Raw genomic sequence first — 57,671 nt, forward strand, 5'->3', positions numbered from 1 at the left:
GAGACCAGCGCCGCCGTCTTCGCCGTGCTCGGAGCGGACGCTTTCGGCTGCGCGCCCTCGGAGGACAGCATATTCCGCGCCGCGCAGTTCTGCGCCCTTCACGGCGCGAGCGCAGACGCGCCCGTAACCGCGGAGACGATACTCAAATATCTGCTCCATTCGGAAGGGCCGCTGAAAAACGAGCCGCGCGCGGCGAAGAAGATACTCGTGATAAACAAATGGGAGACGCTCGACGAAGCGCGCGCCGCGGAGGCAGAGGCGCTTTTTCCCGCGCTGCTTGAAAAATACGACGCCGTCTGCGCCGCCTCGGCGCGGCGCGGCGAGCTGTACAAAGCGAAGGAGAGACGATGATGGAGGCGATTCTGCTCGGAGCAGGCCTGTCGAAGCGCATGGGCCGCCAGAAGCTGCTGCTGCCGTTCGGCAGCGAAACGGTCATAGAAACGGTGATAGACAACCTGCGGGGCGCGGGCTTCGAAAGAATATGCGCCGTCCTCTCGCGCGAGGTCGCGGAGGCGCTTCCGCAGCTGCCGCGCGGCGTCGAGGCGCGGGTCAACGAAGCGCCGGAGCGCGGACAGTCGAGCTCGCTCGCCATCGGCCTTGAAATGCTCGGCGAAGGGCGCGATTTCTGCATAATGCTCGCAGACCTTCCGCTCGCGACGCCCGAGGCGATAGCCGCGCTCGCGCGCCGCTTCGACGAGCTGCCGCCCGAAAAAACGCTGCTCGCGCCGTGCCGCGACGGCGTATTCGGCCACCCGATGTTCTACCGCGCAGTTTGGCGCGAGCGCTTCCGCAGCGCGCAGGGCGACGCGGGCGGCCGCAAAATCGTCGCGCTCTACGAATCCGAAATAGAACGCGCCGCCGCCCCCGACTGCCACTTCAAAGACATGGACACGCCGGAAGACTACGCTGAAAGAGTGAAACAAATGGAAACCGGCGCAAAAGAAGCGCGCGGGGTGTAGCGCCGCGGGCGCGTGCTAGTGAGGCGGCGAGGCGTCGGCTATTACTGCACGTGCAGTTGTTTGACCTTACACATCACGCGAAGGCCGCGGCACTGCATTACGTCGATGTCCAGATGGACAAAACAGTTTCAACTCACGCGTCCCGTGAAGGGCGCGACTGACTGCGGCGAGGTCTTTCGCTATGTCACGGAAGTTTCAACTCACGCGTCCCGCGAAGGACGCGACGGAATCTTGCATTGCAGAACCGGCAGTGCAGATAAGTTTCAACTCACGCGTCCCGCGAAGGACGCGACGGTATATCAAGAATCCACAGATATGATAACACGCAGCGGCCGCGTTTGCGCGACGGTTCGCGGCGGCGTTGGTTTATGGGGCTGATGCGGCGCGGAAGCGCTGGGACTTACAGGCGCGGTGCGCGGACGTTTCGGGGGTTTTATACTCATTCAACTTTTTAAGAAAACGCCTGTTAATCGTCATTCCGCGCTTGACGCGGAATCTAGTGGCTTCAAATTCCGATGCGTTACGGTATTTAACGACGCTGGCCTCCGCGTCGGGGCGCGGGGTGACGGTGTACCGTTCCTCGAATGAAGTTAAGCGAGTATATGCGGGCTCGAGGTTCGCGCGTCTGTTCTGCATAAGCGTCGAAGACCTGCGGCTGCAAGCCTACGACGCTTCTATATGGCATAGCGTAAATTTTTTTAAATTTGCCGCGGCACCGGCGCGCGGGCGCTTCGCCTAGCTCCCCGCCTTTTCCACGAGCGCGCGGAATATGTCCATCTGCACGGCGTCGTCCTCGGCGAGGCATTCTGGATGCCACTGCACGCCGACGGCCCATTTGTATGCGGGCGCGCTGACGGCTTCGATTATTCCTCCGTCCGCGACGGCGGCGGCCTGCAAATGTTTTGAGAGGCGGCCTATCGCCTGGTGATGCATCGAGTTGACTGGCATCGTTTCGCCGGAGTGGTTCGGGAAGAGCCACGGCGAGAGGATTTTCACCTCGTGGACGTAGCCGCGCATAACGTCGGAGCGGCTGTGCAGCGTCCATTTTTCGTCTACGGAAGGCAGATCCTGTATCAGCGTGCCGCCGAGCACGACGTTCAGCAGCTGGCAGCCGCGGCATATTCCGAGCAGCGGTTTGTCGCGTTCGAGCGCCGCGCGGCAGAGCGCCGTCTCGAAGCGGTCGCGCTCGATGTCGGGCGCGCGGCTGCCGCGGCTTTCCTCGCCGTAGAACGAGGGCGCTATATCCTGCCCGCCCGCGAATACGAAGCCGTCGAGCTTCGCGGCGAGCCGTTCTATTTCGCGTTCGTCCTCCGTCGGGGTCAGCGCGAGCGGAGCGCCGCCCGCGGCGCGCACGGACGAGATTATCTTCGACGTGAGGCGCGAGAGCAGCCAGAAGTATTTCAGCTCTTCGCCGTCAATTTCCTCAAGCGCGGCGTTTTCCCAGCGCCGCTGAAAGGGCAGCGTCGGGATGCCGATAAGCGGGCGCTTTCTCATGCGCGCGCTATTTCGCCTCTTCTTCCGCGTACCAGGCTATCGTGCGGCGCAGCAGCTCGCGCATGTCGGTCTTGGGCTTCCAGCCGAAGCGGCTTTCCATCTTCTTGACCGAGGGCTTGCGGTTCTGCATGTCGTCGTAGCTCTTGCCGTAGTAGACGGAGGCCGGGATGATGTCGAGCTCCGTGGCCTCGGCGGCCTCGCGGAACTGCGGGAATTTCTTCGCCTCTTTGACGAGCATCTCCGCCGTCTCTTTTATCGAATAGTTGTTGTCGGGGTTGCCGATGTTGAAGATTTCGTTGTCGCCGCGGTTGTGCTCGTTGCGGATGATTGCCATGAGCCCCTCTATGCCGTCGCCGACCCACGTGAAGCTGCGGCGCTGCTCTCCGCCGTTGACGAGCGCTATCTTGCGGCGGTGTACCATGTCGTAGAGCATCTGCGTCACGGAGCGCGCACGGTGTTCCTCGGCGTCGCGCTTCGTGTCGAGCCGCGGCCCTATCCAGTCGAAGGGGCGGAATATAGTAAACTGCAGCCCGGCCTCGTAGCCGTAGGCGAATATCATGCGGTCCATCATCTGCTTCGCGCAGCTGTATATCCAGCGCATTTTGACGACAGGGCCGGTCGTGAGCGGACTTTCGTCCTCCTTGAGCTCCTCGCCCGAGCTCATGCCGTAGACCTCGGAGGTGGAGGGGAAGATTATGCGCTTGTTGTGCTTCACGCAGAGGCGCACCATTTTGAGGTTCTGTTCGAAGTCGAGCTCGAAGGTCCATACTGGCTTTTTTACGTAGTAGGCGGGCTTCGCTATCCCCGCGAGCGGGATGACCGCGTCGGATTTTATGACCTCCGCCTCGAGCGCCTCGTTGTCCTTGAAGATGTCGCCGCGCCTGAACGAGAACTGAGAGTTCCCCTCGTAGGGCGCGAGATTCGTCGAAGCGATGTCGAATCCGCTCACCTGCCAGTCGGTCGTCGTGAGCACCGCGTCGAGCAGATGCGTACCGATAAATCCGTTTATCCCAGTTACGAACAGTCTCATTCAGAACCTCTCCTTCCTCTGGCGGACGGACGCGGGCCGCGCGCCGGTAATTTCCGGCCGCGCGCCGCAGAGCCGCGCCGCCCGCGCAAAACATAAAACGGGCGATAATTTTACATATTATAAAGCCGCGCGCCGGAAAATACAAAAAAAGAGGCTTTCGCCTCTTTTTCGCCGTTTCCGAAATTTTTACGCGCGCGGGCGCTTCACGTTCTCCTGCGACTCTTCGACGCCGGAGGCTATGCCGCGCTCCACCGTCGTGCCGGGGATGAGGTTGTCGCAGAGCGCCGCGAGGATGCCCGCGACCGCCATCGGCGTCTTGAGTACGGCCCAGATCATGCCGCCCGCCGTCGTGCCGAGCGCGCCTGTGAAGAGCGCCTGGTTCGGCTCAACCCAGCCCGGAAGGCCGAGCGCCATGAGGAACGAGAAGCCGACGATGAGCACGTTGCGCTGGCTGCCCATGTCCGCGCGCATGAGGTTCTGGATGCCGAGCGCGCCTATCGTGCCGAAGAGCGTGATGTACGCGCCGCCGATGACCGGGGTCGGCATCGTCGCGATGAGGGCGCCGAGCTTGCCGATGAGCGAAAGGCAGATAAGTATCACCGCGCCCGCGCGCACGACGTAGCGGCTCGCGACGCCGGTCAGGCCGATGAGGCCGATGTTCTCGGTGTACGAGGTGGTGCCGACGGAGCCGAGCAGGCCGGAGAGCGCGCAGCACATGCCCTCAGCGCCGATGCCGCGGTTTATCTGCGGCACGGTCGGATCGTTGATGCCCGCCGCGTAGGAGCAGTTGTGGTAGTCGCCTATCGACTCAATCATTACGCAGAAAAAGCCCGCCGCTATAGCGCCGATGGCGAGGCCGGAGAATTTCGGCGCGCCCCACGGCATGAAGAGGTTCAGGCGCAGCCACGGCGCGTCGATGATGCTCTGGAGATTGATGTAAGCCGCGTGTCCCGGCGAGAAAACGCCCGCGAGCGACAGCGCGAGGCAGAGCAGGTAGGCGATGACGATGGAGCCGAGGACGGCGAAGATGTTGAAATATTTATTCTTGCTCACGAGGCTGAAGAAGAAGACGAGGACGACGACGAGCAGCGAGACGGGCCAGAAGTTCGCCGCGTTGAACTGAATGGCCGTCGGCGCGAGCGAGAAGCCTATCGCCATGATGGTCGGGCCGATGACGACCGGCGTGATTATCTTGCGTATGCGCCCGATGAGCCGTCCGTAGCCGAGCGCCGAGAGCGCGACGCCGCCGACGATGAGCGAGCCGCCGACGTACTGCATGACGACGTCGGGCCCCATGCTCTTGTACGCGCCGATGATGGTCATAATCGGCGGTATGAAGCTGAAGCTCGAGCCCTGAACGATCGGAAGCCCGGAGCCGAGCTTCGGATGCGTCTGAATGAGCGTCGCGATGCCCATGCCGAAGTAGACGCAGCCGATGAACGCGCCCATCTGCGCCGTCGTCATGCCCATAGCCGGCCCGAGCACGAGCGGCACGAGCGTCGTCGCGCCGAAGAGCGTAAGCACGTGCTGCGCTCCTGCAAGAATCAGAATAGGCAGCGGCGGCTTATCGTTGATACCGTAAACAAGTTGCTTTCTCGCCATGATAATTCCTCCCTAGATAATTTTGCAATCGGTTGCAAAATATATGCCGCGCGTATTATAGACGATAATCGCGGAAATTGCCAGAAGGGAGAAGAGAGACAAGCGCGCGCATTGATATAGAAGAAAGCGCGGAGAGATGAACGGAACGATGGCGGCGCTAGGAAGGAAGCGGGAGGCCGCGCCGTGTGATGAACGCGGCCAGCTGTGCGCGTCCGCGAGGGACGCGACGTATGCCCGTGTCATAGGCTGTGTGATGATTTCATTTCAACTCACGCGTCAACGAGGGACGCGACGCCATTGTCTTTCGCGAGGTATGCGTCGTTCGTGTTTCAACTCACGCATCCACGATGGACGCGACATGTCTTTGGCGGCGTTGATGTGAACAAGCACATGTTTCAACTCACGCGTCCGCGGGGGGATGCGACCGTCGCCCGCCACGCAAGTGCTTCACAGCTGGGAGTTTCAACTCACGCGCCCGCGGGAGACGCAATGTCCGTCATGCGTCCGTCGTAATGCTCGCCGCCGTTTCAACTCACGCGTCCGGAAAGGACGCGACTGCGCTGCGCAAAGACGCGTATATAACAGCGCCTTTCCGATATTCTGCGCGGCGTTCTCGTCTGTGCGCGGCCGCGTGTTTTGCGGCCGTGCGTTTACGCGAACTTCTTCCGCAAATCCTTCGCGCGCGCCAGGTGTCCGCCCTCTTCGGCGAACATGCGCGAGTAGCGTTCCTCGGCTTCGGCGTCGCGGGCGCGGCGCGCGGCTATTATGAGCATCTGGCAGAGGTCGAATTTCGCAAGCTTCGTCGGCGTGCGGCGCATCGTCTCTTCGAGCTCCGCCATGTCGGCTTTGCCGCCTTCGAGCAGGGCCGTCCACGTTGCGTAGAGCTTCGCGTCCGAGCCGAAGTTTTCCACGAGCTTCGGGTTCTGCTCCTTCAGCGAGTCGAGCTGCTTTTCGAACGAAGCGAGCGCCGCGCGCGCCTCCTTCGGGTTGCCGCCCCAGAGCGTGTAGCGGCAGCGGTTTCTTTTGACGAGCGCCGTGAGCGCCGCGCGCTTGGCCTGCGGCACGGCTTCGCCCGGCTCTTCGAGAGTTTTCAGCGCGCGCCGCCAGTCGCCCGCGGCGCAGTAGCCGTCGGCGAGGCTCGCGAGGCCGACCACGCTCTGCGCGCTTCCGTGCTTCTGCCCGCGCGCCGCCTTTTCGTAGAGGCTTATGAACTCTTCCGGCTCGAGCGCGATGTGCAGCTTTTCGAGCACGCGGCTCTCGCATGACGCGGCGGCGATGTTCGCGACGAGCGTCGTGACGGCGCTGCCGATTATCGCGACGAGCGATACGGTCAGGATGAGCAGCCAGAACGGGCCGTCGGCGCGCCGGTAGGCGACTGCGAGCGCAAGCGCCGCGGTCGCGGCGAGGCCCGTGTAGAATATCGCGCGGCTTCTGCCGAAGTATAAAATCATGAAGATTCCCCCAATGCGTGAGCCAAAGATGAATTTCTATTCTTCCGTACTATACAACCGCCGCGCCGCGTTGGAAAGAGCCGCGCCGACGCGCGCGGAAATTTCCCGTTGTAGTACAAAAACCGGCGCGGCGCGGGCCGCGATTATTGGTACCGGTGACAATGAATTGAGCCTGCGCGAGTGCTAGAATGGAAGGCGTAAGGAAGTTTTTATGGAAATTTAGATAATTTTACGGTTGCACGGAGGCGCATTTCGATTGATTAAAGTTCTTACCCTCATGGACGACACGGGGTCGGAGAATCTCGCGCTGCGCGCGGAGCACGGCCTTTCGTACTGGGTCGAGGCGGGCGGACGGCGCTTTCTTTTCGACTGCGGGCAGGGCGCGGCGACGATGGCGAACGCGCGCCGTCTCGGCGTCGGCCTCGCGTCGGCGGACTTCACTATATGCTCGCACAGCCATTACGACCACGCGGCAGGCTTCCGCGACATGGCGGAGGCCGGATGCGGCGGCAAGCTGCTTTACACCGGGCCGGGCTTCTGGGAGCGCAAGTACGCGCGCGACGGGCTGAAGTACACGGACCTCTCCGCGGGCTTCGACGAGAACTTCCTCGCCGAGCGCAGCGTCGTCCACTGCGTCTGCGGCGGCCTGCTCGAGGTCGCGGAGCGCTGCTGGCTCGTCGGCGATTTCCCGCGCGTCCATAAGTTTGAAAAAATCCCGGAGCGCTTCGTGAAGGGCGAAGCCCCCGACTGCGAGCCGGACGACTTCTCCGACGAAATCTGCCTCGCGATGGACACGGAGCGCGGCCTCGTCGTGCTCGTCGGCTGCTCGCACCCCGGCATTCTGAACATGGCGGCGAAGGTCCACGAAGCTCTGGGCCGCCCGATATACGCGCTCTTCGGCGGGACGCACCTCGTTGAGGCCGACGGCGCGCGCATCGAGCAGACAGTGAAGGAGCTCCGCGCGATGGGCCTTTCCGTGCTCGGGCTGAGCCACTGCTCGGGCAGGGCCGCGGAGGAATATCTGCGCGCCTGCGGCGGCCTCAAGGCCTGCCACATGGCGACGGGAGACCTCGTGGCGGTGCGCTGAGGAGCCGCATGCGTTTCGACGAAATTGCGCGCGACCTCGTGCATACCGCATCAAGGCTGCTGCGCGGGCGCATCGTGAACATAATGGACACCTCGGGCGTAATCGTCGCCTCGACCGACGCGGAGCGCATCGGCACGACGCACGAGGGGGCGCGCGAGGTCGTCCGCACGGGCCGCCCCGTAGCGATAGAAAAGTCCGACGTGCCGCGCTATCCCGGCGCGCGCGAGGGCTACAACCTCCCGGTGCTCAGCGACAACCGTCTCACGGCGGTCGTCGGGGTTTACGGCAATCCCGAGGAGGTTCGCGACAGCGCATATATTTTGCAGGCCTACACGGAGCAGTTCTTCCGCCAGAAGGCGATAGAGCGGCAGAGCCGCATATCGGACGGCCTGCGCGCGGACTATATCCGGATTTTGATGAACCTTTCGGCGGGCGGCGGCGAACGGCTTGCGGAGCTCGCTGGCGCGCTCGACCTTAAGTTCGAATTTCCCGTAAGGATGCTAGCCTTCTCCGTGCGCTGCGCGGAGGATTCCCTGACGCGGCAGCAGCTTCTGAGCCGCGTCGCCGAGGAGCTCCAGTCGCAGCGGCTGATAGACGCGGAGCGCGACGTGTGGGCTGTTATAGAAGATAAGCTTCTCGTGCTGAAAAGCGGCGGCGACGGAAATTATCTGCGCCGCGCGCACGGCTGCGCCGAGGACGCTGCGGCGGCTCCCGTCCAGCTCTGCGCGGGACATCTCTGCGCGGCTCTCGAAGAGGCGCGCACCTCTGGCTGCGAGGCGCTTACGCTCGGCGGGCGCGGCGAATGCGGCGTCTTCGATATAACGGACCCGCAGTGCCGCTTCGCCTACCTCATGCGGCGCGCCGCGGAGCGCGAGGAGGATTTCGTCGGAAGGATGTACCGTGAGCTTGGAGAGCGGTTCAGCGGGCGCGAGCTTGAGACGATGCTCGCCACCGCCGCGGCATACTACGAGGCGGGCGGCAGCGTGACAAAGGCCGCGGAGGCGCTCCACGTCCACAAGAACACGCTGCAGTACCGCATGCGGAGGCTCTGGGAGGCCGTCTGCCCCGGCGTGGGCGGCTCGTTCGAGCGGGAATTCCTGCTGCGCCTCTGCATTTTGTACCACAGGCAGTTAAGGCTGCGAACGCCTTTAATTTAACCCAATAGGGAGGAAGAGCAACATGTCAGCGTTATTCATGTTCGGCGTTATTTTTATCGCCGTGGTGGCGATGATAATCGCCATCTCCAAGTTCAACATCCATCCGTTCATCGTGATGATCGTCATCGCGATTGCGATGGGGCTCGTCTGCGGCTTCGACGCGGTTAAGGTAATCAACACCGTCAAGAGCGGCTTCGGCAACATCCTCGCGAACATCGGTATCGTCATCCTCTGCGGAACGATAATCGGCACGATTCTTGAGAAGACCGGCGCGGCGCTCACGATGGCGAACAGCATCCTCGGCGTCGTCGGCAAGGAACGCAGCGTCCTGACGATGGGCGCGATGGGCTACGTGACGGGAATCCCGGTCTTCTGCGACTCGGGCTTCGTCGTCCTCTCGCCGATAAGCCGCGCGCTCGCCGCGCAGAGCAACAAGTCGCTCGCCGTCATGGCGACGGCGCTCTCCGGCGGACTTTACGCGACCCACTGCCTCGTCCCGCCGACCCCGGGACCGATAGCGATGGCTGGAACCCTCGGCGCGGACCTCGGCCTCACGATAATCGTCGGCCTCATCCTCTCCGTCCCCGGCGTCGCCGTCGCGGTGCTCTACGCGAGCAAAATCTCCAGCAAGGTCGAAATCCCGGCCAACTCGCAGTACACGATGGAAGAGCTCGTCGAGAAATACGGAAAGCTCCCCGGCGTGCTCCACAGCTTCTCGCCGATATTCCTTCCGATAATCCTCATAGGAATCGCCTCCGTCGTCTCGTTCCCGAGCCGCCCGCTCGGCGAGGGCTTCGCCTTCAAGTTCCTCAACTTCATAGGAAACCCCGTCGTCGCGCTCATGCTCGGCGTATTCCTCGCTATGACGCTCATTCCGAAGAGCGAGAAGGAAAACACGCTCAAATGGGTCACGCAGGGCGTCAGCGACTCCGCCGCGATAATCGCCATCACGGGCGCGGGCGGCTCCTTCGGCGCGATACTGAGCCTGCTGCCGATAGCGGACGCGACCACCGGCCTGCTCGCCTCTGGCCTCGGCGTCATAGTTCCGTTCCTCATCGCAATGATAATGAAGCTCGCGATGGGCGCCTCCACCGTCGCCATGATAACGGTCTCCGCGATGATGGCCCCGCTCATCGAAACGATGGGCTACGGCAGCCCGCTCGGCCGCGTCCTCGTCGTCATGGCGATAGGTGCGGGCTCGATGGTCGCCTCGCACGCGAACGACTCCTACTTCTGGGTCGTCTCACAGTTCTCCGACATGAAGCCGAGCGACGCCTACCGCTGCCAGACCGGCATGACCGCCGTCATGGGCATCACGATGATAGTAATCATCTACATCGCGTCGCTGTTCCTTGTCTAAACGAAATAGGCAAAAATCACATCGGGCCGTCCGCTTCGGGCGGCCTTTTTTATTTTATAATTCTGATGGAAATTTATGCCGCTCACGCGGATTTTACGAAGGGAGAAGCTTTTTTCACAATGAGCAGAATCAGAGAAGACGCGGATAAAATCATAGCCGAAGCGCTGCGCGCGGCGCTGCCCGACACGGCGGTCGCAAAGGCGCTCGAGGGACGCGAGTTCGGCCCCGGCAGGCTCGTCATGGTCGCCGTAGGCAAGGCGGCGTGGCAGATGGCGAGCACCGCATGCGCGATACTCGGCGACAAAATCGACGAAGGGCTCGTAGTAACGAAGTACGGGCACTCGAAGGGCGAGCTCCCGCACACGCGCATCATCGAGGCGGGCCACCCAGTCCCAGACGAAAACTCCTTCGCCTCGGCAGACGCGGCGATAAAGCTCGTCGAAAACCTCACCGCCGACGACACCGTGCTCTTCCTGCTCTCGGGCGGCGGCTCGGCGCTCTTCGACAAGCCGCTCATCCCCGCGGCCGAGCTCGAGGACATCACGAAGCAGCTGCTCGCCTGCGGCGCGAACATCGTCGAGATGAACACGCTGCGCAAGCACCTCTCGGCGGTCAAGGGCGGACGCTTCGCGCAGTACTGCGCGCCCGCGAAGGTATTCTCCGTCGTCCTCTCCGACATCATCGGAGACCCGCTCGACATGATAGCCTCCGGCCCGGCCTACCCCGACAGCTCCACCTGCGAGCAGGCGCAGGCGATAGTAAAGCGCTATAATCTCAAGCTCTCGCCAGAAGCTATGGCCTTCCTCTTGCAGGAGACGCCGAAGAGCCTCGACAACGTCGAGACGCAGATAACGGGCAGCGTGCGCCAGCTCTGCGCCGCCGCGGAAAAAGTATGCCGCGGCCTCGGCTACGAGCCCGTCGTCCTCACCGCCGAGCTCTCCTGCACCGCGCGCGACGCGGGCAGCTTCCTCGGCGCGATAGCGCGCACGCACAAAGATACGGAAAAATCGCTCGCCTACATCGCTGGCGGAGAGACCGTCGTCCACCTCACAGGACACGGCCTCGGCGGACGCAACCAGGAAATAGCGCTCGCGGCCGCGCCGCTGCTTGACGGCGTCAAGGACGCCGCCGTCTTCTCCGTCGGCAGCGACGGCACGGACGGCCCGACCGACGCCGCGGGCGGCTACTGCGACGGCGAAACGATGGCGGCGCTGCGCGCGAAGGGAATCGACGTAACCGCAGTCCTCGCCGACAACGACGCCTACCACGCGCTCAAAGAGTGCGGCGGCCTCATAATCACCGGCCCGACCGGAACCAACGTCAACGACCTCACGGTGCTGCTCCTGCGCCGGTAACGCGCAGCAACGGCAAGACAAGAGCCGGACGGCGAATCGACGCCGCCCGGCTCGTTTTATGCTTCGGCTCGGATTTTTTACAGCTTTATCCGCGTGTAGTGCTGTTTGTCGTCGGAGTGGTGGATGTACGCGCCGTTCTTTTGCTGCACGCGCAGCGAGGCGGCGTTGTCTTTGTTGACGGACATGTAGATTTCATCCTCGCGCACCACGGCGCGCGCGAAGTCGAGGGCGAGCGCGAGGCCGCGCGTCGCGAGGCCGCGGCCGCGGCTTCCGCGCGCTATCGAGTAGCCTATGTGGCCCGCGCCCTTGCGCAGCCATTCGGTGAGCGCGTGGCGCACGCGGAAGAGGCCGACGATTTCGCCGTCCTCCCAGAGGAACAGGCTCGTCTCCGGCACGTAGCCGGCGGGCAGCCCCTCGCCGCGCGCGAAGGCGATCATGCGCGGCAGCACGCGCGACGTGAATTCCTCCTCGGAGACGCCGGGGCACTCGTTCGTAAAGCCGTTCTCGCACTGCGGCAGCTCGCTGACGAAGGCGTACTCCTTCGCCGCGTCCTCCATGTTGGCCTCTTTCAGATAAAGCATCGCACCGCCCCCCGAGTCTTGGAATCCGTCCGTAGTCTAGCACCGGCCCGCCGTGCGCACAAGCCGCGCGCGCCGCGCCGAAGTTTCGTATAAATTTCGCCGCTTTCGCGGATTTGACGCGCCGCCGCCGCGCGCTCGCAGCGTAATGACTGTATAATATTAGCAAATCAAAGCGAGAGGACGTGAGGACATGGTCAGCCGGATCATTACGATAAGCCGCCAGTTCGGAAGCGGGGGCCACGAGATAGGCGTAAAGCTCGCGAAGCGCCTCGGCGTGAAGTTCTACGACAAGGAGCTGGTCGACCTTTTGGCGAAGGACGGAAAGTACGACGTGAACTTCATCGAAGCGCACGAGGAGAAGTGTTCGCCGCCGATATGTCCCGTGATGCCGGGCTTCGCCATGCCGGTCTTCTATCAGGATCTCCCGTCGGACCTCATCTATAAGGGGCAGTCGAAGCTTATCCGCACGCTCGCGGAGCGCGGCCCGTGCGTCGTCGTCGGGAGATGCGCGGACTATATCCTGCGCAACATGAACCCGATCAACTGCTTCATCTACGCGAGCCTCGAGGAGCGCGTGAAGAGGAAGATGTCGATGGTCCCCGAGGGGCTCGACTTCACGAAGGACGAGATACGCAAGCGCATCATCGACGTGGACAAGAAGCGCGCGAAATATCACGAGTTCTACACGGACCGCAAGTGGGGCCGCATGGAGGACTTCGATATCTGCATCTGCACGGACAAGTGCGGAATCGACGGCGCGGTGGAGACGATAATCCGCTACTGCGAGAGCTGCGGCTAGCGCCTCCGCGGCGCGGAGAAAATTTTTCCGCGCCTTCGCAAAAAGGGCTTGCCAAATAAAATTTGCATGATATAATGTCCCTTGTCGAGATTTTCGACAGCCTATTCCTCGATGGCGCAATCGGCAGCGCGGGTGGCTGTTAACCACTAGGTTCGAGGTTCGAGTCCTCGTCGAGGAGCCAGTCTCTTCAAGCCCGTTCGGATAACCGAGCGGGCTTTTTTCGTGTCCGCCGCTCGTTGCCAAAGCCGCCGCGTGAATATACAATGAAACGGAGATCCGCTCCGGCGGAGGAAAGGAGCGACAGCTTTGAACGTAAACCTCGAAGGACTCCCCGCTATGCTGCAGCAGGTGACTCTCGCCTCGCTTCTCCCGGCTCTGCTCTACCTCGTATGCGGCCTCGTCATCATACGCTTCGTCATGTCCGCGCTCTCGCGCGCGCTCAAGCGCTCGGCGATAGACAAGACGCTCCACCGCTTCATACTGACGATACTGCGCATCGTCCTCTACTTCGTCCTCTTCATGACCGTCGCGGGCGCGCTCGGCATACAGATAACCTCGTTCGTCGCGCTGCTGAGCGTCGCGGGCCTGGCCATATCCCTGTCGCTGCAGAACGTGCTATCCAGCGCCTCGTGCGGCGTCATGCTGCTCTCCGTCAAGCCATTCAAGGTCGGCGACTACGTCGAAATAGGCGGCGTCGGCGGCACGGTGCGCGAGATAGGCTTCATGCACACGAAGCTCGCCGCGCCCGACAACAAGATAATCTACGTGCCGAACAACGAAGTCTCCACCTCGAAGATAATCAACTACACGCAGGAGGGCAAACGCCGCGTCGACTTCGTCTTCACCGCCGACTACGCCTGCCCGCAGGAGGACGTGAAGCGCGCGCTGCGCGAAGCCGTCGCGAAATTCCCGAAGGTCCTCGACGACCCCGCGCCCTTCATCCGCGTCAGCGGATACAAAGAGGCCGTCGAATACACCGTGCGCGTCTGGTGCAATACCGAGGACTACTGGGAGCTCTACTCGGACATCATAGAGGCGGTGCCGGAGGCATACGCGGCGCACGGCGTCGAAATGAGCTACCCGTACCTCAACGTGCTGCTGCGCGGCGGCGGCGCGGAAAAAGCTGAAAAAATCATCAAATCGGAGTGATAAACATGGCTGACAAGAAAGTTCTCGGATTCATAGGAATAGGCGTCATGGGCCACAGCATGGCGGGCCACCTGCTCGAAGCGGGCTGGGAGGTCCACGTCTACAACCGCACGAAGGCGAAGACCGACGAAATCGTCGCCAAGGGCGCGATATGGGAGGACTCGCCCGCGGAGATAGCGAAGAAATGCGACGTCGTCTTCACGATGGTCGGCTTCCCGAAGGACGTCGAAGAGACCTACCTCGGCGAAAAGGGCCTCGTCGCGAACGCGAAGGAGGGCGCGCTGCTCATAGACATGACGACCTCGAGCCCCAGCCTCGCGCGCAAAATCTACGCCGCCGCCAAAAAGCGCGGCCTCGGCGTGCTCGACGCCCCCGTGACGGGCGGCGACCGCGGCGCGCGCGAAGCGACGCTGACGATATTCGCGGGCGGAGACGAGGCGGACTTCAAGGCCGCCATGCCCTATTTTGAAAAGATGGGCCGCACGATAAAGCACATGGGCGGCGCGGGCGACGGGCAGAACGCGAAGCTCGGCAACCAGATAGTCATAGCGGGCACGATGACCGGAATGTGCGAGGCGATGGCCTTCGCGAAGTCCTGCGGCCTCGACCTCAAGGAATTCATCGAAGCGGTCGGCGGCGGCTCGGCCGCGACGTGGAGCCTTGCCAACTACGGCCCGCGCATCCTCAAGGGCGACTTCGAGCCCGGCTTCTTCGTCAAGCACTACATCAAGGACATGAAGCTCGCCGAAGAGGCCGCCGACGCGATGGAGCTCGACCTCCCTGCGCTCACGCTCACGCGCGAGCTCTACGAAGAACTCGCCGAGGGCGGCTTCGAGAACAAAGGCACTCAGTCGCTCTACTGTTTGTACGACCCGCAGGAGGAGTAAGCGGCGCAGATTATTTAGGTTTAGCAGAAAAACACGAGCATGGCACTGTGCTGTCGCGCCATGCTCGTGTTTTATCGGCTGGAAATAACGGTAATCCGCTCACCGCTCTTGATACACGTTTATTTTAACTCACGCCCCGCGCTCAAGCGCGCGGGCGACGTACAAACTGATATGGAACGAGTGCTTTCGCGACGAGTTTCAACTCACGTCCGCAAAGCCGCGGACGACATGAATATTTAACGAGCGCGTTGCCCTGTCCGCAGTTTCACCCCGCGCCGCCGCGCGGCGGCGAAATTTTTAATTCCTGCTTAAATCCCGCGTCTTGTACGCGCTGTAGCCTTCGTAGCTGTAGCTTGCGTCGACGCCCTTCATGTAGATCTCCGCGTCGTCGATTTTGTCAGTCAGCGCGGCTTTGAGCAGCGTCTTTATTTCAACGTCCTTTATCGGGCTGCGCTCCATCGCCAGAAGGTAGTCGTCCTTGTCGACGGCGCTCCAGTCTACGCACATTTTCAGCTCTTTCCTCAAAATCAGGTCGAGCCATATTCTCATGCTGCGCCCGTTGCCCTCCATGAAGGGGTGCGCGATGTTCATCTCTACGTATTTTTCTATGATTTCGTCGAAGTTCGACTGCGGCATCAGCTCGACGCGGCGAAGCGCCTCTTCGAGGTAGAGCGCCGACGCGAAGCGGAAGCCGCCCTTCGCGATGTTCACGGCGCGGATTTTACCGGCGAACTCGTAAACCTCGCCGAAGAGATATTCGTGTATCGCGGCGAGGCTCGCGAACGTCCCGGCCTCAAGCCTGCCGGGCAGCCAGGAGGCGAAGAGCGCGGCGGCTTTCGTCTTGCTGATGCGTTCCTCCTCGCGCGCGAGCTCCGACGGGTCGTCGATGCCGAGTTTGTTTTTGAGAATCATTGCGCCGCCTCCAATGCGAGTTGATTTTCCCGCCGTTTTTTATCGCGGGGCAGGCACGCGCGCCTTTCGCCGCACGTGCCGCCGTTCTGTAATTCTACAGCATCAGCAGCCCCTGCGGGTCGTAGGGTTCTTTTGCGCCGCAGTGTTCGACGCGGCTTTTCCAGGTCTTGCCGAGGAAGTAGTAGCGCAGGCTGTCGGTCTCTTTGTCTATGGTCTGTTCAAGCTGGAATTTGAGCTCTTTCCACTCAACGGGGTCGACGAGGCACTCAAATACGGAGAACTGCACGCGCTGGCCGCGGCTTTCGCAGAGCTTCGCCACCTTGCGCAGCCGGCGCTGCCCGCCTTCGCTCTGCGTGTTCACGTCGTAGCTGACTACCACGAGCATCATTTCGCGTTCCTCCTATTTCCAGACGAAGGGCGGATATTCCTTCATGTCGCCGCGTATGCGGCGCGCGAGGAGCATCGCCTGCATGTGCGGGACCATGCCGAGCGGCATTTTTTCGCCGGTGTACGGATGCGTTATCTCGTCCTGTTTGCGGTCGTGCCATTCCGCGAGGATTTTCTTGCGCGCGCCGTCGTCCATCGTGACCGCGCCGCTTTCGGTCGTTCTGAAATTTTCGGGCTTCACCTGCTGCTTGTTTATCATCGAGAGTACGAGCCTGTCAGCAAGCCACGGGCGGAATTCCTCCATGAGGTCGAGCGCGAGGCTGCTGCGGCCCGATCGGTCTTTGTGCAGGAAGCCGACCGCGGGGTCGAGGCCGACGCCCTCAAGCGCCGCCTCGGCGTCGTTCGCGAGCAGCACGTAGACGAAGGATAGCATCGCGTTGACGGCGTCGAGCGGCGGGCGCTTGGTGCGCCCCGCGAATTTGAAGCCCTCTTTCTGGTGCAGTATCATGCCGTCAAAAACGTCGAAGTAGGCGCGCGCCGCCGTGCCTTCGAAGCCGCGCATCTCGTCCGTGTCGCGTGAGTCTTTTATCTGCGCCGCGAGCGCCTCGACCGTCGAGACCGCGGAGCGGAATTTCTCGCCAGCCTCGCCCTCTGGCGGATGGTCGCGCATGAAGCGGCGAATGGCGGCCTTCGTGTTCGCGAGCTTGCCGAGCAGGACGCAGCGGACTATCGAGGCGACCTGCGCGTCGTCGTCCGCGATTCTGTACTGCCCGCGGCGCAGCAGGACGTTGCCGTGGACGGGCCCCTGCACGCGGCCGAGGAATTTTCCGTTTTCGCCGAAGAAGGCGAAGTTGACGCCATGTTCCGCGCAGTAGCCCATGAGCGGAAAGGTCGCGTTCACCTGCCCGAAGCACAGTATCGATTCAAGAATGCCTATGTTAACCGCGTTCTTCTCCACGCCGTCGATTTTCACGACGACGTTGTTGTTCCTCAGCGAGAGCCACGTCCCCGGCGTCGTTATGAAAAGCGTGTTGAGCGCCTGTTTCATATTTCGTCCTCCCCGTCCTCCGATTTTTCGGCGAGCATACTGTACAGCCCCGCGACGTAGCGCGCGGAGCGGTCGCGCGCGCCGGTCTCCTCCGGCATGCAGAATTCGTTAAGCGAGCAGCGTTTACAATGGCGGCCCGCGTTGTAACGCGGAGCCGACGCGCCGTCCATTATCTCGCGCGCGCGGGCGCAGGCAGCTTCGAGCTTCGCGCGCAGCTCCGGCGTGAATTCAATCTCCGTGCGCCTGCGCGGCTCGCCGTAGAAGAGCGCGCCTCTCGGCACGGCGGCGCCGAGCATCTCCTCAAGGCATACGGCCTGCGCGCAGAGCTGCATCTCATCGGCGAGGTCGGGGCGTTTGTGTCCGCGCTTGTATTCGACCGGGTAGGGCGCCCACCGCCGCCGCCCGCCGAACGCGGCGACGCGCACGCCGCGCTCCTCGTCGTGGTGAAACTCCACCATGTCCGCCGCGCCGCGGATGCCGAGCCGCCGCGAGCAGAGCGCGAGGTCCGTCGCGAGCTTCACCTCGCCGCGGCTCTCGCGCCCTATCTTATGCACGTTCCTGTGCAGATGCCGCCCCTCGACCGTAAGCATGTTCTCGTCCCAAAGGTTCTCAAGATAAATGAGCGCCCACTGCTTTTCGCAGAATACAAGATGCTGAAGCCCCGATATGAGAAGATAGCCGTCGTCGGGGGACATGGCTATTTTGCCGAAAGCTCGATGAAAATTCCTTCCGCCGGCTCGCCGTCTATCGTTATCTCGTAGTCGCCGAAGCTGCGCGCCGGGCCGTCCGTGACGCGGCGGCAGCCGACGCGGTCGAACAGCTCGTAGGCGGGGCGGTCGCCGAGCGCCGAGTCGTGTTTGAACACGATGAGCTTGCGCAGGCACATGAGGCCGCGCGCCGCGGAGCGGTCGAACTCGAACATGTTTTCGACGGCTTTCCAGAGCTCCGCCAAATCCTCTTCGGAGAAGCCTGTCTTTGCGGCGAAGTATGGCGAGACGAAGCCGCAGCCGCGGTAGAGGCCGTAGGGCACCGTGTACTTGCGGCCTATCGTGCGCTCCTTCTCCGCGTCCCTTTCGTTAGTGACCGCCATTCGCGTTATCGCGTGCTCCTGCGCTATTATCGGCTCGACGGAGCGCGAGAAGGTGAGCTGCACGGGGCCGCGCACCTGTCCGGCCTTCTTGGTGATTTTCGCCTTGGATTTTTTCTTTTTGCCGCCGTCCTCGGACGCCTCCGCCTCGCCGCCGTCGGCCTCTTCCTTATTGCCCGTGCTCATGACCGCGCCGAATGCGCGGATGTCGAAATATTTGCGGCACATGCCGGCCTGCGTCTTGTCCTCGAACTCCTGCGTCTCTGCGGGCCCCTCGGGCGTTTTTCCGCCGTTCTGCTCGTCGTACATGGCGGCTATCATGTTGTTGAGAACGGCCCTTTCCTTCACGAATATGTCGAAGCCCGGCTTGTCCTGCGCCGTTATCTGGAAGTAGTTGCGTATCTTTCTCTTTATGCAGACGTCGGTGACGAGGCCGTCGCCCGTCTCCGCGTCGACGCGCGGCAGATTTCCCGCGTCGGGGTCGCCGTTCGGGTTGCCGTCCTTAACGTCGAAGAAGAAGATAAAGTCATATTTGTTTTTAAGCTCGGTCATCGTGCGTCCTCCTTAGTCCTTCGTCTCTGCGCCTTTTCCGTCAGCGTTTTTGTTTTCTTTGCCTTTGAATAAATCCTCGCGCTGGTGATAGTAGCCTATCGCGAAATTTCCCTGCTGTTCGAGCGACATATGCTTCGGCAGCCCGCCCGCATCTATGCCGGAGAAAATCTCCGTCAGCAGCTGCTCGAAGATTATTTTCCTGCCTGTGTGGATTTTCGATAAATGGTGGTTTTTCAGGCGGAGCAGCGTCGGAAGCACCGATGCCGGGGTTGACGACATAGAGCTGTAAAATCTGTCCATCAGCGTCGTGTTCAGGCCGGGATTCGCCTCTTCCTGCAGCTTTTGGAGGACGGCGAGAAGCCTGCCGAGCCTGTACGACGTATCCATGTTGTTTTTATCGAGCGACACTTTTATCTCAGCTCCTTTTGTGTTTCTGTATTTTCGGTTCAGGTATGCCTTTACGAACGCGGCTCGCACGCCGCTGGGGTTTCTCTCGGCGCGTATCCGTTCCATAACGTGGCCGAAGACGGACGACGGGAAAAGCGTCCCGTTGAATATCGAATAAACCATCGCCGGTATCATGTTCGACGGAACGTTCTCCATTTTGCCCTGAAATTCCGACGCGCGCAGGATGTCGTAAATTGACGGCTGAATTGTTTCGTCTCCGTTCAATAGCTCTGCGTCGCTGAAGTATCGTCCGACGTTCGCGGCGATCTCCTTTATTGTGCCGCGCTTCCAGAAGACTACGCTGAGCCGCGCTTTGTTCGGCGCTATGCCGAGGACGCAGAATTTGTCGCTCGTGCTTGTCGGCACGCGCCCCGTGAAAATCGCCTCGAATATATTTTTCGCGTTCGCGACGCCGAAGTCCGCTTTCTTCTCTCGTCCGGACCTGGAGCCGTATATCAGCGCCTTGACCGCCGATTCCGCGTCCGCGGCCTCCTCCTCGGATATTATGTTCGGCTCCGCCCAGAAGAGCAGCGTCGCGCCGCCGAGCACGACGCGGTTCTCGTTGGACTTCAGCAGCATGTTGAGCGCCGTCGTGTAGCAGAACTCGGCTTTTTTCGAGACCGGCGCGTTGTAGCCCTGCTCCTTGCCGTAGGAGTCGTAGCCGCTGTTCCTCTGAAAGCCGACGAGGTTCGCCTGGCTGGCTCCGACGCCGATCTTAGCGTGAGTGCGCGCAATCTCGCCTATTTCGCCCGTGACCAGGCAGCGCCCTACGACGCCGCCCTCCTCCGGCTCCGCCCCGGCCGCGAGCGCGGCGTGCTCGATGAGCTTCGGGTTCTCTGTCACGGCGCGGCTTTTGTCGCGCAGGCGGAACGTCATGTTGCAGCCAGCGATTTTGCTGCAGTCGGGCCAGCTCGGATGTTCGAGGACTTTCAGATGCTCGCCCTTCTCGTAAAATTTTATGACGGCAGCGATGTCTTCTTCCCGCTTCAGCTCTTCCGGCAGACTTTCTATCTTCGCGATGAACGAGCCGAGCTGCTTTTCCGCGTTCGGATTTTCCTTTCCGGCCTGCGGCTGTCCGAGCACGTAGCCGTAATGATCCCAGAGCAGGTTCGCCGTCTGCCAGCTGGCAGAGCCGGAACGTCCGACGGACTTCGGCACGAGCGTCATGATTCCGCGCTTGCCGTCGGCGCGCATGTCTGTGAGATTGACGAAATCCCCGTCGGAGGTTATCTCTATAAGATACTTTATCTCCTTGTACTCCATGCCGTAGGGCGCGACGTTTTCACCGCTCCTCGGCCGGCGCGACTTCCGGATGTAGTAGTTTGCGAGCGACTGTAAAATCATCTGAAAATCTCCCCGCTTTCCGGCGGCGGCACCTTTATAGTGCCGTCGTCCATGCGCGCGCGGAAAAACATCGGCTTTATGTCGGATTCGTCTGCGTAGTCCATGTCGTAGAGCATTAGGCCGAGCTCGCGGGTTTCGCCGCCGGCCGGCGCGCCGCACGGCTCGGGCACAAATTTGAAGTGGCAGCTGAACTCGCGGCAGCCGAAGTAAGGCTGGAAAAGGCACTGCCCCTTCTTCGCCCGTCTCTCGAACATCGCGTGGTACTTGCCGGGGTTCTCGTCCTTCCGGCATACTGTCTGCTCTTCGGCGTCCGCGAAATCCTCGAACGCCGCGCGCGGCAGCCTCGGCCGCTTGTCCGGCGGCAGGTATATCTGCCGCGCGTAAAGCCTGTACCTCACGTCGCGCAGGAAAAGCCCTGCCTTCTGCTGCCGCTCCTCTTCTATATAAAAGCTTCTGACGTTCGGCGAGCAGAGCTTCGCCGTCTCGTTGCGCCGCACGGAAATCCAGCGGACGGGGTTCAGCACGTCGATGCGCTCGACCTGCCACCGTATCGCCGGCTTCCAGAAGACGGCCTGAAAAATCATCCGCGCCGCCGAGGGCGTAATTACGTCGTAGCTCACGCGCTCGACCTTGAGCTCGGGGCGCGTGAAGCATGCGTAGTCGCCCCATACTTCAAGGCAGTACAGCGGGTCGTGATACTCCATAGGCATCCCTCCTTATCAGTACATGAAATTATCCTTGTCGTAGTTGAAATACAAATCGGTGATCACGCCTTCGCCGGGCCTGTAAAAGCTGCCGTCGAGCGCGTAGTAGCCGTCGATGTCTTCTATGCCGCCCCTTTTGAAAATTTCGCCGAAGAGCGAGGCGGGGATGTTGACGGCGAAGCGCTGGAGCGCCGCCATGAGCGCGCGTTTCGGCCCTTCCGTCCGGAGCTTTGCAATCAGCGCCGCGCCGGACTTTTCGCCCTCGCCGTATGGGACGAACACGGTCTTCTGTCCCGACGTGTCTATGAGCTTGAACTCTTCCGCGAATTCGCGGAACTGTATGCGCCCCTCCTCGGCTTCATTGACAAGCAGCTTGTCATATCTGCTTTTGTCGAGCGTGCCGAAGCCGCTGTAAAATTTTTCGAAGTATTTACTGAAAGATTCCGGCGAGAGTTCCGTGAAAAATCCGGGCTTCTCCGATACCAGGCTGCACGTCTCCTGCGCCCCCGTCTTTATCTCGCCGAAAGGCTCGGATTCGGGATTAAAGACGACGACCGTGCCGCGCTTCAGCTTTCCCTCGCGGTTGCAGCGACCCGCCGCCTGCGCTATAGAGTCCAGCTGCGCGAGCGCGCGCCAGACGACGGGAAAGTCCACGTCGACTCCGGCCTCGACAAGCTGCGTCGAAACGACGCGGACGCTCTCGCCGTGCCGCAGCTTCCGTTTTATTTCCGATATCAGCGCGCTTATCTCCTCGCCGCACATGAATCCCGAGAGCTGAATCGTCCCCTCCGGCATGAGCTTCGCAAGCTCGCGGCAGTCCTTTCGCTTGTTGACTATGCAGAGAACCTGACGCTCCTTTGAAAGCTCCGCAGCAACCTCTTCCCACGACGCACGGTATTGTAAACTGTCCTTATATATGCGGTACTCGACGCGCTTCAGCAAATCGTACAGCGCGGCTGTATCTTCTATTATCTCCGTGCATCCGTCTATTCCCTCGACCGCGCGGCCCGTCGCGCCTATCTCGCCGTTCAGCGCGGGCTGCGTCGCCGTGCAGAGCAGCACCGTAACGCCGAAATGTTTTACGAGCCCTTTGAGCGCGGAGAGGACGGCGCGCAGATGCTCCGCCGGTATCTTCTGCGCTTCGTCGAGAATTATCACGCTGTTAGCTATGTTGTGCAGCTTGCGGCATCGTGAGGGCGACGCGGCGAGGAGCGACTCGAAGAGCTGAACGTTCGTCGTGACCACTATCGGCGCGTCCCAGTTCTGCGCGGCGAGGCGGTTTGAATAAAGCTCTTTGTCCGGGTCTACGCGGCTGTGGTGCTCGAGCACGTTCTCTTCGCCGAAGAGACACTCGCCGCGTTCTTTGCGCCGCTTTATCTCTTCTTCGTCGTCCGTGCCGTATTTGTAGATGTTTGAAGTCTGAGCCGTGATGCTGGTGTAAGGCACCGCCATTATGATGCGCTTCTTCCCGTGGGCCAGCGCGTGCGCCAGTGCGAACGCCATGACCGAGAGCGTCTTGCCGCCGCCGGTCGGCACCGTGAGCGAGAAGAATCCCGGCGCGAGGCCGCCGGCCTCCGTGCACCGCGCCAGGATTTGATTTCTGATCACGTTCACGAATGTCTCCGGCGCGCTGCGGCACAGCTCTCCCATATATTCGTCGAAGCGGCGCTTCAATTCCGCAAGAGGGACGGGCGCACGCCGCGCGGCGAAATCTTCGGGCGTCATGAAACGCTCTGTGTCGAGCCAGTCCGCGTCGACGAGACACGAAAACAGAAAGCGCACCAGCATGTGTATGTATTCTTCCTCAAACTCGTCGAACGTCCGCGGCGCCGCTCCCTCCGGCGGCGTTCGCCGTCCGTATTCCTGCGCGGCGTCAAGCAGCTCCGTTTTGAGCCGTCCGCCGTCTTTGAAGAACCTTTTCAGAAGGCTCTCGCCGTGTCCGCTGTCGTAGAAATCCGGCAGTCCCGCGTGGTGTCCCGCGACGATATAGGCGAGCAGAATGTTCAGCGGTTCGGGGAGATTTTTCAGCGCGTAGGCCGCGCCCGCGGCGGTGTGCGAACCTTTGTCGCATTCGTCCTCCGCTATGCTCTCGTCGTAGCCCGAAGATTTTTTCAGATGGTTCTGCCACGACGGCGGGGCTTTGCCGATGTCGTGCGTGTTTCCTATAAACGCTCCGCACGGCCCCTCGCCGAAAACAGCGGCGAACTCAGCCGCGAGCTCCGCCGTTCCGCGTAAATGCTCGTCAAGCGTCTGAGTTCGGAAATCCTTGCTGATATGGGCGAAGCGTTCCATCGTGAAGCCCTCCCCGATTGCGCTGCGTTTAAGAGACAATTGAATTATAACATGCGCTCTGCTCCGCCCGCAGCGCGCCAAGACTGCGCAGACGGCGGCAAATTGGGCAGTCGCGTCCGCGGGGGACGCGACGACGTGCCGGGCGCGCTGTTGCAATGTACGCTCACGTTTCAACTCACGCGTCCGCGGGGGACGCGACAGCTTCAGCGCGGCGGAGTTCAAAGTCATGGCGTTTCAACTCACGCGTCCGCGGGGGACGCGACTCGCTTCGTCGCGCACGGCGTCCGTCGCAACGCGTTTCAACTCACGCGTCCGCGGGGGACGCGACCGAGAACGCTAAAAAACTTTGGGACTGGGTAAAAGTTTCAACTCACGCGTCCGCGGGGGACGCGACGAAAGCCTCGAAAGCGACGTGGCTCTTCCCATGCAGTTTCAACTCACGCGTCCGCGGGGGACGCGACGCGATGTCCTATAACTAATTTAGCTTATGTTATATGTTTCAACTCACGCGTCTGCGGGGGACGCGACCCAGCTGCCGAGATATATCGCGTGCTGTATTGGGTTTCAACTCACGCGTCTGCGGGGGACGCGACGCAAGAGCGAGACTTGTATGCATGTATTGAGAAGTTTCAACTCACGCGTCTGCGGGGGACGCGACGCGAGAGCTCTGGTGAGCTCCATTGACTGACGGCGTTTCAACTCACGCGTCTGCGGGGGACGCGACGTAGCCGGTAGCCTCCTGCGCCCCGACGGTCTGTTTCAACTCACGCGTCTGCGGGGGACGCGACGAACCTTAAAAACATAACAGCGGCACTTGTTTAGTTTCAACTCACGCGTCTGCGGGGGACGCGACTCTCGCCGGAGGCGTACCTTGCAAGGTCAGAGCTGTTTCAACTCACGCGTCTGCGGGGGACGCGACGTCTCCGCCACGTCTGAATAGCTCGTGTCTGCGTTGTTTCAACTCACGCGTCTGCGGGGGACGCGACCCAGCTGCCGAGATATATCGCGTGCTGTATTGGGTTTCAACTCACGCGTCTGCGGGGGACGCGACGCAAGAGCGAGACTTGTATGCATGTATTGAGAAGTTTCAACTCACGCGTCTGCGGGGGACGCGACGCGAGAGCTCTGGTGAGCTCCATTGACTGACGGCGTTTCAACTCACGCGTCTGCGGGGGACGCGACGTAGCCGGTAGCCTCCTGCGCCCCGACGGTCTGTTTCAACTCACGCGTCTGCGGGGGACGCGACGAACCTTAAAAACATAACAGCGGCACTTGTTTAGTTTCAACTCACGCGTCTGCGGGGGACGCGACTCTCGCCGGAGGCGTACCTTGCAAGGTCAGAGCTGTTTCAACTCACGCGTCTGCGGGGGACGCGACGTCTCCGCCACGTCTGAATAGCTCGTGTCTGCGTTGTTTCAACTCACGCGTCTGCGGGGGACGCGACATTCGGGGCTCCCGCTTGTGAAGAAGGCATCAAGGTTTCAACTCACGCGTCTGCGGGGGACGCGACGGGCTTATCCTCGAAGCCGACACAGACTTCTGGAATGTTTCAACTCACGCGTCCGCGGGGGACGCGACTTGCTGCTGAGTCTTAAGGTACTCAATCTCCTGGGTTTCAACTCACGCGTCCGCGGGGGACGCGACAACTTCGGCGACGGCATGTTCACTCAGCTTATGTTTCAACTCACGCGTCCGCGGGGGACGCGACGCGCAAACTGCCGGGGTCAGCCCGGTGCAGTACGTTTCAACTCACGCGTCCGCGGGGGACGCGACCGGGCTTGCCGCCTGCAACTTCGGATTTTCCGAGTTTCAACTCACGCGTCCGCGGGGGACGCGACCGGGCTTGCCGCCTGCAACTTCGGATTTTCCGAGTTTCAACTCACGCGTCCGCGGGGGACGCGACGCCCGTCAGAGTGCAAAGCTCTGTGTATGACGGGTTTCAACTCACGCGTCCGCGGGGGACGCGACGTAGACGATGCCGTTTAACAGGCCGGCACTAGCGGTTTCAACTCACGCGTCCGCGGGGGACGCGACGCGCGGCGCTCGAGAACGGAAAGAGAGGACGTAAGGTTTCAACTCACGCGTCCGCGGGGGACGCGACTTTGTCGGTTGATTATCTTCATTAACGCCTGTGTTTCAACTCACGCGTCCGCGGGGGACGCGACTTGCCAATTTCTTGGCTATGAGCATCGCTAAAGTTTCAACTCACGCGTCCGCGGGGGACGCGACTGCCGCGCCGGGATTTTTCCAGCGCGGCAAGTTAGTTTCAACTCACGCGTCCGCGGGGGACGCGACGAGCACGTCCACGCGGTTGCCGAAGAGCAGAGACGTTTCAACTCACGCGTCCGCGGGGGACGCGACGTGAGTACGCCGTCCTCGTCTATGGCGGCCTGTGTTTCAACTCACGCGTCCGCGGGGGACGCGACAGTGTGTTGGTTTTGCATTGCACGCCCGGCGATAGTTTCAACTCACGCGTCCGCGGGGGACGCGACTCAAGAGCGGAGGCGGCTCAAAAAGCCGCAACAAGTTTCAACTCACGCGTCCGCGGGGGACGCGACGTGTCGCCTTTGTCTCCTTTGGGTATTCCGAAGGTGTTTCAACTCACGCGTCCGCGGGGGACGCGACAGGGCTTGCGATAAACCGCGACACGCTCACTGGCGTTTCAACTCACGCGTCCGCGGGGGACGCGACGACAAAACCACCGGCGAATACAAGCCGGACGCGTTTCAACTCACGCGTCCGCGGGGGACGCGACTTCAGCCGTGAGCACCGGCTCGACGTTGCCGGGTTTCAACTCACGCGTCCGCGGGGGACGCGACCCGAAACGCCGGACATTCCGGCGCGGCCACGAAGTTTCAACTCACGCGTCCGCGGGGGACGCGACTAACTAAAATGGAAGGTATGTTCGGACATACTGGTTTCAACTCACGCGTCCGCGGGGGACGCGACCCGTGATGGACTGCAAGCTCGCGAGCGTGCCGGTGTTTCAACTCACGCGTCCGCGGGGGACGCGACATGTTGTGGAGCTGGTTGAAGAGCTTGAAGCCCAGTTTCAACTCACGCGTCCGCGGGGGACGCGACCAGATGGGCGCGAGTTCCGGCGAGCGTACTACAGTTTCAACTCACGCGTCCGCGGGGGACGCGACTACGTTAGTTTCATACAATTTAATATTTGGAGGTGTTTCAACTCACGCGTCCGCGGGGGACGCGACGTTCTGGTGAGCCTATGTTTGGTGATTTTTCGGGTTTCAACTCACGCGTCCGCGGGGGACGCGACGCAGCAGCAAGTTTTGTTTTTGCAAGAGAATATGTTTCAACTCACGCGTCCGCGGGGGACGCGACGTATCCTCAATGGAGCCTTTAGCAGAGACAAAATGTTTCAACTCACGCGTCCGCGGGGGACGCGACGTTCTTATCTGTTCAAAAATATCTGGATATCGTGTTTCAACTCACGCGTCCGCGGGGGACGCGACGCAGCACTCTCGAAAGAGACAGCACCAATAGTAGTTTCAACTCACGCGTCCGCGGGGGACGCGACGTCCCGCCTGCGGTTACGAGTTCCCGCCGGCGGAGGTTTCAACTCACGCGTCCGCGGGGGACGCGACCTACGTGTATGACGCTCTGCGCCATGTGGAGCGCGTTTCAACTCACGCGTCCGCGGGGGACGCGACGAGGCCGCGGCGAGCGCGCAGACCGCGGGCAATGTTTCAACTCACGCGTCCGCGGGGGACGCGACTTTTTTGCTGACATTCTGCGAGCGGGCAACAAAGTTTCAACTCACGCGTCCGCGGGGGACGCGACTTCAAACCGCGTTATGCAGAACATGCCGATTTTGTTTCAACTCACGCGTCCGCGGGGGACGCGACCGACATGGTACGACCTCGGCGACGCCCTTAAGGGTTTCAACTCACGCGTCCGCGGGGGACGCGACCATCTGCGGGCAGGTGGAGCGTGTATTCAACGAGTTTCAACTCACGCGTCCGCGGGGGACGCGACATAAAGATTCAAGTATTTTAGACCTATATATCGGTTTCAACTCACGCGTCCGCGGGGGACGCGACTTCACGCGCCGGTGAGGTCTATACTCTACACCCTGTTTCAACTCACGCGTCCGCGGGGGACGCGACCGGTATGCTGTAGCCTGGGAAAGTAGCCTGGGAAGTTTCAACTCACGCGTCCGCGGGGGACGCGACCGGCGTCGGCGTCGTGGCCAGCAAAAGGCAGCCGGTGTTTCAACTCACGCGTCCGCGGGGGACGCGACGGGCGGTCGGAAGCAAGCAGGGAGACGCGATAAGGTTTCAACTCACGCGTCCGCGGGGGACGCGACTTTCTTCTTGCCCTTGCTCTTGTCAATATTGAGGTTTCAACTCACGCGTCCGCGGGGGACGCGACGCAAGCGCAACGGCTCCAGCTATCAGCAATGTGTTTCAACTCACGCGTCCGCGGGGGACGCGACGACCGTCGGCTCTGCGGTTTTGCGAGTATTGAGGTTTCAACTCACGCGTCCGCGGGGGACGCGACGCAAGCGCAACGGCTCCAGCTATCAGCAATGTGTTTCAACTCACGCGTCCGCGGGGGACGCGACGACCGTCGGCTCTGCGGTTTTGCGAGTGATGAAGTTTCAACTCACGCGTCCGCGGGGGACGCGACCCGCCGTCTTCAACGCGAAGCCGCCGAAGTCAAGTTTCAACTCACGCGTCCGCGGGGGACGCGACATAGCGCCCGTAGCGCTATAATATAGACAACAAGTTTCAACTCACGCGTCCGCGGGGGACGCGACCTAGCCCCGATTAGAGGCCTTCCATCGTAGCAATGGGTTTCAACTCACGCGTCCGCGGGGGACGCGACACAGGCGCTCCAAGCGGAGCGCAAGAGCACGCGGGTTTCAACTCACGCGTCCGCGGGGGACGCGACCTGGCGCAACCCGCCGGAGGAGGGACACCATGAGTTTCAACTCACGCGTCCGCGGGGGACGCGACTACCGCTTTATATCGTGCTCACGTCTAGGTTCTGGTTTCAACTCACGCGTCCGCGGGGGACGCGACGATAAATTGAATTCATATAATTTTTATAGTATCATTGTTTCAACTCACGCGTCCGCGGGGGACGCGACTCGGCCTCTTGCAGGACATCGGCGCGGTCGTCGCGTTTCAACTCACGCGTCCGCGGGGGACGCGACATGAGCTCTTCGCCGTATTTGACGCCCTCCGCGTTTCAACTCACGCGTCCGCGGGGGACGCGACATACCGGGCGAAGCGATTGTCGCATAGGGGGTATATGTTTCAACTCACGCGTCCGCGGGGGACGCGACGTAGACGATGCCGTTTAACAGGCCGGCACTAGCGGTTTCAACTCACGCGTCCGCGGGGGACGCGACGCGCTGGTCACGACGACGCAGTACACCGAAGAAGGTTTCAACTCACGCGTCCGCGGGGGACGCGACCAGCTTACAGGCCGCCGATATAAGCTCATGCTCGTTTCAACTCACGCGTCCGCGGGGGACGCGACAAGCCGTGACAGTACGCTTCAAGGACGACAATATGTTTCAACTCACGCGTCCGCGGGGGACGCGACAAGACGCCGGGGTCTACCGCGCGGACGCCCGAGTTTCAACTCACGCGTCCGCGGGGGACGCGACGCCTCGTATCGAAGAAATCCGCCGCGCTCACGCTGGTTTCAACTCACGCGTCCGCGGGGGACGCGACCAAGGCCGAAGGCGGCTACAGGAAACTTTTGGACGTTTCAACTCACGCGTCCGCGGGGGACGCGACCAAGGCCGAAGGCGGCTACAGGAAACTTTTGGACGTTTCAACTCACGCGTCCGCGGGGGACGCGACCCGAAGAATCTGACGAGATAATAGAGCTCGTAGAAGTTTCAACTCACGCGTCCGCGGGGGACGCGACCCTGCGAGAAGCGCGGCGAGATGCCTATTTTCTCGTTTCAACTCACGCGTCCGCGGGGGACGCGACGTTGTAATCTCCGAACATCGCTCCCGGATAGAAGTTTCAACTCACGCGTCCGCGGGGGACGCGACCTCATGCGTCGCGGGATTGACCGGCGGTATTTCGAGTTTCAACTCACGCGTCCGCGGGGGACGCGACAGATATGCTTTTAATAACTATTCATCTTTAAAATGTTTCAACTCACGCGTCCGCGGGGGACGCGACCGAATCGCGCTGGCCACGAGATAGATGGATTATCGTTTCAACTCACGCGTCCGCGGGGGACGCGACGAGCCGGACAGGCGATAGCTACACCGGACAGCATAGTTTCAACTCACGCGTCCGCGGGGGACGCGACCAGCAACGGCGCACCACCATATGAGGCTGGTCAGTTTCAACTCACGCGTCCGCGGGGGACGCGACCAGAAGCAAAGAGACAGGCTGCCGGAGGTGATACGTTTCAACTCACACGTCCGCGGGGGACGCGACTGCCTGCTGCGGCCTCTACGCTGCGGCTTATAGTTTCAACTCACGCGTCCGCGGGGGACGCGACCTACTATTACGTCGTCTCCAAGGAGTCTAATTTCGTTTCAACTCACGCGTCCGCGGGGGACGCGACTTACGTTTACTGTGATGGCTGCGGCGCTTCAAGCAGTTTCAACTCACGCGTCCGCGGGGGACGCGACTCGTAGGCGGCGCTCAATTTCTCGTGTTCTTCGCGTTTCAACTCACGCGTCCGCGGGGGACGCGACCGAGACCGCGTACCGGTGCAAGCTGATACTCAAGTTTCAACTCACGCGTCCGCGGGGGACGCGACGTAAAAATGGAGGATATGTACGACTCAGACGGAGTTTCAACTCACGCGTCCGCGGGGGACGCGACCGAGGGTACGGGCGCGTTCCTCGACGTTGACGGAGTTTCAACTCACGCGTCCGCGGGGGACGCGACGCAGCGGGAAGACGATGTGATTGAACAGTATGTAGTTTCAACTCACGCGTCCGCGGGGGACGCGACCGGTCATCACGTCGTTGCCGTTATCCTTGACGGGTTTCAACTCACGCGTCCGCGGGGGACGCGACAACATCAGCGCTATGAGCGCGAGCGCGACAAGAGTTTCAACTCACGCGTCCGCGGGGGACGCGACAGATTGAGGCGGCCTTGCCGGTGCACCTCAAGAAGTTTCAACTCACGCGTCCGCGGGGGACGCGACGAGTGAGTCCGTGAGATATTCGCCACGTTTTTAATGTTTCAACTCACGCGTCCGCGGGGGACGCGACCGCCTATGCGCAGCTCAGCCAGAACGCGCAGACGTTTCAACTCACGCGTCCGCGGGGGACGCGACACGCCGCCGTCAATCACGGCGTAGGCGGTGCAGCGTTTCAACTCACGCGTCCGCGGGGGACGCGACGCGACCCCGACGACGGCTCGCTCCCGTGGCATGTTTCAACTCACGCGTCCGCGGGGGACGCGACTTCCGCGCGTGGTGCGCGATGAGCCCACAGCTTGTTTCAACTCACGCGTCCGCGGGGGACGCGACGTATTAAGCACAGGCTTAGGCATCAGTAATTCAGTTTCAACTCACGCGTCCGCGGGGGACGCGACGGTGGTGCGAAAAGATGTGTCTATGATATCACTTTTCCGCTATTTTGCGCGAAGGCTGCGTTTCGGCGCTTTTCATGATGCGCAGGGCTGCTGAATTTTTTGATTTTCCCGGACACAGCGCGGGGTGCGAGGCTTCCGGGGTTTTTATGTAAGCTTATGGTCCGCGGGCGCGGTCGTCTGCGCGCCGCGCGTTTTGTTACCCGGCGTTGTCTTTTGCGAGGCGGCGCAGAATTTGTTCGAGGCGCGACGCGAATCGTTCGTCGTCTTCTTTGGTGCGTTTCGGCGGGCCTTTGGTGCGGCCTCCGGCGCGGCGGTATTTCGCCTTTATTTCGCGCTCTTCGAGAGCCGCGGCGATGGTTTCCTCGCGGTATTCGAAGCCGCACGGACCTATCGCGGCGGCTTTTTTGCCGAGGACGGCGGCGGCGAGGCCGATGTCCTGCGTTACGACGGCGTCGCCCGCGCGCGTGAGGTTGATTATTTTTATGTCGGCCTCCTGCGGGTCGTCGCCGACGGTCACGTGCTCCGGCGAGTCGATGACGTGGTCGAAGCCCGCGACGGTGACGAGCCGCGCGCCGTAGCGCTCCGCGAGCGACGCGGCGGCAGCGAGCGCGCCGCGCGGGCAGGCGTCGGCGTCTACGATGATTTTCAATTCCGGCGGAGGCAGCCGCAGATTTCCGTGTTGACGCCGTTCGACGGCTCGGCCTTGAGCTCTGTGATTTTTATCGCGCCTTCGCGGTGGAGCGCAAGCGCGAGGGAGATGACCGTCGCGGGCGTAACGCCGATGGTTTTGGCGAGCTCGTCGGGATTTATCGCGCCTTTCTCTTCGACCGCGCGCGTGAGCTCGCCGCCGAGGCAGCCAACCCATTCGGCGAAGAGCGCCTGCATTTCGGGCGTCGCCGCGCTCGCGAGCTGGCTCGTGCGCACGACGGAGTCGAGCACGCGCGCCGAGACGAGCTCGAGAGATTTGACGAGCTGCTTCATGTCCTGGTCTCCGAGGTTTTTTATGTCGAGTTCCATTAAATTGTTCCCCCTTGCGGTTTATCTTTCCAGCCGCTCTGAATTATAATATAAACCGTCATTCTAAGAGAAGGGATGGATTGTGTTGTCCGTTTACGTCATAGAAGACAGCAAGATCGGCATACTCTCCGACACGCACGGCAGCTTCCCGGCGTGGAAGCGCGCGCTCGAGCTTTTCGGGCCGGAGGTGAAGACGGTGCTGCACGCGGGCGACGTGCTTTATCACGGGCCGCGCAACAGCATCCCGGGCGGCTATACGCCGGCGGATCTTTCCGAGGCTATCAACGATTTTTATTTCGACGGCGGCAGGGTGCTTATCTCGACGGGCAACTGCGACGCGCCGGTGGACATGATGGTGCTGAAGCCGGAGTTTCATCCGATTGTTTCGGCGACGTGGCACGGCAAAAAAATCCTCATGATGCACGGCGACAATTTCCCGCTGCTGCGCGAGATGGCGCTTTACAACAAGGTGGACCTCGCTATTTCGGGGCACACGCACGTCGGTTCTCTCGTGCGCGAGGAGGGGACGATTTTCCTGAACCCCGGCTCGACGACGATTCCGAAGGGACGCGACCCGGAGAGCGCGGCTTTCGCCACTGACGAGGGCATCTGGATTATGACGCTCGGCGGAGAGGAACTGCATTTTGAGAAATGGTAAGCGCAGGACGGCGCCGGTCTTTCGGCCGCGCCGTTTCTGGCCCTCCGCGCTGTGGGTGCTCTTTCTCGCGGCGGGTTCGGTCTTCAGCTGCGTTTTCGACTCCTTTCCGTTTTTTACGGCGATTTTAGTCGCGGCGTTCATCGGGCTGAACGAGGCCGGCCGCTGGCCTTACAAGACGAATCTCGTGCTCTGCGCTGGCGCTGCGGTGGTCGTCGCGGTCGCGGGAGTTTTTTCGTGGCTTGAGGCCGCGTCGGTCTTCGCGCTCTTTTTTACGATAAGCGCGTATCTGTTCTATTTCAGGGACAGGGCGAAGCGGCTCATTCCGTCGTTCGAGGCGTTCGCCGCCGGCGTCGCGCAGGCGCCGGACTACGGCGCGTTCATCGACCGCGCGTGGGAGGAGCTTCAGAGCATGGCTCCAGACGAGGCGGTCTTTATAATCCTAGCGAAGGAGGACGGCAGCCTCTACATTCCGGCGCATTTCGGCGAAGCGCCGAAGCGGCTCAAGAGGAACGGCGGCACGCCGTGGAAGGTCTACGCATCGGGCAAGCCGATGGTTGTAGACCGCGTCTCTACCGCGCACGACCAGCCGATGGACCGCGACGCGGCTTCGATCGTTTCCGTGCCGCTCTCGGCGCACGGCGAGAAGCTCGGCGTGCTCCAGCTGGAGTCGGCCTCGTCGGGGGCATTCACGCAGGAGGACGCGGCGAAGCTTTCGCTCGCGGCGATGATACTCGCCCACGAGCTGTATATGTTTGAAATTGAAAGCACAGAGGAAATAGATGACTATGATTCTGATTGATATGCACGTTCACAGCCGTTTTTCCGACGGCAGATACACGCCGCAGCAGCTCGCCGCGGCGGCTAAAAAGCGCGGCCTCGCGCTGCTCGCGCTTACGGACCACGACACGACGTCGGGGCTGCCGGTCTTTATGGAGGCCTGCGAGCGCGAGGGCGTCCGCGGCCTCTGCGGCATAGAGCTCTCCGCCGCCGCGCCGTACACGCTGCACATACTCGGCTACCGCATCACGCCCGGGGCCGGAAATCTTGAGAAACGGCTCGAGGATATACGGCGGAAGCGCAGCGAGAGAAACGCGCGGATTTTCGAGAAGCTGAACAAGCTCGGCATCCCCGTGCGAATCGAGGAGGCGGAGGCGCTGACGAACGGCGAGGTGCTCGCGCGTCCGCACATCGCGCAGCTTCTGGTCGACAAGGGCTACGCCTTCTCGATAGGCGACGCTTTCATAAAGTATCTCGACAGAGGGGCCAAGGCCTACGTTTCGCGCGAGAGGATAGAGCCGGAGGAATGCATCGCGCTCATACGCGAGGCGGGCGGCGTAGCGGTGCTCGCGCACCCCGCGCAGTGCAGGCTCGACGACGCGGGGCTCGAGGAGCTTGTGGCGCGGCTCAAGAGCTACGGTCTCTGGGGCATAGAGGCGGTCTACGGCGCTAACAGCCCGGAGACGACCTTCCGCCACCTCGCGCTCGCGCAGCGCTTCGGCCTCTACGCGACGGCGGGCAGCGACTTCCACGGCACCGGCGACCACAGCGCCGACATCGGCATGGCGGTCAGCGAGGACTTCCTGCCGTGGGCGAGGCTCGGCGTAAGATAATAAGACGGACGAAAATTATCCAAAGCATATAAAAATTAAGAACGGAGGATAAACGATGCATAAAATAATGGACTTCAGAAGCGACACCGTAACGCGCCCCTCGGAGGAGATGCGCAAGGTCATAGCGAGCGCCGCCGTCGGCGACGACATCTACGGGGACGACCCGTCGTCGAACGCACTCTGCGAATACGCGGCGGAGATAACCGGAAAAGAGGCGGCGATATACGCCTGCTCCGGCACGATGGGCAACCTGCTCGCCTTCGTCGCGGCGGGACGCCAGGGCGAAAGCGTCCTCGCGGGCAAGCGCTCGCACGTATGGTGCTCCGAGGTCGGAGGCCTATCCGCGATAGCTGGCCTCTGCCCCTACCCGCTCAACGACGACAGCGGCATCCCCGCGCCCGAGGAGCTCGCGCCCGCGAACAGGGCCGACGGCGACATACACCACCCCGAGACGACCATGCTCGCGCTCGAAAACACGCACAACTACACGGGCGGCATAGCGGTCTCGCCTGAGCGCTTCGCGCGCACGGCCCGCGAAGGCCGCCGCCTCGGCTTCCACGTCCACCTCGACGGCGCGCGCATCTTCAACGCCGCGGTCAAGTACGGCGTCGAGGTCAGCGAATTTACGAAAGAGGTCGACTCCGTGCAGTTCTGCCTCTCGAAGGGGCTCGGCGCGCCGCTCGGCTCGATGCTCTGCGGCTCGCACGAATTTATAGAAAAGGCGAAGAAATGGCGCAAGCGCCTCGGCGGCGCGCAGCGCCAGGTCGGCATAGCCGCGGCGGCGGGCCTTTACGCGCTCAAGAACAACATCGCGCGCCTCGCCGAGGACCACGAGAACGCGAAGCTGCTCGCCGATCTGCTGCGCAGGGCCGGAATCGCCGTCGAGGATACGCCCGACATGACGAACATGGTATTCTTCCCGCTCGGAGAGGGCGACGTGAGCGACGCGGAGTTTGAAAAACGCTGCCTAGACAAGGGCATGCTCATCCACATGGTCTCGCCGCGCCGCGCGCGCTTCGTGACGCACATGGACGTCGACCGCGAGGACGTGGAGCGCGCCGCCGCGATTGTAGCCGAGGTAATCCGGGCGTGACGGGATTTCTTTCACACGAAGAGGTAGAGGCGCTCGCCGCGCACGCGCTGGACGCCGCGCTGCGCGGCGGCGCGAGCGGCGCGGACGTGCTATACAGCGAGGGCTGCGCCAACGGCCTCACGCTCAAGGACGGCGAGATAGAAGAATCCACAAGCGGCTCCTCCGCCGGCCTCGGCGTGCGCACGATACTCGCGGACGGCCGCCAGGGCATAGCCTACGGCAACAGGCTCGACCGCGGCTCCGTCGATTCGCTCATCGAATGGAGCCTCCACAACGCACGCGCCTCGCAGCCCGAGGAGGGCGTCATGCTCTACGACGGGCCGCTCGTCCGCTGCCCCGAGCTCGAGGCCGAGGACGAAAAAATACGCGAGATAACGCCGAAGCAGCGCATGGAATACTGCGCGCAGATGACGGAAGTGGCGAAAAGCGCAGACGCGCGCATAATATCCGTGCGCTCGGCGGCGTGGCGCGACGGCTGGGGCGCGTCGTTCTTCGCGACTACGAAAGGGCTCTCCGGCTGGGAGCAGGGCTCCAGCGCCAACTGCGGCGTCGTCGTCCTAGCGCAGTCCGGCGAGTTCACTGAGATGGGCGGCTACGGAATGGACGCGCTGCGCCTCTGCGAGCTCGACGCGGCGAAATGCGCGCGCACGGCGGTAAAGCAGACCGTCGCCGCGCTCGGCGGCACGCAGCTTGAAACGGGAACCTACACGATAGTCATAGACCCCGACGCGGCGGTGCCGCTCGTCGACGCGATAGGCGGCCTCTTCTGCGCCTCGGACGTCCACCGCGGGCGCTCGCTGATGAAGGGGCGCATAGGCGACATCGTCGCCTCGCCGTGCGTGAACCTCACCGACGACGGGCGCGTGCCGTGGAAGGCCGGCAGCTCCTCGTGGGACTCCGAGGGCGTGCCGACCTCGCGCACGGAGCTCATAAAGGGCGGCGTCGCCTCGGCCTTCCTCTACAACCTCCAGTACGCCGCGAAGGACGGCGTGAGGTCCACAGGCAACTGCTCGCGCGGCATGTCCTCCCTGCCCGACGTGGGGACGACGAACCTCATCTTCGAGCCCGGGACGGAGAGCCCGCAGTCGCTGCTCTCGCGCGTCGGCAGCGGCATGTACGTCACGGAGTTCATGGGGCTGCACACGATAGACCCCGTCAGCGGCGACTTCTCGATAGGAGCCAAGGGCCACAGGATAATAAACGGTGAAATCACGACGCCCGTCAGCGGCGTCACAATCGCATCGAACCTTCTTGAATTCATGAAAAACATCGCGGCGGCGGGAAACGACCTCACGTACTCCTACGCGACCGCCGCGCCGACGTTGGTGGTAGATAATGTTGTCATCGCTGGGAAATAAGACGAAACGGATAATCCTGCTCGCGCTCTCCGCGCTGCTGCTCTGCGCGCTCCCCGCCTTCGCGGCGGAGAAGATAGAGCTCTGGAACGGGGACATACGCAAGGGCAGCGTCAGCGTCCGCATGAACGGCACGCTGCGCGAGATGGCGGTGGACGAAGTGGTCTCCGCGCTCGGCTTCGCGCCGAAGAACGACGGCACCTCGCTCGTCGTCACGATGGGCGGCAAAAAGATAGAGTTCTGGAACGGCTCGAACATCGTGCGCGCCGCCGGGACGATAATCAGCTTCCCGACGCCGGTCGTCACGAAGGACGGGCACTGGTGGGGCGAGGGGCGCTCGTTGCTCTCCGCCTTCGACAGCTTCTACAAGGCGATAGGCCAGAAGGCGGCCTTCCGCTGGGGCGACACGAAAACCGTCGCCGCAGCTCAGCCAGCGCCCCAAAAGCAGCCCGCGCCCAAAATCCAGCCGAAACAGAGCGCGCCCGTGAAAAAGCCGGCGCAGCCCGCCAAGCCGAAGCCAAAGGCCGAGACGCCGAAGGCGGAGCCGAAGCAGGAAGCGCAGGCGCCCGCCAAGGCCGCGGCCCCCGCGCCCAAGCCGCGCGCCGGACGCAAGCCGATAGTCGTCATCGACGCTGGCCACGGCGGACACGACCCGGGAGCCGTCGCGAACAAAATACGCGAGAAGGACATCAACCTCCGAGCCGCGACGCAGCTTGCGAAGATACTCAAAGAAAAGGGCGTCGACGCGCGCCTCACGCGCAGCACGGACGTCTACCTCAAGCTCGCGGAGCGCACCGCCTTCGCGAACAAGAACAACGCCGACGTGTTCATCAGCCTCCACTGCAACTCCATGCCCAAGGGCAAGAGCGGCGTCGCGGGCTTTGAAATCTACATCATGGCCCTTCCCTCCGACAAGGACGCAATGAACCTCGCCATCGTCGAAAACCGTGAAATCTCCGGCGACGCGCACAGCGCCGCGGAAATCCAGAAAGCCGACAAGAAAACGCAGCTTCTGCTCAAAATACTCGGCGACATGCAGCAGAACGACAAGATAGGCGCGAGCACGGAGCTGACGGAAGTCCTGCACGCGAACGCCAAAAAGTCCGGCCTGCCGATGCGCAAGGTCGCGCAGGCGCCCTTCTTCGTCCTGCGCGGAGCGGGCATGCCCGCGGTCCTCGTCGAGATGGGCTACCTGACGAACGCCGCCGAGGCGAAGCGGCTCAACACCGCGGCCTACCGCGAGAAGATGTGCCGCAGCCTCGCCGAGGGCATAATCACCTTCATCGAGACGCACCGCGGACGCTGACGCGAAAGCTGAAGCCGGCCCGCGCGGACGAGACGCGCGGGCCGTTTTTATCATATAATACGAAATTACAGAAAAACGCTTCACCGTCATTGGAGGACGAGCAATGAGAGATCCGGAAGAAAGACAGCGCCACTTCGTGATACGCGATAAAAAAGAAGAAAATTACGACCAGCCCGCGGTGCGCCGCCGCGGACTGATGCGCGAGGAAGACGAAGAGCGCGAGGAACAGGAAGAAAAGCCGCGCCGTCCGCGCGCGCGCCGCACGCTGCGCGAACGCGAAATGGAAGAGGAAGAAGAGGTCCGCTCGCTGCGCGGCAGCCGCAAGCGCAAAACGATGAAGCGCGCGGAAATCGACGACGAAGAGGACTACGAGGACGACGAAGAGCAGCGCCCGCGCGCGCCGAAAATCGTCCGCATATTCGCGTGGATAGCGCTCGTCGTCATACTCTTCACCTGCGGCTACGTCGCGACCAACTACTTCTTCGCATGGTCGGACAAGCAGGGCGGCGAACGCATCGGCAGCGTCTACGGAAGCGGCGCGGAAGTCGCCGAGACCGCGGCGGAGCAGGAGCCCGCGCCGTCGAACGCGCAGTACAGCATTTACGTGCCGGACGGCCAGTCCTTCCAGACGCGCGCCATAGAGCTCAAGCCCGGCGCGACGCGCGAGGACGACATACAGAGGGTTCTGTCGATGTACATAGACAGCCTCAAGGAGACGAAGGCGATGGACCCCGCCGTCTCCGTGACGAACGTCTTCCAGAGCGGCGAATGGCTCTACGTCGACATGACGGCGGCCTTCCAGAGCTCGATAAAGAAGCTCGGCAAAGACAAAGCCGCGCAGGCGCTCAACGGCATGCTCAACACGATGCGCGACAACTTCCCGCCCGTCAAAAAAATAAAGTTCTACGTCAACTCGAAAGAAATAACGGAAAAGACGCCAGTCGACCTCACGACGGCGTGGACGGAGGGACGCTAGCATGGAGACGCTCCGCACAGACGGGCGCGCCTGCGACATGCTGCGCCCGATAATTCTCGAACGCGCCGTCAACCGCTACGCCGAGGGCTCGGCCCTCATCCGCTGGGGCAATACGCACGTCCTCTGCACCGCGTCGGTAGACGACAAAGTGCCGCCCTTCCTCCGCGGCTCGGGCAACGGCTGGATAACGGCGGAATACGCGATGCTCCCGCGCTCGACGCAGAGCCGCATGCAGCGCGAGATAAGCCGCGGAAAGCGCGACGCGCGCGGCAGCGAGATACAGCGGCTCATAGGCCGCTCGCTGCGCGCCGCAGTAGACATGACGCGCCTCGGCGAGCGCACGATAACGATAGACTGCGACGTTCTGCAGGCCGACGGCGGCACGAGGACAGCGTCGATATCCGCGGGCTTCGTCGCGCTCTTCGACGCGCTGCGCAGAATGTGCGCCGACGGCAAAATTTCCGAAATCCCGCTCAAAAACCAGATAGCTGCCGTCAGCGTAGGCAAATGCCGCGGCGTTCCGCTGCTCGACCTCTGCTACGAAGAGGACTCCACCGCCGAGGTCGACGCCAACGTCGTCATGACGGGGCGCGGCGAGATAGTCGAGCTCCAGGGCACGGGTGAGGGCGCGACCTTCTCGCGCGCCGAGCTCGCGCAGATGCTCGACCTAGCGGAGCTCGGGATAGCGGAAATCCGCCGCCGGCAGACAGAAGTTCTCGAACTGACGGAAGACGAGCGGAGGCTGTTTGAAACATGCGCATAGTATTCGCGAGCGGCAACCGCGGCAAATACCGCGAGATGAAGGCGCAGCTCGAGCCGATCGGCGTAGAGCTGCTCTTCGGCGGAGACATGGAAGGGCCGCACGAAATAGAAGAAACAGGCGAAACCTACGCGGACAACGCGCTCATCAAGGCGCGCGCGTGGGCCGAAGCGACGGGCCTCCCCGCGCTCGCCGACGACAGCGGCCTCGAGGCCGAGGCTCTCGGCGGACTGCCCGGCGTACATTCCGCGCGCATCGTAGAGGGCAGCGACGCGGACAGAACGCGCTGGCTGCTCGGCGAGCTTGCGGACAAAGAGGACATGCGCGGACGCTTCGCCTGCGCGATAGCCGTCGTCATGCCCGGCGGGCGCGAGCCGCTCGTCGTGACGCGCTACTGCCCCGGCGTCATAATCCGCGAGCCGCGCGGCGAGTCCGGCTTCGGCTACGACCCCGTCTTCATCCCCGACGGCTTCGACAAAACCTTCGCCGAGCTCGGCGACGAGACAAAAAATAAAATTTCTCACCGCGCGCTCGCCGTCAAAGGTATAGCCGAAATGCTCAGAGCTGTGATAGAATAGTATGCTGTACGCAGTGTGTAACCGCGAAGTCACGACAAAGCAAAGGCTTTGTCTTTGAGTATAAAATTTTTGGAGGTGTAGTTTGTGAGAATCCTTTTGGGAGTCATACACATCCTCGTCTGCGTCGCCCTGATAGCCGTCGTAATGATGCAGAAGAGAAAGACGGGCGGATTCACCGGAGCATTCGGCGGCGGCGGCACGCAGGCCGATATGAGCGGAACCTGGCAGCGCATGAGCGGCCTCACGAAGATAACCGCCGGCCTCATGGCGGCCTTCATGATCATCTCGATCATCCAGGTCCTCGTCAGATAACAAAGCGGACTTAAACGCGCACTCCGCGCCGCGTTCCGAAGCCGTCCCCCACAGCCGGCGAAGGAGCGTTTCCGACAGCGGGCGGGCCTGAGTTACGGCGGGCGCGCAGCGGCGGGCGGATAGGGCCGGAAGCGCTTTGAGCGATAAATAATTACGAACAACCACGTCTTCTAAGGAGGAAGATCCATGATAGGCACTCGTTCCTACATGGCCAAGGGCGAAGAAGTAGAGCGCAAGTGGTATCTCATCGACGCCACCGACAAGCATCTTGGCCGTCTCGCAGTACAGGTAGCCCGCATCCTTTCGGGCAAGCACAAGCCCACATACACCCCGCACGTCGACACCGGCGACTTCGTCGTAGTCATCAACGCGGACAAGGTCGGACTCACCGGCAAGAAACTCATCCAGTCCAAAATACGCCGCCACACGGGACACCCCGGCGGCCTCAAGACGCTCAGCTACAAAGAAGTCCTCGAGCGCCGTCCCGAGCAGCTCATCGAGCGCGTCGTCTGGGGCATGCTCCCGAAGACGAAGCTCGGCCGCGACATGTACCGCAAGCTCAAGGTCTACGCCGGACCGGCGCATCCGCACGCGGCTCAGAAGCCCGAGCAGATAGACTAAGGAGAGGGGTGGAATAAAATGGCAGAGAAAAAATCGGCTTTCCTCTGGGGCACAGGCAGAAGAAAGAACGCGATAGCCCGCGTCCGCATATGCGAAGGAACGGGACAGTTCCTCATCAACAACCGTGAAGTGAAGGACTACCTCCCGCGCTTCTACTGGTCGTCGATGGCCGTCCAGCCGCTCGCGGTTGCCGGCGTCGAAGGCAAAATCGACGTATTCGTCAACGCCCACGGCGGCGGACTCACCGGACAGGCCGGAGCCATCCGCCTCGGCGTCGCCCGCGCGATACTCAAAATGTATCCCAACGCGCGACCCGCGCTCAAAAAAGCCGGCTTCCTCACGCGCGACCCGCGCATGGTCGAACGCAAGAAGGTCGGACTCAAAGGCGCCCGCGCCAACAAGCAGTTCTCCAAGCGTTAATCCGCCCGAGAGATACGAAAACACCACAGCCGCCGCTTCGCACGAAGCGGCGGCTGTTTTCTTTATATAAAAAGATTCCCGGTAAGCTTCTTTAGGAGCCATCCGGGAAAGTGGTGCGATTGGCGGACTTTCGAGCTCGTTTAGAGCTGTCGGTAATATGCTCTTATGGACTGGGACAAACTACCGACTTGCGCAGAGTCCTAAGACCTAAACACTAAATTCAGCCCTCAAATAAGAGAACTGTCCTATGACAAAAACGTATCAAATTTAGTTTCTTGCCCCACACAGGTTATCCCAATTTCTCCCACACCCTCCGGTGGTGGCTGTTACGGTTTCTTCAGAGACAACAGTGATTTTCAATTTCTCCATTAGTGTGCACCTCCTTTTGGCTCATATATTATCATAATTCTCGATGTTTTTTCACCCATTCTGTTATGATTTTGGCTAGTTCACATCTACTTCCATTTTTACTATTTAAATAGTTTCCGTTTTCAATAAGGTTATTCCCTGCACAGATCTCTGAGCAATATTTGCAATATTCATGCTTCATGCAATCTGTAAAATCGCGAATCTTGGTTTGCAGCCACTGCCGAAGAATCGGCGACTCTCTGATTTGGGGCAATTCCGAATAATGGCATATGTGTAAACGGAAACTAACACAAGGATAAATTTCACCATCTGCGCTACAGTATAATCTATATTTACCTGCTCCACAAGGGAAATCGTCCGCATTTAATGTTTTCAGATGCCCTATATCTATATAGCGCTCTGGGTTGGCATAAAAAACTTTTTTGATAGCTTCTAATGAAGCTTGGTGAATCAAAGGATCACAATCACCATTAATCTTTCCACAAAGGGAAAAATCCAATCTGCAATCACGACCATAGTTTAACTTTCTAGACAATGCTCGTATTTGCTCTGTACGTTCAATATTTTCAGCCATCAGGACAGATTTAATTTCAAAAGGTATATTGTATTTTTTTAGCAAAGCAACTCCGCTCATAGTTTTTGCAAAAGAACCTTTAACTGTCGTAATCTTATCATGTATTTCCGGTTCGTCTCCGTAAATGCTAATGCTAACTGTTTTTACACGGTACTTGCTAAGGTGCTGGACAATATCTTCCGTTAACAATATTCCATTTGTAAAAATTACTGATAAAATATTTTTGTCTGAAATATATTCTAAAATTTCAAAAAAATCATCCCGGAGCAAACATTCGCCACCGCTTAGGGTGACCACAAAGGCACCAAGATCATATACCTTATCGATGAGACTTTTAACTTCTTCTGTACTTAGTTCATTTGAATAATCATAACATTCAAACGGATGGTAACAATGAATGCATCTTTCATTACAACGATTTGTTAAATCAATATGAAAATAATAGTATAGTCCATGTTCATGAAGCACTTTCAAGAAAAGGTCCAGGTCACGTCTATGTTCTGTATCTAAATTGTTACTTATCTCTTTCCCAATATCCCTATTTTGAGGTGGTGTACTAGAGGAATTGTAGAATCCAAAATTGACGAGTTTATCTGAGAAAGCACGAACATCAGTTTCTGCCAACTCGTTTTTTAGCATCCATTGCTTAAGTTCAGAATATTGCTCTCCTACAAGTAACTGCAGTAACTCAACTGATAAACCCTCTAAGAACATGAATTGTCTTGTTTGTGTGTTAAAGGCAATAGCTCTTGTTTGTGTTTTCAAGTCATATATGCGAAAAGCAATAGAACTAGCGAGTTTCAAATATTTTATCTCCTTTTGTGCATAAATATAAAAAATTTGATTTAAAATTAAACATCAAGGAAGAAAAATAAGCAGAGAAGAATGAGTCGTTTTTATAGTGCATACACATCCTATTCTCTGACAGAAGTGATCCCCTCTATACTATATTTTATTGCTTATGCTGTTTATAGGGATACTCTCCTGCATTTGAAAACCTAATATTTCTTTTTCTGGTATTATAACATAGTCTATTGTGACAATATATAAACACTTATTCTAAAATATAGTTATTGATGAAAATATCCTGTATCTAGATAGAACATATTCTCTAGTAAATTACTGTAGTTGTCGTTTCTTTAGCAAGTAAGTGTGCACTGCGACAGTTGCTTTGTATCGGAGGCGCTTCTTTTCCCGTTGTGCAGAGTGTCGAAATCATAACCACCAGCTAAGTGAGTGTTCAGCGCCGCTTTGCTGGAAGCGACGGCTTTTTACGCATCTTCTCCATTATTGCGCCTGTCCGATGAAATAGAAGCCGTTCGACGTATGCCCGTTCATCGTTGTGAAGGTCAGGCGGCTGTATTCGAGTTCTTCGAAGGCGCAGAGGAACGCTTTGATCCGTTTTTCGTCGTGGTGACGGCAGACGGCGCCCTCCGGGAGTTCGAAGACGCCGTATTCGCCGTACTTGTTTTTGAATTTTTCGTAGCGCGCTGTGTTGCGTTCGTCTGTGTTGAGCAGGAAGTCGTTGACGTAGAGGATTCCGCCGGGGCGGAGGACGCGGCGGATTTCTGTTATCATGCGCTCCTGCTCCGCGTTTGAGCTGACGCAGGTGAGCACGGCGAATAGGATGACTGCGTCTACGCTTGCGTCGGGCATGTCTATTTGCTCCGCGCTGCGCTTCACGCGCAAATCAAGGTGTGGGTATGCCGCGCGCCCGCGTTCTATCATCGCTTCGGAAAAGTCTATGCCTATGAGGCCGCGCCAGCCCGCGCGGTACAGCTCGTCGAGCGTGCGCCCGTAGCCGCAGCCGACGTCGAGCACGAGAGCGTCGCGCGGCACGTATTTTTCAAAGGCTTCGAGCTGAAAAGGCGTCGTGAATTCTTTATCGGCCGCGGCTTTGTTCCAGTAGTCTTTCTGGTTCATGTTTTCTTCTCCGTCTCAATTTATCAAATTTCCGACAAGTTTAGTCTATCGGTTATGACTCTTTCGAACATCAGAAATTTGCGCGTCTCGCCTATATCTTCGTAGTACATCTCGGTTTCTCCCGCGATTTGGAAGCCGCGGGAGAGGTAGAGTTTGTGCGCGATTGTGTTCTCGACGAGGCAGTCGAGGCGTATCGCCTTTTGTCCCCTAGTGCGCGCGGTTTCGGCTGCGTGTTCGACGAGACGGCCCGCGTATCCCCTGCCGCAGTATTTCGGCGCGACACGCAGCGCGTGGAGCACGGAGGCATGTTCTTTGTCCGCGTCCGCGCGCCACGGCACGGCGTCGTAGGCGGGGTCGCATTCGTTGTTCATTATGTATGCGGCGGCGATTTCGCTGTTTTCTTCACCGACGTACAGGCAGGAATTTTTTATCGCCTCCGTCACCATTTCGAGCGACGGGAATCCGCCTTTGTTGCCGTTCGGCAGGAAGTCCTTCGACGCGAGCTCGTGGCACATCATTTCGTAGAAGGCCATGACATCGTCTAGTTCTTCTATTTTTGCCTCGCGTATTATCATTTTTATCCGCCTCCGTTCTTTTGTATGGCGTTATGATAGCAGAGCCGGCGCGCTGAGTGTACGAAAAAGCCCCGGGGCTTTCGCCTCGGGGCTCGGTTTTGCTTTTCCGCGTGAATCGCCGGATGGCTTAGAAGCTTTCCTGCGCGTTTCTAGCTATGATCTCTTCCTGCTGGTAGTTGTCGAGGTCTACGAAGTAGTCGCTGTAGCCCGCGACGCGGACGAGGAGGCCGCGGTAGTTGTCGGGGTGCGCCTGGGCGTCGCGCAGGGTCGCTTCGTCGACGACGTTGAACTGGATGTGGTGTCCGCCGAGTTTGAAGTAGGCGCGGATGAGGTTCTTGACGCCTTCGATCCCCTCTTCACCTGCGAGGACGGAGGGCAGGAAGCGCTGGTTGAGCAGCGTTCCGCCGGATTTGACCTGGTCCATCTTGCCGAGCGACTTGACGACCGCGGTCGGGCCGTGGCGGTCTGCGCCGTGGCTCGGGCTGGTGCCGTCGGACTCCGGCATTCCGCTGAAGCGTCCGTTCGGCGTCGCGGCGAGTTTCTGCCCGAAGTAGTTGTGGCAGGTCGTCGAGAGCATGTTGAGGTGGTAGGTCGGGCCGAGGATGCTGTGCTTGCCGTCGATGGTCTTGAAGAGGCTGTCGTAGACCCTTCTCATTATGTCGTCGGCGTAGTCGTCGTCGTTGCCGAAGAAGGGCGTCTTGTTCCAGAGGGTGAGGCGCATGGCTTCGTGTCCTTCCCAGTTGTCCTTCATCGCGGCGACGAGTTCCACAAGCGTGTATGTGCCTTCGTCGTAGACGTGCTTCTTTATAGCGGAGAGGCTGTCGGTGATGGTGCCGATGCCGCAGCACTGGATGTAGTCGCTGTTGTAGCGCGGGCCGCCGTTGTAGTAGTCCTTACCCTTCTCGATGCAGTCGCGGATGACGCAGGAGAGGTAGGTCGCCGCCATGTTGGTCGCGTACTGGTAGCGGAGGTAGTTGTCGACGCCGATTTTCGTGTCGACGACGTAGGCCATCTGTTTCTCGAAGGCCGCGTAGAGGTCGTCGAACGTCTTGAACTCGGAGAGCTCGCCGGTCTTGATGCTGACCTGTTTGCCGGTGAGCATGTCTACGCCGTTCGTGAGAGCGTATTCGAGGAGCTTCGGCGTGTTGAGGTAGCCGTGGAGCAGGTAGGCTTCCTTGCCGGAGCAGCCGGTTTCGATGCAGCCGCTGGTGCCGCCTTCGCGCGCGTCTTCAAGCGTCTTGCCTACGCGCATCTGTTCCTGGATTACCATGTCGGCGTTGAAGACCGACGGATAGCCCATGCCGTTGCGGAAGACTCTCGCCGCGGCGCGGATGACGTTGTCGGGCGTGCGCTCGCTGACCTGGATGTTGCCCTGCGGCTGGAGCAGGCGCAGCTCGTTGAAGAGTTCGAGGCAGATGTAGGTGACTTCGTTGGAGCCGTCGGTGCCGTCGCGCTTCAGTCCCGCGAGGTTGATGTTCGTGAAGTCGTTATAGGTGCCGCTTTCCTTCGCCGTTACTCCGACTTTCGGCGGGGCCGGCGTGTTGTTGACCTTGATGAAGAGGCAGGCGAGCAGTTCTTTAGCCTGGTCGCGCGTGAGCGTGCCGTCTGCCAGTCCCTTCGCGTAGAACGGCGCGAGGTGCTGGTCGAGGTGTCCGGGGCTCATGGCGTCCCAGCCGTTGAGTTCCGTGATGGTCGCGAGGTGTACGAACCAGTACATCTGGACGGCCTCCCAGAAGTCGCGCGGCGCGTGTGCGGGGACCCAGCGGCAGACGTCGGCTATCTTGAGAAGCTCGGCCTTGCGGGTCTCGTCCTTCTCTTCGGCCGCCATCTTCTCGGCGAGGTCGGCGTGACGCTCGGCGAAGATGATGACCGCGTCGCAGGAGATGTCCATGCCCTGGAGCTGCTCGTCCTTGGCAGTCGCTTCGGGGTCGTTGATGAAGTCGAGCTTCGCGCGGGCTTCGGCGATGTCCTTCTTCATGTCGAGAGCGCCCTTCTGATAGATGAGGTTGTCCAGCGAGGTGTGGCCGAGCGCGCGCTGTTCGCCGAATTCGGTGAAGGTGCCCGCCTCATAAAGGAGGTTCCATGCCTCAGGCATACGCTCGAAGAGCTTGTCTCTCATGCAGCGTCCGCGCCAGTAGGGCTCGACTTCCTTCTCGTAGATGTCCATGTCGGCGCTCGAAACGGTGTAGTTCTGCTGCGCGCGCGTCGTGAGCACTTCAAAGTCGTGGCGCGAGTGGCAGGTGAGCTCGGGGAATGTCGATACGGCCTTCGGGAAGGGGCCGCGCTCTCCGACGATGAGCTCGTCCTTGCCGATGTAGAGCGTCTTGTTCTCACAGAGGTGCTTGAAGTTCGCGCCGCGCAGTACGGGCATCGGAAGCTTGCCTTCGTTCTCGCGGTAGAACTCGGTCTCGAGCAGAGCTCTTTCGATGGAAATGCAGGGATGCTGGTCGAAGCTGGCGTCGCGAAGCCTCTTCACGCGCTCGCTCGACGGAGCGGCGGCCTTCTGGACCTCGTCGCTCATCTGACCGCAGCAGCAGGGTGTTTTGATGTTTTCAGCCATTGTTGTTACCTCCTCGCAGAATTTCAGTTCTTTGGATTTGTTTCTAAATTTTATGGGACTTCCGGCGGCCTATCCGCCGATGTGTACCTTCAGCCCGTAGCTTTCGAGTATCTCCGCCGCGTGACGCGTCTGGTTTTCCGTCGGCGGCATGAGGTCGTTGAGCTTGTACTCCATATGCCAACGCTCGTGCTTGCCCTTCGCGACGGTGTGATAGGGCAGGATGTTGACGCCGACGACGCCGCGCAGCGGCGCGACGAACTTTCCTATCGCGCGCATATTTTCGTCGGAGCTGTTGAGCCCCGGCATGAACGGGATGCGTACGTTGATGTTCGCGCCGGCTTCGGAAATAGCGGCGAGGTTTTCGAGAATCACGACGTTGTCGACGCCGGTGTATTTTTTATGTTCCTCGGGGTCCATGTGCTTGATGTCGTAAAGGAAAAGGTCGGTGCGCTTCGCGGCGTCGACGATGACGCGCTTCTGCGTGAAGCCGCAGGTGTCGACGCAGCGGTGATAGCCCTGCGCGCCGCAGGCGTCAAGCGCCTCGATGAGGAACTCAGGCTGCATAAGCGGCTCTCCGCCCGAGAACGTCACGCCGCCGGTGCGGAAGAAGATCTCGTCCTTCTTGAGCTCAGTCATAAGCTCCTCTACCGTGTAGGGCTTTCCGCAGAGCTCGCGCGCCTCGGGCGGGCAGGCCTCGCAGCATTTTCCGCAGCCGGTGCAGAGCGCCTCGTCGGTGACGAGCGCGCCGCCGCTGACGGAAATCGCGCCCTGCGGGCAGACCTTGACGCAGGTCCCGCAGGCTATGCACTTCTCCGAACGGAAGAGCACCGTCGGCCTGACGGACTGGCTCTCCGGGTTGTGACACCACCAGCAGGCGAGCGGGCAGCCCTTAAGATGCACCGTCGTGCGCGTCCCCGGCCCGTCGTGGATGGAATATTTCTTGATGTCGAATATGATTCCGTGGTTACTCAAAGCTCACGTTCCCCTCCTCCGAAATGTCCAGCTCCACATGCTTCGCGAAGTAGTAGCGGCGTATGAAGCGTTCCTGCACCGAGAAGGACCAGTGTACGTCGCGGACGTAGTCCGCCGCTCCGTTGAAGTCGTGGTCGCGCAGCAGCTTTATCATCGCCGCGTGCTCGTCGAGCGAATGTACCTCCCACTCCTTCACGAAGGTCTTGTTCCTCGGGAAGTCGTAGAGGCGCTCCTTGCGTATCTTTATCGCGTGGAGCATCTCCGCGTTGTCGAGCATGTCGAGATAGACGTTGTGGAACCGCAGGTTCGCCTCGTAGAAGACGGAGAAATTGTTGTGGTCCAGAGCCTTCCTCATCTGCTGGTTGTATTTCTCCATCATGTCGGCGTCGCCGTCGCGGAACCTCACGGCTACGAGCAGCAGCGCCGCCGACTCGAGCGCGCCGAGGATTTCGTAAATATTGCGTATCTTCTCCAGCGTCAGCGAGTTCACAACGACCCCCCGGCGCGGGAAAATGGTGACGAACCCCTCGGACTCGAGCTGAAAGAGCGCGTCGCGCAGAGGCGTGCGGCTCATGCCGAGCTCGCGGCTGATGTCGTTGAGGTTGAGAAAAGCCCCCGGCCGCAGCCTGCCTTCGTTCATCTGTACGCGAAGATAGTCGTAGACCTGTTCCTTCAGCGATTTTAGCGTGAAGTGCGATTCGCACGTCATAAAATTCTTCCCCTCTCGCATTATAATTGTAGCACAGATATATCAGTTTGCCAATCTGTCCGCGGTTCACTGCGCGATGCTCGCGCCTCGGACATCTGCCAACTCTGTAATATCAAGCGTTTTTTAGCTTTTGTGCCTTCTGCGCCGTGATATTTTTCTAATAATTCTCTCCGGCCTTTGTAAAACGGCGCAAATTCCGTGCGCCTATTATAATTCTAATACCAAAGGCGCGGAAACATCTCAAAGAAAGGGATTACAGCTTTGCGAAAAAAGGTTATACTTTACAAATCGGGGAAAATTCCGTTCCTTCGCAGGGACGTCGACCGAAAGACCATGAAAGGGGAATTCCGATGAGAATACAGACGTTCAAACTCGAAAGACAGTTCGCGCTCTACAAGGCCAAGGCCAAGTACATGCTGAGCCAGACTTCGTGCGAAGGATGCTCGATGCAGGAGATCCTCGACATGGCCGACGCCGAATGCCGGCAGCTCTGGGACAATCTCAGCCTCGGCTACACGAAGCCCGAAGGCTTCCTCCCGCTGCGCGAGGCCATCTCGGCGCGCTACTCGTCGATACGTCCCTCCGACATTCTCGAGCTCGCGCCCGAGGAGGGTATCTTCATCTTTATGAACAACATGCTCGAGCCCGGCGACGAGGTCATCGTCATGCACCCGACGCTCCCATCGCTCTACGAGCTTCCGCGCGCGCTAGGCTGCACGGTAATCAAATGGCCGCTCGAGGTTACGAGCTGGGGCTGGCGGCTCGACGTGAACTTCCTGGTCGAGAACATCTCGCCGAAGACGAAGCTCCTCATCATGAACATTCCGAACAACCCGACGGGCTTCATTCCCGTCCGCGCAGAGCTCGACAGGATACTGAACATCGCGGACCGCAACGGGACGTGGATATTCAACGAAGAGACCTACCGCGGCATGGAACACGACCCCGGCGCGGCGCTTCCGTCGCTCGCCGACATATATCCGCGCGCGACCGTCGTCGGCGGCCTCAACAAATACGGGCTGCCCGGCACGCGCATCGGCTGGCTCGCGACGAAGAACCGCCAGATACTCAACGACTGCGCCGCCTTCAAGGACTACACGACGCTCTGCAACAACGCGCCCGGCGAGGTGCTCGCCACGATAGCGATGCGCAACGCGCCCGACCTCCTGAAGCGCAACCACGACATAGTTCTTGAAAATCTCGCGATAGCGGAGTCCTTCTTCCGCAAGCACCGCGACCTCTTCCAGTGGATACAGCCGAACGGAGGCGCGACGGCCTTCCCGAGGCTTCTGCCGCCCTACGACGTTACGGAGATGTGCGAGCGCGCCATGGCCGAGAAGCAGCTTCTTATAATAGGAGAGCGCGCCTTCGGCCTCGACACGAACCACTTCCGCGTCGGCCTCGGCCGCCTCGACTTCAAGGAGGCGCTCGCCGTATTCGCGGAACTCGCGGAAGAAGTACAGAACGAAGCGACAGGCAAAAATTAACGCCGCGCGGACGCCCGCGCGCGTTATAAGACTTATATAAAAAAGGAAATCAAATCAGGAGTGATGCAACTATGCGCTATTCAGACAGAATTTTGAAGACGCCCTCGTCCTTCATCAGAGACATACTCAAGGTCACAGAAGACCCGTCGGTCATCTCGTTCGCGGGCGGACTTCCGAACCCGATATCGTTCCCGCAGGAGGCTCTCAAGGAGTCCGCGTGCAGGATAATAGACGAGTTCCACGGCAAGGTCTTCCAGTACTCGACGACCAACGGCTACGCGCCGCTGCGCCAGTACATCGCGGACAAGTACAACAAGAACTTCGGCCTCAACTACACCGCCGACAACGTCCTCATCACGACCGGCTCGCAGCAGGCGCTCGACCTCATGGCGAAAATCCTGCTCAACAAGGGCGACGGCGTAATCATCGAAGAGCCAGGCTACCTCGGCGCGATACAGGCCTTTATGATGTTCGAGCCGGAGTTCTACCCCGTCACGCTCGAGCACGAGGGGCTCAAGCTCGACGAGCTCGAGGCGGCGCTCAAGAAGGGCGTCAAGTTCGCCTACACCGTGCCGAACTTCCAGAACCCGACGGGCCTCACCTACACGCAGGAGCGCCGCGACGCGATATGCGAGCTCTTCAACAAGTACGACACCGTACTCATCGAGGACGACCCCTACGGAGAGCTGCGCTTCAAGGGCAGCAAGCTCCCCTACATCGGCGCGGGCAAGCTCGCCCACAGCGTCATCCACGGCTCCTTCTCCAAGACCGTCACGCCCGGCATGCGCCTCGGCTTCATGCTCACGCAGGACGACGAGCTCATGCAGCACCTCATCACGGCGAAGCAGTCGAGCGACCTGCACACGAACATCTTCTCGCAGTACATGATCTACGACTACCTCGCGCACAACGAGTACCAGCAGCACGTCGACAAGATAGTCGCGCTCTACAAGGAGCAGTCCGACGCAATGCTCGCGGCGATAAAGGAATACTTCCCCGCGAACGTCAAGTACACGGAGCCCGAGGGCGGCATGTTCATCTGGGTCACGCTTCCCGAAGGAATGTCGGCGCTCAAGCTCTTCCACAAGGCAATGGAAAAGAAGGTCGCTTTCGTCCCCGGCGACCCGTTCTACGTCGGCAAGAGCGACGTCAACACCTTCCGCCTCAACTACACGAACTCGACCGACGAGGTCATCCGCGAGGGAATAAAGCGCCTCGGCGAAGTCATCAAGGAATCGATGGCGAGCCGCGAGCGTTAATAAAACGCGGAAAAGTCCGAAGCTCACGCCCCGCGCCGCAAAGCGCGGGGCTTTTTCATAAATGACGAAAGGAAGGGAGATTCGATGCTCGGGCTAAAAAGAGGCTGCGTCGCGCTCGCGCCGCACGAAGAGGCGTGGGAGGCGGAGGCGGCGCGCACTGCGGAACTCCTGCAGAAATTGCTCGGCGCGTCAGCCGCCGGCGCGGAGCACGTGGGCAGCACGGCGGTGCGCGGAATCGAGGCGAAGCCGATAATCGACATAGCCGTCGCCGCGCGTTCGCTTGATGAGATAAAGTCAAAGGCGGCGCTGCTCGGACGATACGGCTTCATATTCAGGGGCGAGGACGTTCCGGAGCAGCTTCTTTTCATAATCGAGGACGAGGCCCGCGGCGTCGTGACGCACCACATACACATAGTCGAGGCCGGCGGCGCGACGTGGCGGGACTATATCGGCCTGTGCGACTATCTGAACGCCTTCCCGCGCGAGGCCGCGCGCTACGGCGCGCTGAAGAGTGAGCTCGCGCGGCGTTTCCCGGCGGACAGAAAAAGCTACACCGCTGGGAAAGCCGCCCTCATAGCGGAGCTTCTCTCCGAAGCGCGCGAATGGAGGCGCGGGAGCGCGGCGCAGTAAAGCCGCGGCAAACGGCGGCGGCTTCGGCGAAGTTTCGCGCGCGTCAAAATTTTGTCCGCCGGCGCTATTTCGTGTACAATAGGAAGCGTCGGAGGTGCGAAGCATGACAGCCGCTCAGAACATGAACCCCAAGCTAAGAATCCTGATACCGGTCGTCCGCGGCCTTGCAAAGATACTCGGCAAGGATTACGAGGTGAACCTTCACGACGTTTCGATACCGGAGCGCTCGCTCGTGCTCTGCGAGAACGGCTACGTCACGGGACGCAGCGAGGGCGGCCCGATGACCGACTTCGGCCTGCTCATGCTCCAGTCGGAGGAATATCAGAGCCGCGAGGGCGTATTCAACTACCTCGCGAAGAACAACCGCGGCGAGCTCATCAAATGCAGCTGCATCTTCATCCGCGACGAAAACGACAAGATTATCGGCTTCCTCTGCATCAACTACGACCTGAAAAAAGCCGTGGCGGCGCAGGAGCTTATCGAAGGGCTGCTGCGCGTCGAGATGAGCGGCGCGGGCGTCGAGCCCGCCGAAGAGCCGGGCGCGCGCTTCCCCGAGCCTGTGCGCGAGTCCTTCGCACAGGACATCGACGAGGTCGTAGGAGACTCGCTCGCGCAGGTCAAGCGCCGCATAGGCAAGCCCTTCAAATATCTCACGAAGCCCGAGAAAAAAGAGGTCGTGCGCGAGCTGCACGACAAGGGCTTCTTTCTGCTCAAGGGCTCGGTCGACATACTCGCCGCCGAGATGGGCAATACGAAATTTACAATCTATTCCTACATCAGAGAGATACAAAAAAAGGACTAGCCGCCCTTTCGCCTTTCATCTCTAAGCTTCGCCGCCGAAACTCCCGCGAGCGGCAAAGCTTGTGAATTCGTGCCCGATAAATAAATTACCGTTCCTGCGCTTGACAAAGTTTTATAAATAGCTCAAAATATTCTATGTGGATAACAAAAAATTGATATGAAAAATCATTTTTTTGATATACCGCGCTCACCGCAATTTCGCAGCAATTCGTCAATATCCAACCGCCCGGCCTACGCGCCGAGCGTATCCGTAAGGAGGGAGCAGGGGTATGGAGCTAATCGAGAGACACCCGATACTGGAATTCAGTCACGGGCGCGAGGTGACGTTCACCTTCGACGGTAAGGAGCTGAAGGGCTTCGAGGGAGAGCCTATAGCAATGGCGCTTCATGCTAACGGCGTGCAGGTTTACAGAATCACGCCGGAGATGAAGAGGACGAGGGGATTTTTCTGCGCCATAGGCAAGTGCAGCTCGTGCTTCATGGTCGTCGACGGCGTCCCCAACGTCCGCACCTGCGTCACGCCTCTCGCCGAGGGGATGAAGGTCGAGACGCAGAAGGACAAGGGCCGCGTGCCTATGGAAGTTTAGGCGGAGGGGGAAGAGATTATGAAGAAGGTATATGAGACCGACCTCCTTGTGGTAGGCGGAGGAGCCGCAGGGCTCTGCGCCGCGGCGGAAGCCGCGGGAGCGGGAGCGCAGGTCACCGTCATTGAGAGCGACCTCCACCCCGGCGGACAGCTCGTCAAGCAGACGCATAAATTCTTCGGCTCGCGCGACGAATACGCGGGAACGAGAGGCTACAAGATAGCGGGAATCCTCCTCGACGAAATAGCGTCGCTCGGAGACAAGGTTACGATAAAATGCAACTCCACCGTCACGGGCTACTATCCCGAGGACGGCGTCTACACCGTAATGGAAGGCGAGGAAAACTACTACCGCGTCAAGGCCAAGAAGGCCGTCATCGCGACGGGCGCGCAGGAGCGCATGATCCCCTTCCCGAACAACGACCTCCCCGGCGTCTACGGCGCGGGCGCGGTCCAGACGCTGATGAACGTCTACGGCGTAGTTCCCGGCAAGCGCGTCCTCATGGTCGGCGCGGGCAACATAGGGCTCATAGTCAGCTACCAGCTCGCGCAGGCGGGCGTAGAGGTCGCCGCGGTAGTCGAGGCGATGCCGAAGGTCGGCGGCTACTGGGTACACGCCGCGAAGATACGCAGGCTCGGCATCCCCATCCTGCTTCAGCACACGGTCACCGAAGCGCTCGGCGACAGGGTGCTCGAGGGCGCGATGATACAGGAGCTCGACGACAAGTTCCAGCTCAAGGGCGAGCCGCGCAAGATAGACTGCGACATAATCTGCATGGCCGTCGGCCTCACGCCGACGACGGAGCTCTTCTGGCAGGCCGGCTGCAAAATGCGCTACGTACCGCAGCTCTGCGGATACGTCCCGTTCAGAGACAGGAACATGCGCACAAGCAACCCCGACATCTGGGTCGCGGGCGACGCCTCCGGCATAGAGGAAGCCTCCGCCGCGATGGTCGAGGGACGCATAGCGGGCCACGGAGCCGCGAAGGCGCTCGGCCTCACGGTGGACTGCAATAAATTCTCCGAATACTGGACGAGGCTCGACCACCTCCGCGCGGGCGAGGTAGGAGAAAAAATACTCGCCGGCATCGGCCAGGTAATGGTAGACGGATGGGAGGCGTAGACGATGGGCTGCTGCGATAAGGAAAAACTCTTCAACAGCGGAATACTCGTGGAACACTGCGAAGGGGCCGTGCTTCCCCCGAAGGAGCAGTGGGAAAAGAAAAAAGGCGGCTACGTCGTAATAGAATGCCCGAAGCGCATACCGTGCAACCCGTGCTACACGAGCTGCCCGACGGGCGCGGTGCTTCCCTTTGAGGACATCAACGACACGCCGAAGATAGATTACTCGAAATGCACCGGCTGCGGCATCTGCGTATCGAGATGCCCGGGCCTCGCCTGCTTCGTCATCGACATGACCTACGCGGAGGACAAGGCCGTTATAAAGCTTCCCTACGAGCTCCTGCCGCTTCCCGAAAAGGGACAGACGGTCAAGTGCCTCGGGCGCGACGGCTCGGAGCTCGCGGACGGCGAGGTGCTCGCCGTGGCGGAGCCGTCTAAGGACAAGACATACGTCGTAAGCGTCGTAATCCCGAAGGATAAATACGACGAGATACGCGCGATAAAGGTGGTGTGCTGATATGGCGAAGGCAAACGTAATATGCCGCTGCGAAGAAATTGAGATAGACGAAATACGCAAGTGGATCGCCGCGGGCTACACGGAGTTCGACGAGCTCAAGAGGATGCTCCGCGTCGGGATGGGCCCCTGCCAAGGGCGCGGCTGCCGCGACATCATACTCCGCGAGCTCGCGAAGGCGACGGGACGCAACGTCGCCGACATAGCGCCCGGCACCATCAGGCCGCCCGTGAAGCCGATAAAGATCAGCCTCCTTGCCGAGGACTGCGATTAGGAGGTGCGAAGTATGGATTTCCCGAAAACAGCCGATATAGTCGTAATAGGAGGAGGCGTCGTCGGAACGGCTACGGCCTACTACCTCGCCAAGTCGGGCCGCAAGAACGTCGTGCTCGTTGAGAAGAACACCGTCTGCTCCGGCTCGACCGGACGCTGCGGCGCGGGCATACGCGCTCAGTGGGGGCTCGAGCTCAACTGCCGCATGGCGCTCGCCTGCCTCGACACCTTCGAGCAGCTCGATGAAGAGCTCGGCCTCCCGACGGGGCTCAACCAGGGCGGCTACCTGCTCATCGCCTACAAGGAGAAGGAGTGGGAGCAGTTCAAGAAGAACGTCGAGCTCCAGCACAGCCTCGGCATCAAGACCGAGATATTCACCGACGTGAAGCGCGCGCAGGAAATCTGCCCCGGCGTCGCCGTCGACGACGCGCTCGGCTTCACCTACTACAACCGCGACGGACACGCCGACCCGTTCCTCACGACCTTCGCCTTCCAGGAGGCGGCTAAGCGCCTCGGCGTTAAATTCTGCAAGTTCACCGAGGTCACGGGCCTCCGCGTCGAGAGCGGCGAGATAAAGGCCGTCGAGACGAACAAGGGTACGATAGAGTGCGGCGAGGTAATCAACTGCGCCGGCTCGTGGGCTCAGGACATAGCCGCCATGGCCGGCATCAAGCTGCCGAACTGGGCGGAGCGCCACGAGATACTCATCACCGAACCGGTAGACCCCGGCGTCTGCCCGCCGATGCTCATGAGCTTCAGCGGAAACTACTACATCCAGCAGCGCCCGCACGGCTCGATAATCGCCGGAGAAAGCCCGTCGCATGAGCCGCTCATCGGCTACACTTCGACGGTGCATTCCATCGCGAGCATCGCGCGCGTCGTCCTCAAGATGCTGCCGCGCGCGAAGAACATCCGCGTCGTCCGCCAGTGGGCCGGACACTACGACATGACGCCCGACGCCGCGCCGATTCTCGGCGAGACCGACGTCAAGCACTTCTGGCACGCCACGGGCTTCTCGGGCCACGGCTTCATGCTCGGCCCGGTCGCGGGACAGATTATGACGGCGCTCCTCAACGGGGACAAGCCGCCCATCGACCCGACGATTATGGACTACCGCCGCTTCGAGCGCGGCGAGAGAATCGTCGAGCCGAACGTCGTTTAATTTCGAAAGCATCCGTAACGCAGCGGAGCGGGGAGAAGTTTTCCCCGCTCCGCTTGTTTTATGCGCGCGCGATTTTTTTATTCTATCCCGATTCTCCGCAGCGTCTCCGCGCCGAGCTCCGGGAACGGTACGAAGGGCGCGGGGGCCGGCTCGTGCGCGCCGATGATTTTTTCGAGACGGGCGACGCTGTACCAGCGCCCGAATTTGCAGCCGCAGTTGCGGA

At 60.6% G+C, this 57,671-nt stretch carries 53 protein-coding genes, 1 tRNA gene and 1 CRISPR repeat array (2 of these 55 only partly in view); of the genes, 32 read left to right on the top strand and 22 right to left on the bottom strand.

All coding sequences use genetic code 11. The features are described from left to right. Positions 1–351, top strand: the final stretch of a protein-coding gene (gene yqeC / locus ABGT66_RS00805) for a selenium cofactor biosynthesis protein YqeC (protein WP_346688172.1). It extends 411 nt beyond the left edge of the window; 351 of the gene's 762 nt are visible here — the last part of the coding sequence; the start codon falls outside the window, past its left edge; its stop codon occupies positions 349–351. Further along, positions 348–959, top strand: coding sequence for a nucleotidyltransferase family protein (locus tag ABGT66_RS00810; protein WP_346688173.1), 612 nt, complete (start codon positions 348–350; stop codon positions 957–959). Before yqeC ends, ABGT66_RS00810 begins: the two co-directional genes overlap by 4 nt. Before the next feature lie 735 nt (positions 960–1,694). On the opposite strand, the gene ABGT66_RS00815 is transcribed toward ABGT66_RS00810, so the two are convergent. The 4 genes from ABGT66_RS00815 to ABGT66_RS00830 form a co-directional block, all read right to left on the bottom strand. Further along, positions 1,695–2,453 carry a gamma-glutamyl-gamma-aminobutyrate hydrolase family protein gene (locus ABGT66_RS00815; protein ID WP_346688174.1) on the bottom strand — a complete coding sequence of 253 codons (759 nt, stop codon included), beginning with the start codon at positions 2,451–2,453 and terminating at the stop codon, positions 1,695–1,697. Between the two features lie 7 nt (positions 2,454–2,460). After that, positions 2,461–3,483 carry a bifunctional UDP-4-keto-pentose/UDP-xylose synthase gene (locus ABGT66_RS00820; protein ID WP_346688175.1) on the bottom strand — a complete coding sequence of 341 codons (1,023 nt, stop codon included), beginning with the start codon at positions 3,481–3,483 and terminating at the stop codon, positions 2,461–2,463. A 186-nt stretch (positions 3,484–3,669) separates the two neighbouring features. After that, a complete protein-coding gene (locus tag ABGT66_RS00825; protein WP_346688176.1) occupies positions 3,670–5,085 on the bottom strand; it encodes a solute carrier family 23 protein in 1,416 nt (471 codons plus the stop codon). A gap of 650 nt (positions 5,086–5,735) precedes the next feature. After that, positions 5,736–6,536 carry a hypothetical protein gene (locus ABGT66_RS00830; protein ID WP_300264163.1) on the bottom strand — a complete coding sequence of 267 codons (801 nt, stop codon included), beginning with the start codon at positions 6,534–6,536 and terminating at the stop codon, positions 5,736–5,738. Here ABGT66_RS00830 and ABGT66_RS00835 point away from each other — a divergent pair. The 5 genes from ABGT66_RS00835 (at position 6,535) to ABGT66_RS00855 (ending at position 11,495) form a co-directional block, all read left to right on the top strand. Next, entirely contained in the window at positions 6,535–6,723 is a 189-nt protein-coding gene (locus ABGT66_RS00835) for a hypothetical protein (protein ID WP_346688177.1), read from the top strand. The two genes, ABGT66_RS00830 and ABGT66_RS00835, sit on opposite strands and share 2 nt — an antisense overlap. Positions 6,724–6,792: 69 nt before the next feature. Further along, entirely contained in the window at positions 6,793–7,623 is an 831-nt protein-coding gene (locus ABGT66_RS00840) for an MBL fold metallo-hydrolase (RefSeq protein ID WP_346688178.1), read from the top strand. 8 nt (positions 7,624–7,631) lie between these two features. Further along, positions 7,632–8,780 carry a sugar diacid recognition domain-containing protein gene (locus ABGT66_RS00845; protein ID WP_346688179.1) on the top strand — a complete coding sequence of 383 codons (1,149 nt, stop codon included), beginning with the start codon at positions 7,632–7,634 and terminating at the stop codon, positions 8,778–8,780. A gap of 22 nt (positions 8,781–8,802) precedes the next feature. After that, positions 8,803–10,140: a GntP family permease gene (locus ABGT66_RS00850; RefSeq protein WP_346688180.1), complete on the top strand. Its 1,338-nt coding sequence runs from the start codon at positions 8,803–8,805 to the stop codon at positions 10,138–10,140. A 119-nt stretch (positions 10,141–10,259) separates the two neighbouring features. Continuing rightward, complete coding sequence (locus ABGT66_RS00855; RefSeq protein WP_346688181.1) at positions 10,260–11,495, top strand: glycerate kinase; 1,236 nt, start codon at positions 10,260–10,262, stop codon at positions 11,493–11,495. A 77-nt stretch (positions 11,496–11,572) separates the two neighbouring features. Here ABGT66_RS00855 and ABGT66_RS00860 read toward each other — a convergent pair whose 3' ends face one another. After that, complete coding sequence (locus tag ABGT66_RS00860; protein ID WP_346688182.1) at positions 11,573–12,076, bottom strand: GNAT family N-acetyltransferase; 504 nt, start codon at positions 12,074–12,076, stop codon at positions 11,573–11,575. Between the two features lie 190 nt (positions 12,077–12,266). On the opposite strand from ABGT66_RS00860, the gene ABGT66_RS00865 reads away from it, so the two are divergent. The 4 genes from ABGT66_RS00865 to ABGT66_RS00880 all read left to right on the top strand — a co-directional run bounded on the left by ABGT66_RS00865 (position 12,267) and on the right by ABGT66_RS00880 (position 14,911). Then, positions 12,267–12,875, top strand: a complete 609-nt coding sequence (locus ABGT66_RS00865; RefSeq protein WP_294193270.1) for a cytidylate kinase-like family protein — start codon at positions 12,267–12,269, stop codon at positions 12,873–12,875. Between the two features lie 105 nt (positions 12,876–12,980). Continuing rightward, positions 12,981–13,056, top strand: a tRNA-Asn gene (locus ABGT66_RS00870). A 125-nt stretch (positions 13,057–13,181) separates the two neighbouring features. Further along, on the top strand, positions 13,182–14,024 hold the full coding sequence (locus ABGT66_RS00875) for a mechanosensitive ion channel family protein (RefSeq protein WP_346688183.1): 843 nt from the start codon (positions 13,182–13,184) through the stop codon (positions 14,022–14,024). Positions 14,025–14,029: 5 nt separating this feature from the next. Further along, the gene (locus ABGT66_RS00880) at positions 14,030–14,911 is read left to right on the top strand and encodes an NAD(P)-dependent oxidoreductase (RefSeq protein ID WP_346688184.1); all 882 of its coding nucleotides are present in this window, start codon (positions 14,030–14,032) and stop codon (positions 14,909–14,911) included. A 297-nt stretch (positions 14,912–15,208) separates the two neighbouring features. On the opposite strand, the gene ABGT66_RS00885 is transcribed toward ABGT66_RS00880, so the two are convergent. The 10 genes from ABGT66_RS00885 to ABGT66_RS00930 form a co-directional block, all read right to left on the bottom strand. Then, positions 15,209–15,823 (bottom strand): Fic family protein, encoded by a 615-nt coding sequence (locus ABGT66_RS00885; protein ID WP_346688185.1) that lies wholly within the window; start codon positions 15,821–15,823, stop codon positions 15,209–15,211. A gap of 94 nt (positions 15,824–15,917) precedes the next feature. Continuing rightward, complete coding sequence (cas2, locus tag ABGT66_RS00890) at positions 15,918–16,211, bottom strand: CRISPR-associated endonuclease Cas2 (RefSeq protein ID WP_346688186.1); 294 nt, start codon at positions 16,209–16,211, stop codon at positions 15,918–15,920. A gap of 12 nt (positions 16,212–16,223) precedes the next feature. Continuing rightward, complete coding sequence (gene cas1c, locus ABGT66_RS00895; RefSeq protein WP_346688187.1) at positions 16,224–17,258, bottom strand: type I-C CRISPR-associated endonuclease Cas1c; 1,035 nt, start codon at positions 17,256–17,258, stop codon at positions 16,224–16,226. Beyond that, entirely contained in the window at positions 17,255–17,953 is a 699-nt protein-coding gene (gene cas4, locus ABGT66_RS00900; RefSeq protein ID WP_346688188.1) for a CRISPR-associated protein Cas4, read from the bottom strand. Before cas4 ends, cas1c begins: the two co-directional genes overlap by 4 nt. 2 nt (positions 17,954–17,955) lie before the next feature. Then, positions 17,956–18,897, bottom strand: a complete 942-nt coding sequence (cas7c, locus tag ABGT66_RS00905; protein WP_346688189.1) for a type I-C CRISPR-associated protein Cas7/Csd2 — start codon at positions 18,895–18,897, stop codon at positions 17,956–17,958. Between the two features lie 12 nt (positions 18,898–18,909). Then, a complete protein-coding gene (gene cas8c, locus ABGT66_RS00910; RefSeq protein ID WP_346688190.1) occupies positions 18,910–20,688 on the bottom strand; it encodes a type I-C CRISPR-associated protein Cas8c/Csd1 in 1,779 nt (592 codons plus the stop codon). Beyond that, the gene (gene cas5c, locus ABGT66_RS00915) at positions 20,685–21,392 is read right to left on the bottom strand and encodes a type I-C CRISPR-associated protein Cas5c (RefSeq protein ID WP_346688191.1); all 708 of its coding nucleotides are present in this window, start codon (positions 21,390–21,392) and stop codon (positions 20,685–20,687) included. The genes cas8c and cas5c overlap by 4 nt, the downstream gene beginning before the upstream one ends. A 15-nt stretch (positions 21,393–21,407) precedes the next feature. Further along, a complete protein-coding gene (locus ABGT66_RS00920; protein ID WP_346688192.1) occupies positions 21,408–23,684 on the bottom strand; it encodes a CRISPR-associated endonuclease Cas3'' in 2,277 nt (758 codons plus the stop codon). 100 nt (positions 23,685–23,784) lie between these two features. Further along, positions 23,785–31,229: direct repeats of the CRISPR family, unit length 32 nt; unit sequence GTTTCAACTCACGCGTCCGCGGGGGACGCGAC. Positions 31,230–31,425: 196 nt separating this feature from the next. Continuing rightward, positions 31,426–31,878, bottom strand: coding sequence for a DUF188 domain-containing protein (locus tag ABGT66_RS00925; RefSeq protein WP_346688193.1), 453 nt, complete (start codon positions 31,876–31,878; stop codon positions 31,426–31,428). Continuing rightward, positions 31,875–32,246 carry a hypothetical protein gene (locus ABGT66_RS00930; protein WP_346688195.1) on the bottom strand — a complete coding sequence of 124 codons (372 nt, stop codon included), beginning with the start codon at positions 32,244–32,246 and terminating at the stop codon, positions 31,875–31,877. The genes ABGT66_RS00925 and ABGT66_RS00930 overlap by 4 nt, the downstream gene beginning before the upstream one ends. Positions 32,247–32,328: 82 nt before the next feature. Here ABGT66_RS00930 and yfcE point away from each other — a divergent pair, with 82 nt between their 5' ends. The 12 genes from yfcE (at position 32,329) to rpsI (ending at position 41,935) form a co-directional block, all read left to right on the top strand. Next, the gene (gene yfcE / locus ABGT66_RS00935; protein WP_303150352.1) at positions 32,329–32,904 is read left to right on the top strand and encodes a phosphodiesterase; all 576 of its coding nucleotides are present in this window, start codon (positions 32,329–32,331) and stop codon (positions 32,902–32,904) included. Next, positions 32,891–33,703 (top strand): GAF domain-containing protein, encoded by an 813-nt coding sequence (locus ABGT66_RS00940; protein WP_346688198.1) that lies wholly within the window; start codon positions 32,891–32,893, stop codon positions 33,701–33,703. The genes yfcE and ABGT66_RS00940 overlap by 14 nt, the downstream gene beginning before the upstream one ends. Continuing rightward, on the top strand, positions 33,690–34,514 hold the full coding sequence (locus tag ABGT66_RS00945; protein ID WP_300261954.1) for a PHP domain-containing protein: 825 nt from the start codon (positions 33,690–33,692) through the stop codon (positions 34,512–34,514). Before ABGT66_RS00940 ends, ABGT66_RS00945 begins: the two co-directional genes overlap by 14 nt. Before the next feature lie 55 nt (positions 34,515–34,569). Further along, entirely contained in the window at positions 34,570–35,607 is a 1,038-nt protein-coding gene (locus tag ABGT66_RS00950) for a GntG family PLP-dependent aldolase (RefSeq protein ID WP_346688200.1), read from the top strand. Next, positions 35,604–36,965 (top strand): TldD/PmbA family protein, encoded by a 1,362-nt coding sequence (locus ABGT66_RS00955; protein ID WP_346688202.1) that lies wholly within the window; start codon positions 35,604–35,606, stop codon positions 36,963–36,965. Before ABGT66_RS00950 ends, ABGT66_RS00955 begins: the two co-directional genes overlap by 4 nt. Next, positions 36,943–38,268, top strand: a complete 1,326-nt coding sequence (locus ABGT66_RS00960; protein ID WP_346688204.1) for an N-acetylmuramoyl-L-alanine amidase — start codon at positions 36,943–36,945, stop codon at positions 38,266–38,268. The genes ABGT66_RS00955 and ABGT66_RS00960 overlap by 23 nt, the downstream gene beginning before the upstream one ends. Positions 38,269–38,371: 103 nt before the next feature. Beyond that, a complete protein-coding gene (locus tag ABGT66_RS00965) occupies positions 38,372–39,244 on the top strand; it encodes a GerMN domain-containing protein (protein WP_346688206.1) in 873 nt (290 codons plus the stop codon). A 1-nt stretch (position 39,245) separates the two neighbouring features. After that, on the top strand, positions 39,246–40,007 hold the full coding sequence (gene rph, locus ABGT66_RS00970) for a ribonuclease PH (RefSeq protein ID WP_294193174.1): 762 nt from the start codon (positions 39,246–39,248) through the stop codon (positions 40,005–40,007). Further along, positions 39,998–40,582 (top strand): RdgB/HAM1 family non-canonical purine NTP pyrophosphatase, encoded by a 585-nt coding sequence (gene rdgB / locus ABGT66_RS00975; protein ID WP_346688208.1) that lies wholly within the window; start codon positions 39,998–40,000, stop codon positions 40,580–40,582. The genes rph and rdgB overlap by 10 nt, the downstream gene beginning before the upstream one ends. An 84-nt stretch (positions 40,583–40,666) precedes the next feature. Then, positions 40,667–40,894, top strand: coding sequence for a preprotein translocase subunit SecG (gene secG / locus ABGT66_RS00980; RefSeq protein WP_300261973.1), 228 nt, complete (start codon positions 40,667–40,669; stop codon positions 40,892–40,894). Positions 40,895–41,080: 186 nt separating this feature from the next. Beyond that, positions 41,081–41,515 carry a 50S ribosomal protein L13 gene (gene rplM, locus ABGT66_RS00985; RefSeq protein WP_294193179.1) on the top strand — a complete coding sequence of 145 codons (435 nt, stop codon included), beginning with the start codon at positions 41,081–41,083 and terminating at the stop codon, positions 41,513–41,515. 18 nt (positions 41,516–41,533) lie between these two features. Beyond that, entirely contained in the window at positions 41,534–41,935 is a 402-nt protein-coding gene (gene rpsI / locus ABGT66_RS00990) for a 30S ribosomal protein S9 (RefSeq protein ID WP_087364798.1), read from the top strand. A gap of 400 nt (positions 41,936–42,335) precedes the next feature. Here the strand turns inward: rpsI and ABGT66_RS00995 are convergent, their stop codons facing one another. The 6 genes from ABGT66_RS00995 to ABGT66_RS01020 form a co-directional block, all read right to left on the bottom strand. Beyond that, complete coding sequence (locus tag ABGT66_RS00995; RefSeq protein WP_346688211.1) at positions 42,336–43,682, bottom strand: radical SAM protein; 1,347 nt, start codon at positions 43,680–43,682, stop codon at positions 42,336–42,338. A gap of 483 nt (positions 43,683–44,165) precedes the next feature. Continuing rightward, positions 44,166–44,801 (bottom strand): class I SAM-dependent methyltransferase, encoded by a 636-nt coding sequence (locus ABGT66_RS01000; RefSeq protein WP_346688212.1) that lies wholly within the window; start codon positions 44,799–44,801, stop codon positions 44,166–44,168. A 23-nt stretch (positions 44,802–44,824) separates the two neighbouring features. Beyond that, positions 44,825–45,376, bottom strand: coding sequence for a GNAT family N-acetyltransferase (locus ABGT66_RS01005; protein ID WP_346688213.1), 552 nt, complete (start codon positions 45,374–45,376; stop codon positions 44,825–44,827). A gap of 127 nt (positions 45,377–45,503) precedes the next feature. Next, positions 45,504–47,936, bottom strand: coding sequence for a trans-4-hydroxy-L-proline dehydratase (hypD, locus tag ABGT66_RS01010; RefSeq protein WP_346688214.1), 2,433 nt, complete (start codon positions 47,934–47,936; stop codon positions 45,504–45,506). Positions 47,937–48,005: 69 nt separating this feature from the next. Then, positions 48,006–48,908: a glycyl-radical enzyme activating protein gene (locus ABGT66_RS01015; RefSeq protein WP_346688216.1), complete on the bottom strand. Its 903-nt coding sequence runs from the start codon at positions 48,906–48,908 to the stop codon at positions 48,006–48,008. Continuing rightward, entirely contained in the window at positions 48,901–49,617 is a 717-nt protein-coding gene (locus ABGT66_RS01020; protein ID WP_294193192.1) for a GntR family transcriptional regulator, read from the bottom strand. The genes ABGT66_RS01015 and ABGT66_RS01020 overlap by 8 nt, the downstream gene beginning before the upstream one ends. A gap of 350 nt (positions 49,618–49,967) precedes the next feature. Between ABGT66_RS01020 and ABGT66_RS01025 the strand changes: the two genes are divergently transcribed. The 9 genes from ABGT66_RS01025 to ABGT66_RS01065 all read left to right on the top strand — a co-directional run bounded on the left by ABGT66_RS01025 (position 49,968) and on the right by ABGT66_RS01065 (position 57,448). Next, a complete protein-coding gene (locus ABGT66_RS01025) occupies positions 49,968–51,104 on the top strand; it encodes an aminotransferase class I/II-fold pyridoxal phosphate-dependent enzyme (RefSeq protein WP_346688218.1) in 1,137 nt (378 codons plus the stop codon). Between the two features lie 71 nt (positions 51,105–51,175). Next, the gene (locus ABGT66_RS01030; protein ID WP_303150367.1) at positions 51,176–52,363 is read left to right on the top strand and encodes a PLP-dependent aminotransferase family protein; all 1,188 of its coding nucleotides are present in this window, start codon (positions 51,176–51,178) and stop codon (positions 52,361–52,363) included. 84 nt (positions 52,364–52,447) lie between these two features. After that, a complete protein-coding gene (locus ABGT66_RS01035) occupies positions 52,448–52,993 on the top strand; it encodes a GrpB family protein (RefSeq protein ID WP_346688221.1) in 546 nt (181 codons plus the stop codon). Between the two features lie 103 nt (positions 52,994–53,096). Continuing rightward, positions 53,097–53,795, top strand: coding sequence for a PAS domain-containing protein (locus ABGT66_RS01040; protein ID WP_294193200.1), 699 nt, complete (start codon positions 53,097–53,099; stop codon positions 53,793–53,795). A gap of 268 nt (positions 53,796–54,063) precedes the next feature. Continuing rightward, a complete protein-coding gene (locus tag ABGT66_RS01045; protein WP_294193202.1) occupies positions 54,064–54,381 on the top strand; it encodes a (2Fe-2S)-binding protein in 318 nt (105 codons plus the stop codon). Positions 54,382–54,399: 18 nt separating this feature from the next. Then, a complete protein-coding gene (locus tag ABGT66_RS01050; protein WP_294193204.1) occupies positions 54,400–55,500 on the top strand; it encodes an FAD-dependent oxidoreductase in 1,101 nt (366 codons plus the stop codon). 3 nt (positions 55,501–55,503) lie between these two features. Beyond that, positions 55,504–56,016, top strand: coding sequence for a 4Fe-4S dicluster domain-containing protein (locus tag ABGT66_RS01055; protein WP_300262024.1), 513 nt, complete (start codon positions 55,504–55,506; stop codon positions 56,014–56,016). Position 56,017: 1 nt separating this feature from the next. Beyond that, positions 56,018–56,287, top strand: a complete 270-nt coding sequence (locus tag ABGT66_RS01060; RefSeq protein WP_294193208.1) for a (2Fe-2S)-binding protein — start codon at positions 56,018–56,020, stop codon at positions 56,285–56,287. Positions 56,288–56,299: 12 nt separating this feature from the next. Further along, complete coding sequence (locus tag ABGT66_RS01065; protein WP_303150325.1) at positions 56,300–57,448, top strand: FAD-binding oxidoreductase; 1,149 nt, start codon at positions 56,300–56,302, stop codon at positions 57,446–57,448. A gap of 77 nt (positions 57,449–57,525) precedes the next feature. On the opposite strand, the gene ABGT66_RS01070 is transcribed toward ABGT66_RS01065, so the two are convergent. Further along, positions 57,526–57,671, bottom strand: partial view of an N-acetyltransferase family protein gene (locus tag ABGT66_RS01070; RefSeq protein ID WP_346688224.1) — the 3' end only. 466 nt of this gene lie beyond the right edge of the window; only the last 146 of its 612 coding nucleotides appear in the window; the start codon falls outside the window, past its right edge; its stop codon occupies positions 57,526–57,528.

The sequence above is a fragment of the uncultured Cloacibacillus sp. genome (assembly GCF_963926575.1).
GTDB classification, from domain to species: Bacteria; Synergistota; Synergistia; order Synergistales; family Synergistaceae; genus Caccocola; species Caccocola faecigallinarum.

Coding starts and splice junctions, on each gene's coding strand:
- ABGT66_RS00810 (WP_346688173.1), top strand. CDS start 348: ATGATGGAGGCGATTCTGCTCGGAGCAGGCCTGTCGAAGCGCATGGGC.
- ABGT66_RS00815 (WP_346688174.1), bottom strand. CDS start 2,453: ATGAGAAAGCGCCCGCTTATCGGCATCCCGACGCTGCCCTTTCAGCGG.
- ABGT66_RS00820 (WP_346688175.1), bottom strand. CDS start 3,483: ATGAGACTGTTCGTAACTGGGATAAACGGATTTATCGGTACGCATCTG.
- ABGT66_RS00825 (WP_346688176.1), bottom strand. CDS start 5,085: ATGGCGAGAAAGCAACTTGTTTACGGTATCAACGATAAGCCGCCGCTG.
- ABGT66_RS00835 (WP_346688177.1), top strand. CDS start 6,535: ATGAAGATTCCCCCAATGCGTGAGCCAAAGATGAATTTCTATTCTTCC.
- ABGT66_RS00830 (WP_300264163.1), bottom strand. CDS start 6,536: ATGATTTTATACTTCGGCAGAAGCCGCGCGATATTCTACACGGGCCTC.
- ABGT66_RS00845 (WP_346688179.1), top strand. CDS start 7,632: ATGCGTTTCGACGAAATTGCGCGCGACCTCGTGCATACCGCATCAAGG.
- ABGT66_RS00850 (WP_346688180.1), top strand. CDS start 8,803: ATGTCAGCGTTATTCATGTTCGGCGTTATTTTTATCGCCGTGGTGGCG.
- ABGT66_RS00855 (WP_346688181.1), top strand. CDS start 10,260: ATGAGCAGAATCAGAGAAGACGCGGATAAAATCATAGCCGAAGCGCTG.
- ABGT66_RS00860 (WP_346688182.1), bottom strand. CDS start 12,076: ATGCTTTATCTGAAAGAGGCCAACATGGAGGACGCGGCGAAGGAGTAC.
- ABGT66_RS00865 (WP_294193270.1), top strand. CDS start 12,267: ATGGTCAGCCGGATCATTACGATAAGCCGCCAGTTCGGAAGCGGGGGC.
- ABGT66_RS00880 (WP_346688184.1), top strand. CDS start 14,030: ATGGCTGACAAGAAAGTTCTCGGATTCATAGGAATAGGCGTCATGGGC.
- ABGT66_RS00885 (WP_346688185.1), bottom strand. CDS start 15,823: ATGATTCTCAAAAACAAACTCGGCATCGACGACCCGTCGGAGCTCGCG.
- cas2 (WP_346688186.1), bottom strand. CDS start 16,211: ATGATGCTCGTGGTAGTCAGCTACGACGTGAACACGCAGAGCGAAGGC.
- cas1c (WP_346688187.1), bottom strand. CDS start 17,258: ATGAAACAGGCGCTCAACACGCTTTTCATAACGACGCCGGGGACGTGG.
- cas4 (WP_346688188.1), bottom strand. CDS start 17,953: ATGTCCCCCGACGACGGCTATCTTCTCATATCGGGGCTTCAGCATCTT.
- cas7c (WP_346688189.1), bottom strand. CDS start 18,897: ATGACCGAGCTTAAAAACAAATATGACTTTATCTTCTTCTTCGACGTT.
- cas8c (WP_346688190.1), bottom strand. CDS start 20,688: ATGATTTTACAGTCGCTCGCAAACTACTACATCCGGAAGTCGCGCCGG.
- cas5c (WP_346688191.1), bottom strand. CDS start 21,392: ATGGAGTATCACGACCCGCTGTACTGCCTTGAAGTATGGGGCGACTAC.
- ABGT66_RS00920 (WP_346688192.1), bottom strand. CDS start 23,684: ATGGAACGCTTCGCCCATATCAGCAAGGATTTCCGAACTCAGACGCTT.
- ABGT66_RS00930 (WP_346688195.1), bottom strand. CDS start 32,246: ATGGAACTCGACATAAAAAACCTCGGAGACCAGGACATGAAGCAGCTC.
- ABGT66_RS00945 (WP_300261954.1), top strand. CDS start 33,690: ATGATTCTGATTGATATGCACGTTCACAGCCGTTTTTCCGACGGCAGA.
- ABGT66_RS00950 (WP_346688200.1), top strand. CDS start 34,570: ATGCATAAAATAATGGACTTCAGAAGCGACACCGTAACGCGCCCCTCG.
- ABGT66_RS00960 (WP_346688204.1), top strand. CDS start 36,943: ATGTTGTCATCGCTGGGAAATAAGACGAAACGGATAATCCTGCTCGCG.
- ABGT66_RS00965 (WP_346688206.1), top strand. CDS start 38,372: ATGAGAGATCCGGAAGAAAGACAGCGCCACTTCGTGATACGCGATAAA.
- rph (WP_294193174.1), top strand. CDS start 39,246: ATGGAGACGCTCCGCACAGACGGGCGCGCCTGCGACATGCTGCGCCCG.
- rdgB (WP_346688208.1), top strand. CDS start 39,998: ATGCGCATAGTATTCGCGAGCGGCAACCGCGGCAAATACCGCGAGATG.
- rplM (WP_294193179.1), top strand. CDS start 41,081: ATGATAGGCACTCGTTCCTACATGGCCAAGGGCGAAGAAGTAGAGCGC.
- rpsI (WP_087364798.1), top strand. CDS start 41,534: ATGGCAGAGAAAAAATCGGCTTTCCTCTGGGGCACAGGCAGAAGAAAG.
- ABGT66_RS01000 (WP_346688212.1), bottom strand. CDS start 44,801: ATGAACCAGAAAGACTACTGGAACAAAGCCGCGGCCGATAAAGAATTC.
- ABGT66_RS01005 (WP_346688213.1), bottom strand. CDS start 45,376: ATGATAATACGCGAGGCAAAAATAGAAGAACTAGACGATGTCATGGCC.
- hypD (WP_346688214.1), bottom strand. CDS start 47,936: ATGGCTGAAAACATCAAAACACCCTGCTGCTGCGGTCAGATGAGCGAC.
- ABGT66_RS01020 (WP_294193192.1), bottom strand. CDS start 49,617: ATGACGTGCGAATCGCACTTCACGCTAAAATCGCTGAAGGAACAGGTC.
- ABGT66_RS01025 (WP_346688218.1), top strand. CDS start 49,968: ATGAGAATACAGACGTTCAAACTCGAAAGACAGTTCGCGCTCTACAAG.
- ABGT66_RS01030 (WP_303150367.1), top strand. CDS start 51,176: ATGCGCTATTCAGACAGAATTTTGAAGACGCCCTCGTCCTTCATCAGA.
- ABGT66_RS01035 (WP_346688221.1), top strand. CDS start 52,448: ATGCTCGGGCTAAAAAGAGGCTGCGTCGCGCTCGCGCCGCACGAAGAG.
- ABGT66_RS01040 (WP_294193200.1), top strand. CDS start 53,097: ATGACAGCCGCTCAGAACATGAACCCCAAGCTAAGAATCCTGATACCG.
- ABGT66_RS01045 (WP_294193202.1), top strand. CDS start 54,064: ATGGAGCTAATCGAGAGACACCCGATACTGGAATTCAGTCACGGGCGC.
- ABGT66_RS01050 (WP_294193204.1), top strand. CDS start 54,400: ATGAAGAAGGTATATGAGACCGACCTCCTTGTGGTAGGCGGAGGAGCC.
- ABGT66_RS01055 (WP_300262024.1), top strand. CDS start 55,504: ATGGGCTGCTGCGATAAGGAAAAACTCTTCAACAGCGGAATACTCGTG.
- ABGT66_RS01060 (WP_294193208.1), top strand. CDS start 56,018: ATGGCGAAGGCAAACGTAATATGCCGCTGCGAAGAAATTGAGATAGAC.
- ABGT66_RS01065 (WP_303150325.1), top strand. CDS start 56,300: ATGGATTTCCCGAAAACAGCCGATATAGTCGTAATAGGAGGAGGCGTC.